We start from the raw sequence: 57671 nt of genomic DNA, 5'->3' as shown, positions 1-57671 counted from the left end.
CTGGCTTCAGGTCCTTCGCATCGACCCATTTGTTGAGGTCAGCGATCCAGAACGGGTGACCTTCAGTGGCAACAATCTCGGCCGTTTCTGAACCTGCGTCGCCGTCGACGTCGATAACGACGGTCACCAGGTTCTTGAGGCCCTCACCCTTGATCTCAGCCGTGACCGTTTCGGATCGGGTATCGCCCGTCTTCTCGTCTGTCGCCAGGACCCGGTCACCGACCTTGACGTCTTCGATCGCCTTCGTGGAGCCATCCGCCATCAGCACCTTTGTGCCGGGCACGAAGCTGTTGGTGGGGCAGGCGTCGGGCACCTTGCCCGAGCCGCCTGAGCCGCTGCTGCCGCCGTTGCTGCGGGAAGAGCCGCCTGATGAGCCTCCGGTCTTGTTCATGTTGACGGACTTGCCGCCGCTGCCGCCTCCGCCCTTGCCGGCGCTTGCCGCCGAGGAGGCCTTCGGGTTGGACTTGGCCTGGGCCTGCTTGTGGTTCGAGCTGCCTGTCTTCTTTGAGGTGTTGACCGCCTTGTTGCTTGTTGTGTTGATCTTGTCTGCGGCCTTCTTCTTTGCCGCTTGTGCTGCCTTCTTGGCTGCCTCGATGGCCTTCTGCTTGGCCTCCAGGGCCGCCTTCTCGGCCGCGCGGGCCGCTGCCAGGACTAGCTCGGCTGCCTTCTTCGCCGTTCGCCAGGCCTGGATTGCCGAGATCGTGCGCTCGACGGCCTTCAGGACCGAGGGGATCTTGCCGAGCTTGGTCCACGGGATGGCGCCGATGATCATGCTTCCGCAGGACCACATGTCGCCGCCGAAGCAGGCCATGGCGTCGTTGATGCCGATGAAGTCCTTCAGGCCCGACCAGGCGGCCTCCAGGATTACCGAGGTCAGGGACTTGCCCTGGGCTGCCTCCGCCTGGGCGACCTGTGCGAGGGAGAGGCCCGCGCCGGCCAGGGCCGCCGCGCGTTCCGATGCCGTCAGGGACACCGACAGGCCCGAGGGGTCGGACAGGGTGACCGGGTTGTTGTGCGCGTAGCCGTAGCCGTTGAGGGCCAGCGGGTCGGTGATGTCGAGCACGGGGTCGGCGGAGAGGAAGCGGCCGACGACCGGGTCGTACATGCGGGCGCCCAGGATCTGGTACCCGGATGCGCTGTCCTTCGGGGAGCCGAGGAAGCCCTTGTCCGCCTGGATGTTGGGGCCGCCCGTGGTGACGCCGCCGCGCTCGTTGCCGAACGGGTCCTGCTTGCGCACCTGGACCTGCATGCCGCCGTTGAGGGTGACCTCCGCGTACGGGCTGCCCTGGTGGTCGCCCGCGAGGGCGGCCAGGGTCTCCGGGCCGTTGCCGTGGCTGTAGCGGGTGATCACACCACCGGGCACCGGGTAGGTGCGCTGGGTGTTGACCAGGGTGCCGCCCTTCTGGACGGTCACCTGGGTCTCGCCCAGGTAGAGCGTCGCCTGCTTGCCCTGGATGGTCAGGAGGCGGCCGTTCGGGCCGTAGATGTGACGGGTGTCGTTCTGCGGCTCCCACAGCTGCGCCGCGGAGCTGCCGGAGCAGGCGGTCAGGGCCAGGGGGGTGGAGTCGTCCGTGGCACCGCCCTTCGCGGCGACGCAGAGGCCCGAGGCGACGTGGGTGAACTGGCCTGCCGCGTTGCGCTTGAGCTGCTGGGCCGCCGAACCGTCGCACGGGCGGATCTGGAACTCGGAGCCCGCGCTGTTGCCGGTGGGCTGGACGCACCAGGTGTCGTAGATGGACAGGGTGCCGAGGTTGGCGTCCGGCTGGCTCGGTGACTGGGTGAAGGCCCAGCGCTGGGCGCCTGTGCCGTTGCAGGTGTAGAGCTGGACGGGCTGGTTGGCCGTCGCGTTGCTGTGCCTCAGGTCGACGCACTTCTGTGCCGGTCCGACGTATGAGGTCTTGCCCGCGCCGCCCGAGCCGGTGACGCGCTCGATCTGGCCGTCGTAGGTCCAGGTCAGCTGCTGCTTGTCACCGTTCTGGGTGGAGGTGACGGACTTCGTCTCACCCGTCAGCTCGTACAGGCGCTCCGCCTCGGCCGTGACCTGCGCCCCGGCCGGGGTCGTGTACGACTTGGTGACCTTGGACAGGGTGTGCGGCTGACTCTTGTCCGTGCTCTTGCCGTACGTGTACGTGGTGGTGGTGTCCTTGGCGGTGTCGCCCGCCAGGTTCCGCTCCACCAGCTTCTTGCGGTTGCCGAGCAGGTCGTACTCGTACTCCTGCCAGTAACCGGACTTGTCCTTGCCCGCGACCGCGTTGACCTTGCCGTCGGCGCCCTTGGGGCCGGCGGTGCAGGACTCCTGGTCACCCGAGGTCCAGGCCGTCTTCAGCTGTCCCAGCGGGTCGTAGTTGAAGCACTGGCGCTCCTCGATCCCGGTGGAGCGCTCGCGGATCGAGGAGACGTTGCCCGCGTCGTCGTAGGAGTAGGAACGGTGCGAGACCAGGTTGCCCTGGACGACCGCGCCGTCTCCGGTCTGCTCGCGGTAGACCTGCTGGTCGGTGAGGGCGCCGCTGGCCTCGTCGTACGAGGTCTGCGACCACACCCGGTAGGGCTGGGCGCCCAGTGTGGAGCGGAGCACCTGGCCGTGCGGGGAGTAGACCGTCTCCGCGCCGTACCAGTCCTTGCCGGATATGGAGAGGGGCAGGCCCTCGTCGTTGTAGCGGACGACCATCCGCTCGGAGGCCATCTTGCCGACGGCCGGGATGGTTGCCTCGTCCAGCAGACCGGTGTCCGTGTACGTGTACCCGTGGGTGTACGTGGACTGCAGGCCCCAGGTGTCGGCGAGGGACTGCGGCAGGGTGAGGGTGGTGGAGGTGGGCTTGTAGTCGTCCGTGTAGCCGTTGACCTTCTGCGTGTACGGAAGGCCGTCGGTGTAGCGGGTGGCCGTGGCCGGGAGGCCCTTGGCGCCGGCGACGCTGTCGTAGGTGTAGTCCGCCAGCACGGTGCCGGAGGAGCCGCCCAGGCGGAGCTGCTTGGGGCGGGACAGGTCGTCGTAGTCGGTCCAGGTGGTGACGCCGCGCGCGTTGGTGACGGTCACCGGGCGGTCGTAGCGGTCGTACGTGGTCCGGCTGGTGCCGGTGTCCGGGTCGGTGGCCGTGTCCTGCCGGCCGCGCTGGTCGAAGGTCCACGTCCACGGGTGGGCCGGGTCCTCCGAGTGGCTGGCCTTCACCATGTGGCCGCGCGTGTCGTACTCGTACCGCATGGACGTGTACGAGGTCCGGCCGGCGTCCGTGAAGGTGTCGACCCGGGTCGAGCGGCCGAGCGCGTCGGTGAAAACGCGGTACGAGGACGAACCCGGCGGGTTGATGACGGTGGAGTGGTCGGCCCCGTACTCGTAGCGGGTGGCGCGGCCGGGCGTCTCGACGCCCTTCAGGACCGGCATCTCCTGCACCACGCGGCCGAGGCCGTCGTAGGTGTACCGGGTGACGTTCGGGAGCGTGGTGTCGGCGAGCGGGGTGAAGAGCTCCCCGCTCGGCTTGCCGGCCGTGTAGTAGGCGTTGTTGGTCTGCCAGACCTCACCCGAGCTGTTGTACAGGGTGTCGGTGATCAGTCTGCCGCCGTTGGTGCCGGGCTCCTGGCTCTGGCGCTCCCGGCCGAGGCCGTCGTAGAGCGTGACGGAGGTCTCGAGCCGGTTCTCGTGGCCGCGTGCGTAGGTGACCACGTACGGGGGCTTGCCCGCCGGGGTGACGTACTCGGCGCGGAAGTCCGGCACGGCCTTGGGTGCGGGGGCGCGGCCCGGCTTCCATGCCTCGACGAGGCGGCCCATGGGGTCGAAGGTGGACAGGCTCACCCGGCCGTTGGCGTCGGTGGTCCGGACGTTCTGGCCTCGGCCCGGTTCGACCTCCTCGACCTGGGTGTGGCCGAGGGTGTTGGTCTCGGTGACCTTGAAGGCCTGGCCGGTGGCGGGCTCGTAGGTGATCGTGCCGGACCGCTTGTCGGGGTCGGTCTTGCGTACGACGCGACCCACGGTGTCGAACTCGGTGGTGCCGGCGGTGTCGAAGCCGGTGCCGTCGCCCTTCAGCGACCAGGTCTCGGTCGCCAGACCGCGCCCACCTGCCGCCATTGCCCCGTAGGCCTGGCTGTCGTAGGCCGTCCTCGTACCCGCGCTGAGCGACTTCAGGTTGTTGAAGTCCGCCGCCGCGCAGGTCGTCGGGCTGGCCAGCGACTGCTTGGACAGGCCGATGATGTTCTTCTCGGGCAGGTGGAGGTACTCGAACCGGGTGCAGCTCTCGTCGCCCGTCTTGCCCGTGTCGCCGAGCAGTTCCACCTGTACCGGCAGGCCGTAGGTCGGCTCGTGGCTGGTGAGGGTCTCGACCGAGCGTTCGGTGCGCTTGTCGTCGCCGCTGCCGGAGGACTTGGTGTACGAGATCTGCCGCGGTTCCACGACCCGCCAGGCCCTCAGGTCGCTCAGGCCGTCTCCGCGGACCCGCTTGGCGAGCTCCGTGGCTTCCAGGACGTTGACCGTCCGGGTGAGCCACTGGCCGTCGGCGTTGTCGGGGCTGGTGTAGGTGAGTTCCTCCGCGACGCGTCCCGCGAAGGGTTCGCGGTCCTTGCCGATCTCGGCGCCGGTCACGTCCTTGACGGGGACGGTGTCGCCCAGGCCGCGGTAGTAGCGGGTGACGGCCTTGGTGCGCTTGCTGCCGATGCCGGGGTTCTCGACGCCGGTCAGGACCGTGGTCTGCTCGAAGCCCGCGAACTGCGAGTAGGTACGGGTCGCCTGCTTGGAGAACTCCTGCTCGGCCAGCTTCCAGGCCGGGTTCTTGTACTCGTACGCGGTCTCGTTGGCGTAGGCCCCGTCGACGTTGGGGAGTTCCTCGATCTTGGCGACCACGTACTTGTGGAACCAGTCGATGTCCTCCTTCTCCGGGTCCGGGTGCCAGTAGGACGGGTAGCACAGGCGCGCGTTCGTCTTCAGCGCCTCTTTGTCGTCCTTGCCGGGCAGGCCTGTGCCGGTCGCGCATTCGCCTTCCGGCTTGCGGTAGGTGACGACGGTCTCGCCGCCGTACTCGCTGATGACGCGGCCGATGCGCAGGCGTGCGAAGCCGGGGCGCGGGTCGTTCGCACCGCGCTGCACCCGGTTGGGCATCTCGTCGGCGTTGTGCTCGAACCGGACCGGGTTGAGGGTGACCTTGGCGTCGCTCGCGCCGTTACGGCCGAAGCCGGTGCGGGTGATGGACTCCAGCCACAGGGCCGTGTTCGGGCCGGTCTTCAGGACCGGGAAGTTCTGCTGGAGCTTGTACTCGTCGACTGCCTGACGGGCGGTGTTGCCCGGGATGCGCTGCGTCGAGGTCGTGACCTTGTCGAGGCGCTTGCGGCTGAAGAAGGCGGGACCGGAGTTCCAGCACTTCTTGGACGCCTCGCAGCGCAGGTCGGCCGGGGTGTCGTACCAGATGCGGTACTTGCCGGGGTCCTTGTCCGCGAAGTTGGCGTCGGAGCAGGTGAGGGTGCCCTCGTTGAAGCAGCGCTCGGCGACGGTGAAGTCGACGCGGGACGGTGCAGGGGCGCTGAAGATGCTGTCCTTGCGCTGGCCGTAGTCGATCCGGGTGAGGTAGCCGCCGCGGTGGTAGGCGACGGGCGCCTTGAAGTCGAAGTTCTTGGCGTAGTAGTTGGTTTCTCGGTCCCACCACAGGGACATGGCGTTGCCGTTGAGGTCCTCGACGTAGTCGAGGCCCCAGCGCCAGGCCTGGGTGCAGCCGGAGTTCTTCCAGTCGCCGGCCTTGTAGCAGGGCTCGCCGGGGTGGTTGCCGTAGACGGGGACCGTGAGCACCGAGTTGGTGGTGGGGTCGTCGTCCTTGGGGTCGGCGGTGCCCTTGTCGGACCAGCCGGGGAGCCGGTTGAGGCCGAAGTGGTAGCGGACGCCGTCCTTGGTGGTGACGACCCAGTACTCGCCGTCCTGGTCGCCGTTGTTGAGGTTGGTGTTCTTCAGTACCTCGACCTTGGAGCCGTCGCCGTTGGCGGTGGTCCAGGTCTGCTTGGCCTTGTCCCACACCAGCTCGGTGGTGGAGCCGCCCAGCGAGAGGGTGGCGTTGTCCGAGCCGTAGCACATGTCGCCGGTGCGGTGGGTGGCGTTGTTGGAGCCGGGCTTCTTGGAGTCCTCGCGGCAGTTGGCGTAGGTGCGTGTGATGGCGCCGGCGTTGTACTCCCAGCCATCGCCGATCCAGGAGGCCTGGTTGTTGGTGGCGGAGGTACGGCCGTCGGCGTTCTGCGAGGAGTAGCCGAAGGCGATCTTCGGGGTCAGCCCACCGGGCGCTTCGGGTACCTGGACCTTGTAGGAGTAGGTGAAGGCGCCGTTGGAGGAGCCGCCCGCCCAGGATCCAGAGGAGAGCAGAGGGGTGGCATTGAAGTCACCCGTCGCGGAGGAACCGGTGTCCAGCGCGCCGACGACCCGGCCGCCGCCCGCGGGGTCGGCCACGAGCGCGGCCGTCCGCCCCTCGGCCACAGAGTCGGTGGTATTCGGGGGCTCATCACCCTTGGCGCCCTCGGCGGCCTTTTCGGCCTTCTCCCGCTCAGCATCTGCGCCGGGGCCACCGGGCGCCGTCTGCTGCGGGGTGTCGCCGGGCTTCGGAGCATCCCCCTGCTTGGGGGCGTCCTGACCGGGGCCTTGCTGCTTGGGGGTGCCGGGCTTGGGGTCCTTCTTCTCCGGGGACGGAGTGATCCGCTTGCCGGGGTTGCTGTCGCCGAGGAGGGAGGACACCGAGACCGAGCCGGAGAGCACTCGGCGGGTCGGGGCGTTCTTCGCGGCGAGGGTGCGGGTCGGGGCGTCCTTGGCCTCGACCTTCTTCACCTCGCCGGCGAGCCGCTCGAACTTCGGGGCCCTGTCGCCGGACATGGTCTGCGTCCCGCCGTCGGCAGGGGCGCAGTCGCCGCTGTCGGGTGCGGTGAGCACGCACTCCGGGAGCAGCGCGAGGCCGAAGCGGTCCGCGGCCTGGGGGCCGTAGAGGTCGGAGAAGGCCGTGGTGTCGACCGTCATGGCGACGTCCGCCGCGGGGTCCGCGGTGGCGGGCGGGGTGACGCGCATGATGAGGCCGGAGACACCGGCCGTCTGCGACTGCTCGGGGGCCGCGAGGTCGACGCGCCACTGTCCGGCCAGGGCCGCCGGGTCGGCGCCCGCCGGTATGCCGAGGGCCACGGGGAGGTCGCCGACCGGGGCGGTCGCGCCGGGCTGGACGGTGGAGAGGTCCACGGTCCCGGTGCTCTGCTGCCAGGGCGTCACGGCCGTGGGTACGTATGGGGTGACGGGGACCTTGTCGGCGGTGGTGAGGTTCTTCTCGGCGTTCTTGTTCGCCTTGACCGGGTCCTGCTCGGGCAGGTCCGGGAGCTTCAGTTCACGGTTGAGGCTGTCGCCGGGTACGGCGTACGCCTGGGCGGTGAGCGTGGTCACCGTCAGCGCCGTGGATAACAGCATCACGACGCCGGTTCGGCGCAGGCGCCGGCGTCGTCGTATCGGTTCTGTCCCGGCCAGGCGTCCACGGCCCAGCCATGACAGGGAACTTGAGGCACGCATGCGCGGCGGCTCCCACCAAGGCTTCGAAGGTTGCAGGTACGGAAAGCAGTCCTGCGGCACGCCGCAGGGCACGGGCCACTTGCTCCCGCGCCTGCGAACTGTCGAATGCGTTCCTACTGCGAAGCAAGGATGCGGAGCGTGACGAACACGAGCAGTGTGTGGCTTACATCACGGTGAGTATGCGGATGTATCCGCTACATCTGGGTGTTCTCCGGCAATTGCCGCCCAACGTGGGGTTTACATGTGCCAACCACGCAGGGTTGCAGTTGAATCAGAACATTCATTGCTTGGTTCAGGCCAAGTCCTCGAAATCCCCAAGAATCCCCTCCGTGTTCGTAACGACACGATAAAAATCAAACTCTTGGACGAGGTGCCACGCTCGTGTGATCGTGTGCCCTTCTGCCCCACGGTCAGCCGTATGGGGCTCTTTGCGCTGTCCCCATCCGATTGGTCCCCACGGGAGTAGACCGCAGTGACCATGCCCCGCCTTCTCAGCCCCTTGGTGCGTACGCGCGCGCGGCTGACGTGCACCATCGGCCTCGTGGTGGCCGCCTTAACGGCAGCACTGCTGTCCTGGTGGCAACCCGACGGCCCGCCACCAACCGCGAACGCCGCGCCCGGTGACGCCAAGCCCGCCTCCACCGGCCCCCGCGACGCACAGAGCGCCGCCGCCGAGTCCCGACGCACCGGCAAGGACGTTCCCGTCGACACGGAAACCAACGCCACGTCCGTCACCTGGTCCCAGCCGGACGGCAAGTTACGCACCCAGATCTCAGCCGTGCCGCAGCGCGCCAAGAACGCCGACGGCCGCTGGGCACCCATCGACACCAAGCTCGGCAACGACACACAGAACAAGGACGGCAAGGGACTCAGTATCCGCCCGGCCAACGCCCCGCTGCCCGTCCGCTTCTCCGGCGGGAACCAGCCCGCCGCCCAGGACACCCGGACCTCCGTCCTCGCCGAGGTCGACCTCGCCGGCCACACCGTCGCCTACACCTGGCCCGGCCCGCTGCCCAAGCCGGTCCTCGACGGCCCGCGCGCCCTCTACCCGGAGGTCCTGCCCGACGTCGACCTGATGCTCGTCGCCCGCCAGGACGGCGGCTTCGCCCAGGTCCTGATCGTCAAGACGAAGGAAGCGGCCGGCCGCCCCGAACTCGCCACCGCCGAGTACGGACTGCGCTCCGCCACCGCCGTCTTCCGCCACGACGCCGAGGCCCAGCGGGTCGCGGTCATGGACCCGAAATCCGGCAAGGAAGTCGGATCCATGCCGACCCCCTTCGCCTGGGACTCCTCCGGCCGCGACCCGGAAGACCCCCAGGCGGTGACCCGCACCGCCGTCGACTCCACCGACGAGGTACTGCGCCTGTCCGGCCTGGCCGGCATGGAGCCGGGCTCCAAGCAGGCGCCGCTGCCGATCGCGGTCGAGGGCAACGGCACCTCCGAGGCCCGGCTTCGTCTGAACACCGAAGCGACCGGTCTCCTCAAGGACCCGGCAACCCGCTTCCCGGTCTTCATCGACCCGACCATGAACAGCGGCGAGCAGGCCTGGACCACGGCCTACAAGCCACACCCCAACAGCTCGTTCTTCAACGGCACGAACTTCAACAACGGAACCCCCGAAGCCCGCGTGGGCTACGAGAAGGAGACCGGAGGCACGGCCCGCCCGTTCTGGCGGATGGGCTTCGACGAGCGCCTCAAGGGCGCCGCACTCACCAGCGCGACCTTCCGCGTTCTCAACAACCACAGCTGGTCCTGTGACAAGCGCACCTACCGCCTGTACTGGACCGGCGCGATCTCTTCCGGCACGACTTGGAACAAGCAGCCCGACTGGCTGAACTTCCAGGACGAGCAGGTCTTCGCCCACGGGCGCGCCGCCTGCGCCGACGACTACGTCGGCTTCAACGTGAAGGACGCGGCTCAGAACGCCGCCAATGCCGGCGCGCCCGACGTCACCCTCGGCATGCGCGCCGTTTCCGAGAACGACACGTACACCTGGCGCACGTTCAGGGCCGACGCCGCCGAGCTCACCATCACGTACAACCGCGCCCCCAGCGAGCCGGTGGACGGCACCACCAATCCCGGTGGCGCCTGCGTTCCCGGCCCGGGCGCCGGCCAGCCCGTCGCCAAGGCCAACCTCGTCCTGTCCGCCAAGGCCACCGACGACGACGGCAACCTCAAGGCCGTCCGCTTCCGCTTCTGGAAGGACGGCGACCCCGTCCCGGCCGGCACCGTGGTCACCCCGCAGGCCGACGGCCGGGCCTCGACCACCATCCCCTCCGCCACCCTCACCGACAAGGTGACGTACTCCTGGGACGCCGTGGCAGAGGACTCGGAGGGCGCGGCCTCATCCTCCTTCCCGGCCGGTGACCAGCCGTGCCGGGTCACGGTGGACGCGAGCGGCCCGCCCGCGCCGGAGGTGACCAGCCAGGTGTTCAAGCCGGCCACCCCGGACGGCGCGACCTGGGCGACAGTGCGCTTCGGGCAGACCGGAGCGGTGACCTTCAAGGCGGCCGACGCCGTCAAGTTCAGCTACTCCTTCGCCGGCCTGAACATCAAGGAGGTGCCCGCCGTCAACGGCGCGGCCACCATCCCGGACCTCAAGCCCACCAACTCGGGCCCCGTCGCCCTCCTGGTCCACGCCTACGACGCGGCGGGCAACAAGAGCCAGCGCACCGACTACGTCTTCTACCTGCCGCCGCGCCAGGAAGCGGATGGCCCCGGGGATGTCGGCGGCGACGGCCGCCCGGACCTCCTGGCCATCGACGCGCAGGGGAACCTGCGCACCTTCTCCGGTGACGAGGGCGGGGAGATGTACGGGTCGCTCGCGGCCTCGTACACCACCGACGGACAGCTGAACCCGCCCGGCCACTGGTTCGACCCGGCCACCGGCAAGACAGCACTCATCACGCACCGGACGGACGTCTACCCCGGCGACGGCACCACGGACCTCTTCGCCCGCACCCCCGACGGCAGCTTCTGGATCTACCCCGGCGACGGCTACGGCAGCTTCAACGTCGACAAGCGCGTCCGGCTCAAACTCCCGGCCGGCGTACCGGACCCCGCCGAGTGGACGCAGATCATGGCGGTCGGCGACCTCACCGGCGACAAGCTGCCCGAGCTGTTCCTGCGCAGCGGCAAGGCGTTCTGGGCCCTGGAGGGGTACACCGGCGGCGCGTTCCAGAAGGCGACGCTCATGAACGACGGCTACTGGGGCGCGGACCGCGTGCTGCTGACGGTCGGGGACATCGACCTCGACGGCAAGGCCGACCTGGTGTGGCGCAGCCCTGAGAGCGGCAACCTCTGGCTGCGGTACGGCAAGCCGGGTACGGCCGCGGGCAGCACCGACCTGCTGTCGCTCGCGACGGCCGGTGCCTCCCGTGACAAGACGGACGTGATCTACGGGGCGGGCTGGACCCCGGCCAACATCCCGCTCGCCATCAGTACCCCGGACGTCAACGGCGACCGGATACCGGACCTGTGGGCCAAGGGAGCCAACGGCTTCATCTGGGTCTACCACCCGACGGCGAAGGACTCGGGCGGTGCGGTACAGGCCGTGCTGGGTACCGAGTGGTCGGGGATCAAGGCCTTCGGCTGACCCTCGGGTACCACCTCCCCCGCATCCCCAACCCACCGGGTTCCGGCTGGGAGGATCCCTCGCGGCGCCTCCCGGCCGGGTTCCTCCACCACATTCAAGGACTGAAGTGATCTCCAATCTGATGCGGCGTGCCAAGGGCGCGCTCGCAGTGGCCGTAGCCACCGGTGCCCTGGTCACGGCCACGGCTCCCGCCCAGGCCGCACCCGTGCCGGCCCACACCGCGGCCGGCGCGATCATGATCGACGGCACCAACGGGGCAACCCTCATGGCCAAGGACGCCGACACCAAGCGGCCCATGGCGAGCACTACGAAGATCATGACCGCCGTGGTGGTCGCCTCCCTTCCGGACCTCAACCTCGACCGGAAAGTCACCGTCAAGCAGGAGTACCTGGATTACACCTACCTGCAGGGCGCGAGCTCGGCCCAGCTGAAGGCCGGGGCGACCCCTACGGTCCGTCAGCTGCTGTACGGGATGATGCTGCCTTCGGGCTCCGACGCCTCGTACGCCCTCGTGGACACGTTCGGCACCGGCACCAGCATGACGGCCCGCACGGCCGACTTCATCGCGAAGATGAACGCCAAGGCCAAGGAGCTGGGCCTGACCAACACCCTCTACGACTCCTTCGACGGCATCTCGCCGACCGGCAACAACCTCACCAGCCCGCGCGACCTCGCGAAGCTCACCCAGCACGCGATGACCATTCCCCTGTTCCAGACCCTGGTGAAGACCACCACCTACAGCACCGGCGGCACGGCCACCGTCGGCAGCTGGAGCAACACCAACCTCCTGATCCAGCCGCGTACCAACAGCGGCTACGCGTACCCGGGCGCGATCGGCATCAAGACCGGCCGAACCACCCCTGCCGGCAAATGCCTCGTCTTCTCCGTCACCCGCAACGGCAAGACCATCATCGGCGTCCTGCTCAACGACGAAGAGCGCTACATGGACTCCATGGCCCTCTCCGACTGGGCCCTCGGCCCGGCCGCCGGCTCCAAGACCGCCCTCCAGCGCAGCAACACCGACCCGATCCCCGACGTCCTCGACTGACAGCAGGGACGCCCCTGATGTCGACTCCCTCCTGGCCGAGGTTCGTTCCGCCGGCCCGGCCGGGGGGTGTCAGTGCGGTGTGAAACCCTCCGGTGCAGGTGTCCCGGGGTGGACGAGCCGCTTACCGGACAGCGTGTGAGCCGACCGCTCTGCCGCGCTGCGTCCGCGTTTCCCTACAACGAAGAGATCCCATCTTGAGCTTCGGCGACCCGAACAACCCGTACGACCAGCAGCCCCCGCAGGGCCAGCCCGAATACCCGCAGCAGGCCCCGCAGGGCGTGCCGCCGCAGTACGGCTACCCGCAGCAGGCCGCCCCGCCGTACGGTTACCCCCAGCAGCCGGCTCCGTACGGCGTCCACCCCGCTCGCGGTATGACGGGCGGGATGCCCGCGCTGGCCCACTGGGGGCTGCGCGTCGGGGCTGACCTCCTCGACACGCTGATCGTCCTTGGCCCGATGTACGGCCTGGGCTTCGTCGACCTCGCCACCGCCGCCGACCCGGACAAGGCCGAACCCGGCGTCTTCTTCGTGGCCGGTCTCGTGTACGCGGTCGTCATGGGCTTCTTCCAGCTCTTCAAGGAGGGTTCCACCGGCCAGTCGATCGGCAAGAAGGCGCTCGGCATCAGTCTGCGCCGCGAGGCCGACGGCACCACCTGCGGATTCGGGCTGGCCTTGGTCCGCAAGCTGGCCCACATCCTCGACAGCCTCCCCTGCCACATCGGCTGGCTCTGGCCGATCTGGGACCCCAAGAAGCAGACCTTCGCCGACAAGGTGTGCAGCACCGTTGTCATCCGTGTCGGCAAGGGCTGAGGCATCTCCTCACCACCGCGCGGAGGCGGCCACGAGGGGGGCCGGTCCGAGTCGCAGTCCTCGTTGCGATCCGGATGGGGCGCACCGCCGGGTGAGCAGTGCCGTCTCCTCAGTTCTACGTACCGAATATCCAGGGGGAAGGCCGAACGGACAGGTTCCGGACGGCACATGTATGCGCAAATCGAACAGCACACGCAGCGGGGGGCGCAGTTCCGCCCGCATGGCCCGAGCCCGTTCCAAGCGCCGCAGGCGGCTCCGCAGCACTGTCCTGGGGCTGGTCTGCGCGGCCGGCGGGGCCGGGGTCACGGTGGCCCTGCTCGGGGCGGAACCACCGGCGGACGAGTCCGGGGCCCAGGCGGCCCTGCGCCCCGGGCCCTCCACCCCTGCCCCGGCGCCGCCCTCCGCGTCACCTTCAGTGAAGCCCACGCCCGAACCGAGCCGGACCTCGCAGAGCGACGTGCCCCTGTCCGGGCCGGGCACCTTCACCGCCGCCAAGGTCTCGGCCGGCAAGCACGGCAACGGGCCCGCGCGGCGCTACCGAGTGGAGGTCGAGGACGGCTCCGGCCTGGACGCCAACCAGGCCGCGCGAGAGGTGGACGCGATCCTCGCGGACCGGCGGGGGTGGATCCGGGACGAGCGGTACGGCTTCCAGCTGATCGCGGAGGGCATGGTGGACTTCACCGTACGCATCGCCACCCCGCAGACCACGAACCGGCTGTGCGAGGTCACCACTCCCGAACTCGTCGGAGAAACCAACTGCAGCACCAACCACACGGTTGTGGTCAACCTCAAGCGGTGGAAGCAGGGTTCGCCGCAGTTCGACGGACCGGTCTCGGAGTACCGGGCGCTGATCATCAACCACGAGGTCGGCCACGAGATGGGGCGCGGACACGAAACGTGCCCGGCTGCGGGCAAGCCGGCCCCCGCGATGATGCAGCAGCTCAAGGGACTGGCGGGTTGCAAGGCCAATGCCTGGCCCTACGACCGCAACGGCACCTACCTGTCAGGCCCAGCGGTACCATAAGGAGCGTTTTCGTCGCCGCAGGCCGACCGCCGGAACGGCGGCGGCAGGCTGGGCCAGGAGCGCGGCGACCGCCCAGTTGACACCACCACGCTGGCGGTGCGCGGCGGTCAGAAACCCAACAACGTCAACCCCTTGCCAGTCAAGGTGGACCATCTTGGCGGTCATGTCCGGCCAGGCCTGGTACTCGAGTCGCCGCGCGCACCACGCCCCCGGGCATCGTCTTCTTGAGCAGCTTCGCCCGCCGGTCGGTGCCCACCGAGCTGATGCGAGCCCGGTTGGCCTCCACCGCCTGATACACGGTCTTGGCCGCCCGCCGGAGCTGGCGCAGAAGGGTGCTCAGGTCAGCCCGGCCCTCTGCAGCAGAGCCATCTGCCCCGCCATCGCCCGCCAGTCCGCCCCCGGCACCGGGCCGACCGGCACCCGGTAGCCTCATTCAGGCGGCCCTCGCCCTGCATCGGGCCAGCTCAGGATGAGGATGGAAAAGGGCTCAATGACCCACCTGCCACAGCCGTCCTCCGCTGATGTTGCCGTCAAAGACCAGGATGCCCATTTCTCCGCCAATCGGGAAAGGGGCATCCTGTCTCACGCTGCGACAGCACCTACGGGCGATCTAGCTTTCGCCCAGGAACTGCAAAACTCCTACAGGTCCGCCTGAATCGATAATCCCCTTGAAGGAATCCAGCATCGCAGCCACCCCCCCCTCCGGAATGATCACGAGATCGGGACACTGAAAATATGCCCCGCCGGAGCATTCCCCAGTCTCCCTCCATCGATCCATCACTTGCTCGATCGCGCGCAGCGTCATGAACGTGACGCTCCACCGCGTCCCGTCCGGGAGGGTGAGTTCCGCATCAACGTTCTCAACGGTTTCCTTGTCGTCCTCCGCGCCCAACATGAAGAGCGCGCTGAACTGCTGGCTCTCTACGCGGTAGAGAGGGTCACTGGCCATAGAGCTGATTCAGCCTCGCAATCACCTTGGACTCGTTCGCCTTATCGGACTTCCCAACGATCTGAATCCCTCCGTCAACGTTTCGGAAGAACAGGCGACCGCCGTTCCTTCCTCGTGCGTACAGGACATCCGTTCCGACCAAGGCCTTGCTCCCGAGGCCCGGATTCATATTTCCGCGTGACAGCTGCTGGAACAGGCTGTCCAGGTCAGCCTGAACCTTCTGATTCTTCCCCGCCTGCTGCGCGGCCTTCGCTAGCGCCGAATCCTCGCTAATGACAGAAGACATTGTGACGGGGCAGTTGGAATTATGTACCAGGACCGGCGTAATACCAGCCAGTACATAGTACGTGTGGAGGGAGTTGACCGTGAGGTTGTATGCGCCCTGAAGTTCCTTCCACTGGGCGACGTTGTCAATCTCGACGGTGGTGCCGTCCGGGGTGCGGAGGGTGTCGCCGGAGTTGAGATCGGCCGCGTCCGTCCACCGCTTGCGTTTCTCCGACCAGAACGGGTGGTGGTCGGTGGCGGTCAGGGAACCGTGGCCGGACTTCGCGCGGACGGTGATGATGGTGAAGTCGCGGTCGTCGGGCGTGTAGATCGTGGCGTCGACCGGGCGTGGGCCGGTGGTGCCCGCCTCCGGGTCGGTGGCCAGGACCGCGTCGCCGACCTTGATCTGTTCGATGGGCCGGGTCGACCCGTCGCCCATCAGTACCGGCGTGCCGGCCGGGAAGCTGTTGAAGCAGTCGGGGAACTTTTTGCCCTTGCGGGCTTTGATGATGTCTTCGGGGAGGAGTTTGCCGCCGTGCTTGAGCCACTTGAGCACGACGGTTGCGCTCAGGGCGCGGTCGAGGGGGCTGAGGTGTTCGCCGGTGGCCAGGTCCTTGCCGGTGAGGGCGTCGAGGATTCCCTTGCCGTTGCTGATGCCGGGCAGCAGGTCGAGGACCAGGCCCATCTTCCGTGCCCGCGCGTCCTCGGAGGCGATCTGCTCGGGCGTCATGCTGGTCGCGCCGACGCTCTCGCCGACGTGGGAGAAGTCGAACTTGAAGTCGGGTACGAGGGCGTTGTCCGCGGCCTTGTTGAAGTCGGCCACGGCGGTGTTCACCTGCCCCAGGCCCTCGTTCATTTGACTGACGCCCTGGTTGAGCTGGTCCATGCCCCGGTTGGCCTGGTCCAGGGCCGCGTTGATCCCGTCGATGCTCTCGTTGACATCGACCATGATGCCGTTCATCTCATCGAGGGCTTCGTTCATCTGGTCGAAGCCGGCGATCATCTGGTCGAAGGCCGGGCCAAGGCCCTTGAGCTCGTCAAGCGCGTCGAAAATGCTCGGACCGTCAGGCCGCGGCCCGGCTGGCTTTTCCTCCGGGAAGTAGTCCCCTACCGCCACGGTCATGTAGGCGAGGAGTGCGGGAGAGTTCGTGCCCATCAGGTCCGCGTACTCCGATGCCCGGGCCATGTTGGTGCGGAGCTTGTCCAGGTGCGGCCTGGCGGCCTCGTAGGTCTTGACGATCTGCTTGAAGATCTCCCGTCGTCGGGCAGGGTCCGCTTCCTGCTCTGCCTGCGTCAGCAGTGGCTTGAGCTGGCGGCCGAGGGTCCCGAGTTCCTTGTTCATCTCGGTGAAGGACGCGCCTTCGTCCTTCATCGCCGGCAGCGAGATGTAGAGGTAGGCGCCCACAGCCAGACCGAGCTTGGCGGACTTGAGAGCGAACTCCTTGCGGCACTGAGGCCGCTGAAGCAGCGGACGCTGCCCGCACTTCGAGTACTGCTCGGCCTTGGCCGCGATCTCCAGGAGCGAGGGCTCACGCCCGGCCGGCTCCGCAGCCGAAGCCGTCCCCACCCCCGCACCAACGGTCAGACACAAGGCAGTGGCAAGTGTGACAATCTTCTGTTTTAGATGGTGGTACATGCATTCCTTACAGCGCAGGCCTACATGGCTCGCGCTCCCCTTCGGCGGCCCAGCCGCCCTTTATTACTCGCGCGTAGCGCGTGGTCGCGACCCAACGTAAGCCGTTACCTCAGGTCACGATCAACCCTTTCCGGACACTGCCAAGTTGCCGGGCAACATCAGGCGTCGAAGGCAGCCAAACGATCGCCGGACACCTTCACGAGGGCCCACACCGGCAACCCACCTCGCCCACGCCATCGCCGCCGACGATCACGGTCACAGAGCGACCGCCGGATCGCCCGTGGCCACCGTACGCAGCGGGCGGAACGCCGATGCCGCGAAGACCTCGGCGGAGACAGCAACAGCCGCGGTGAAGAAGGCCCGGGAGGTCTTCGACCTCGCCAACGAGGCCGAGGCCGCCGACCTGGCCACCCGCACCGAGGCCGCCATCGAGCGGGCCCGCTCGGCGAAGTCCGCCAGTGACCAGGCCATCTCCGCCTCAGCCGCCTCCCAGCTCCAGGCCCTGGGCCTGCAGGACACCGCAACTCTCCTCGCCCAGGAAGCGGCCCGGCCCGACGTCGACGTCGTCTCCACCGCCAAGAAGGGCCGTGAGCTGGCGATGCAGGCGATGAAGCTTCTGGGCCCCTGGCACCAAGAGGCCGCCGCCCGGGCGCTCGCCGGCACCGGCCAGGACGTCCTGGACTACCTGCGCACCCGCTGGAAGGAAGCCGAGCAGCAAGACGTGCGCCAGCGCGTCCTGAACCTCAGCACGCAGAGCCCCTATGCCGGGGTACGTGCCGCGGCAGTCGAGGCGCTCAAGGGCGCACCCGAGCAGATCCGGGGCTTCTACACCACCGGCCAGTACGCCGCCGGCGCCGACGACATGAGGGTCGACGTCGCCCGGCTGACCAACACCGGCGGCCCCGGTGTCAAGGAGGGTGCAGAGGCCGCCCTCGCCGACGGCACCGGCAAGGCCCTCGCGACCTTCCTCCAGATCAACCAGTACACGCAGCGCGTCGACGACGAGAGGGTCACCGCCGCCCAGCTCGCCACGGGGGGCGGGGACGAGGTCAGGGCCGCCGCCAAGATCGCGATGGTCGGACCGGCCGACCAGCTCCACGAGTTCGTCGCCACCGGCCAGTACATGGCCCAGCGCAAGGACGACCTCGCCAACCACCACAAGAACCGGATCGAAACCCTCCTCGCCGCAGGCGACGAGGTCGCCGTCAAGGCACAGGAGAACCGCTGGAAGGCCGCCGAAGCAGCCTTCAGGGCCAAGCAGGCCGCCGCAGAGGCCAACAACGCAGCCGTCCAGGCCCAGCAGTCCGCCAGCCAAGCGGCCGGACACGCCGCCTCGGTGAAGGCCTCGGCCGACAAGGCCGCCGCCAGCGCCACCGCGGCCGCGAACTCCGCCACCACGGCACGCGGCGCCGCCAACCAAGCCGAAGCCGACGCCTCCGCCGCAGAAGGCTCCGCCTCCCAGGCCGAATTCTCCGCCAGCTACGCCCGCCACACGACGCGAACAAATCAGCAGACACCGCCCGCGCCTCCGCAATCGCGGCCGGCAAGAGCAGCGACGCCGCCGAAGTCGATGCCCAGCAGGCCCGCGCGGCATTCTTGGCCATCCGCGAGCGGGAAGAAGCCGAAGCCCGCCGCCAGGCCGAAGAAGACCGGAAGCGGCAGCAGGCGAACAAGCCCAAGAGAATCTGCACCCCGCACCCCACCCGCGAAACCATGGCCCCCATCATGGCGTGCGCAGCGGACCCGGAGAACTCCGAGATCCGCGCCATGCCTGAGGACAGTCCCACGGTCCTCTACATCGTGTGGGAGCTCATGGGCATCAACGACATTGTTGACTGCTACAAGACCCCCACACTCTTCGGGTGCACGATGGCGGCCGCCGGCGTCCTGCCGGTTGGCAAACTAAAGGCCGTCGGCGAGCTTGCAGCCAAAGGCATCGAGGCCGTTGTCGAAAACAGGAAACTCCTGCGATCGCACACTCAGCTCAACCTGCCTGACGCTGGCGGTATCAACATAAAGGCGGATACACCGTCAGGGACTGTAGCCGCCTACGGCGGAATCAAGTACTGGATGCCACAGACGCCAGAGTTGCAGAAACTGATCAGCTCGATCGACGGAAAGACAAATTGCATGGTCTGCGCAATCGAGTCAGACGCCGTCCTTGCTGGAAGGAACTGGAAAGCCGCACCAGAAATCACACCCCAGAACTACCGGTCTATCGAAAAGGTTCTCGGCAAACACTTCAGCAAGGAGAGAGCTTTGCCGGAATGGTGCGGTCGATCGATCGCGCCGGCCACGGTGCGCAGGGTATAGTGTTCGGGCAGAGAAATGCAACCGAGGCAAATCCTGAGGGAATTGGACACTTCTTCAACGTGATCAACAGGAATGGGCAGGTCATGTTCATCGATGCCCAGTCAGGTCAGGCGCTTGGTGTCGCACGATACGATGCCTACATGTTCATGAGGACTAGCTAATGGACACGACCGAGGCCAGGGAAGCAGCTCAGGAATTCATCGGGCGCGGCTTCATCGCCACGGCCGTTCAGGTGCGCGGAGAGAATTTCTATGTCAGCTATCGCCCCGTCCTAGGAGATTCCTGGGGACTTGGGGGCAATATGCCCGTAGAGGTAGCGCCAGCAACAGGAGAATGCCGGCATATCAGCATCGACGAGGTGTTCGAGATGGACCTCTAAAGGACATGCTTCAGGCACTATTTGTGCGACTGTAATCAATCAGACGGAATGCGCCGCTCTACGTACAGAGCGGCGCTTTCTTCACTCTTTCACTCCGACTCTGCCACCTTTCACTGACGCGCAGGGCCGCGCGCGCGTAGGGACGGAGGGCCTCTTCGACCAGTGGTCGAAGTTCGACAAGGCTCGACACAAGCGGCGAATCAACCCCCCATGCAGAGCCTGCCAGGCAGTCGAAAGCCGGGCAGACGCTCGTCGGGACGGCGTCGCGCGCAGGGGTGGGGCTGACCGGCCGGCACGCTATCCCTCTGCCCGAGGCGCTGCGGGTGCCGCTTACGCGCGGGGTCTACTGGAGCAACCCGCCCCACGTCGAGGCCATCCAGACCTGGACCGGCCGATGGGCCCCGGGCCCGCCGCCGGACACTCTGCAGCACCGCCCGAAGCACTCGCCGAACGCGCCCGCGTCGCCGCCCTGATGACGACGACCGGGGACGTCGTACGCGCCTCGGGCCCGTGCTGAAGGTGTAGGCGGCCCGGTGGTACTGCCCCCAAGCCCCCGTACACCTCTCATCTGCGGAAAACCTGCTGACCTGACGGAACATCGCGGCCGCACGCCACTGACACGAAGGCGGCTCATCGCACCCTCGCGGCCGCAGTGCTGCGGCCGATCTGGCCTCCCCGGTGCCCCGAGGAGGTCCCCCCGAGCGTCGTCCCTGTTCGAGTGACGTGGCGGCGGCCACCGTGAGTGATCGCCGTAGCACGGTACTCCCTCGCTATGAACACTTCACCCGAAGCCGCGCCTGCGCGCGGTCCGCTGGACGATCGCACCGGCTACGACGAGGCCTTCCTGGGCAAGGTCGTGCCCCTGCCCATGCCCGGCGACGGCATCCCGACGATCGTGCTGCCGTACACCCACTTCACGGTGGGTCCACCGCCCCGACCGCCTCCTCGCGGCCTCCACAGCCGTCTGCATCGACGGCTCGAAGCTGGTGGAGAACGCGGACCGGGAGGACGGCTGGAGCCTCGACCCGCGGATCCCGTCGAACCAGCAGGCCGGCCAGGCCATCTACGCCGACAACGACCTGGACAGAGGACATCTGGTGCGCCGGCTGGACCCCGTGTGAGGCACGGTCACCGAGGCCCACAAAGCCAACACCGACACGTTCCACTTCACCAACGCGGCCCCGCAGCAGAACACGTTCCACCAGGGCAAGAAGCTGTGGCTGGGGCTGGATAACTTCCTCCTCGACCACGCGGCCAAGTTCGACCGGAAGCTGAGCGTGTTCACCGGCCCGGTGCTGCACGAATCGGACCCGCCCTACCGCGGCATCCAGATACCGCTGCGGTTCTGGAAAGTGGCGGCCTTCATGCAGGACGGCAACCTCGCCTCCACCGCGTACATCCTCGACCAGAGCCCCGACCTTAGCCGCGACCGCGAGCGGGCCATGGCAGGGGCCCAGCCCGGCCCGCCACCACTGGGCCCCTTCCGCACCTTCCAGGTACCGGTGGCGGACATCAGCATGGTGACCGGCCTCGACCTCGGCCCGCTCCCCGACGTGGACCTGATGCCCACGGTCCGCGATCCAGCAGACCGCTGGCACCGCCTGGAGAGCTACAACGACATCATGATGGGGAACTGACTGGGGAGCCCACGGTCGTCCACGGCCACGGCCACGGCCACGTCCACGTCCACCGGAACAAAGTCCGCGAGGACCTGCTCAAGTCCCGGTAGGGCCGGGCGCTGTTCGGCACCGGCATGGGTGGCGTCTCCCGCAGGGCATGCCGGGCCCCGGTCCGGTACACCGACCCCCTGCCGGACCGCAGGGCGACCCGACGAAGTCGGCCGGGAGGCAAGGAGGCGAGGACAGGGGCGCTGCAGCCGCGGGCGGCAGCCCGATGCTGCAACACCTCGAAGGACAGCCGGCCCGCATCCGGATCCGAGACGAGGAGTTCGCCGTCGAGGACCAGGCCGACGGGCAGCTGCTCGGCCGCCGCCACCAGGTCCGGGAACCGGTCTCTGGACGAGCGCGCCGCGGTCTGGAGCAGCAGCCGCCCGCTGGGACCTGCTGGGGTGAACACGATCGCGCGGTGGCCGTCGAACTTGTGCTCATAGGCCACCCCCGCGCGCGGTACGGCCGGGCCCGGAATCGCCTCGGCGCCTGTGCCGGCATCGGCTCCACCAGCGGCCACAGCACCATCCCCCAAGCCCGCACTGCCCATCGCGTCCAGACTGGCCCCCGCGACCCGGGGACGGCGTACCGTCCGCCGCCCGCTGATCCTCACAGGGACAACAGCGCGTCGACGGCGGAGGAGCTGCGCCGGCTGATGGCCCTGCCGGTGAGCATCGCTGCGCGACCCGCCGCCAGCAGGGGCACATCGTGCACCCGAGCGTCGACCCGGCCCGGCACGACGCCGGACGCCACGCCCTCGCCGCCCACGGCAACACCGTCGCCCTCGCGGACATCAAGCTGCAGCTGAGCGAAGCACACGATTCCGACATCCGCCGGCAGCAGCGCCACCCGGACGCCGGGGTACGGACCCTGCTCCCGGTCGAGGACGCCTTCACGCCTTTGCCACCGCTCTCGCCGGTCCAGGAGGAACTGCTGTGCGACGTACTCGGCTGCGGTCCCCACGCCCGACACCGCCGCCGCACTGCCTGACCGGGGTGGCAGGGCGGCGGGGGCCAGCGGTGTATCACCGCGCACGGATCGCCGGGCGGACCAGGCTTCGCCCCGGCGGTGTCACCCGTCTTCCGGCCACACCTGGGGATCATTGCCGCCCCGCACCTCGGCGAAGGTCGTGTTCGGGCAGCCGGCCGCGTGGCAGAGCAGGGCCTCGCGCTCGGCGGCATCGACGGCCAGGCCCCGGCTGGCACACCGAATACCTCGGCTTGGCCGCCAACGCTCTGCGGGCCATCAGCCGCGAGGCCTTAGCATGCGCCTCCCCGCGCACCGCTTCGCCTACTGCCGTGATCACCTGCGCCATCTACCGGACTGCGGCTATCCGCTCGCACGGTACGGCCAGGTGCGTCCCGCACGCGGGACGGGGCCGCGGACATGGCCGCGCTGTCCGGCACCACGATTGCCGCCATCGTGGCGTCCTGTGCCCTTTGGGCCGCCCCCGTCGCTGCCGAGGACGGTGCTCGGAAGATCTCCCCCGCGGCCGAGCGCGCCGTCGCGCGGGGTGAGCGCACAACGTTCTGGGTGCGGTTCGGCAGCACCCCGGCCGAAGTCCTGGCGCGATCAGGGCATGGCGCCGAGGGGCATACCGCGGTGAAGCAGGCTCTGATGGGGAGGGCCGAGGCAGCCCAGGCGGGCGTGCGGCGCCTTCTGCAGGCATCCAGGGTGCCGTACAAGTCGTTGTGGATCGCTAACGCGATCGAGGTCACCGGCGACCGCGTGCTGATGGAGAAGATCGCCGTGCGGCCCGAGGTTGCCTCCATCGAGGCCGACCAGGTCCACTCCATCGGCCGACAGGCCCCCGTGCGGGCTGTTGCCGCGGCTGCTTCCGTGCAATGGAACATCGCAGAGATCCAGGCCGACAAGGTCCATGAGGAGGGCATCACCGGTGAGGGGGTGGTGGTGGGCAGCATCGACACCGGCGTGCGCTACACCCACCAGGCCCTCCGCGAGGGCTACCGCCAGGACTACGGCTGGTACGACCCGATCGCGGGAAGCGTGGCCCCACACGACGACAACGGACACGGCACTCACACCATGGGCGTCATGGTCGGCCGTGCCTCGGGCATCGGCGTCGCCCCTGGCGCCCAGTGGATCGCTGCAAAAGACTGCCGGGCCGACGGCACCTGCCGGATTTTCGACCTCCTGTCAGCGATGCAGTGGATGGCCTGCCCGACCCTGCCCGACGGGCAGGACGCCGACTGCTCGAAGGCCCCCGATGCCGTCAGCCTCGGATGGCAGCACGGTCCGCTGCGCGACCTCCTGATCTCGGACGCACTCGTGGGCTTCCGCGCAGTCGGCATCCTGGCGACCGCGGGATCCGGGAACACCGGACCCGGCTGCCGCACCATTCGGAGCCCCGGAAACAGCCCCTACCTGCTCACGGTCGGCGCGACAGCCCAAGGCAGCTCTCTCGCCCCCTTCTCCAGCCAGGGCCCCACGCTGACCGGTCTTCGCAAGCCCGACGTAGCGGCCCCCGGTGCCGGCGTCACCTCCGCCTTCCACACCAGCGACACGGCCTACGCCAGAGCCTCCAACACCGAGAGCGCCGCCGCCCACGCCGCAGGCCTCATCGCACTCCTCTACCAGTCGGCACCCAACCTCACCCTGGAACAGACCTACAGGCTCGTCGTCGAAGGCGCGACACCCCACGTCTCCACCGGCCTGCACTGCGGCGGCTACAACGAGAGCACCTACCCCAACAACGCCGTCGGCCACGGCATCATCAACGCCGCCGCGAGCGTCGGCGCCGCGGGCCGATAACGCACTCCCGGCATACAGCAACGCGGGAACGAAGCCGTTCTCGTCGGCGCGCGTCCTCTCAATGAACCTGCGGCGGCGGCCAGACGGAGCGGGATCGCGGTGGCCGCCGGGTTCAGGACGCAGGTGCCGCAGCGGTCTTCGAGGATACGGATCTCGCCGGTGGCCCGGTCGGCCACGCCCCCGTCGCAGCCCGGTGTCTCCCGCTTGGTGTACTGCTCCGGATACGGTGGTTATGGTGCGCGGGGTCCAGGGCCAGCCTGAGCGCCGCACCGGCGGAGGCACGGCGGAGAATGCCGGACGGCATACCGTGGCGCAGGGCGCGATCTGCACGTCGCGTCCGCGGCCGCCGCTGTGTCCTGCAGGACGCTCGGGCCTCGCAGGTGTCAGGAAGCGGCCCGGCGCCAGGACTCGCGGCCGGCCCGCTGGACCAGGTACACGTCCGGCCACTGCTGGCGGCTGTCCTCCCAGACGGCCTCGGCACGACGCGGGGGAGATCCGCCCCAACAGCTCGACGTCCTCCAGGGAGTCGGAAGCCAGCCCGTACTCGGTCTCGGTGCTATCACCCATCATGTCCTCCTCGGGAGCGGGCCCGGGGCGCTGCTGAAGCTACTCCTTGACGTGGTGGGCGTAGCGTTCGTGGGCGGACTGGCGGGAGCAGCCCAGAGCCGTCCCGATCGCCTCGCAGGTGACGAGCGAGCCGCGGGCAGCGCGGACGGTGTCAACCGCGAGGCCGGGAAGCGTGTCCTGAAGGCGTGCGACAGCGTGTAGGACGGTGACCGGCCGGGTGCCGGCGAGTTCGGCAATGCGGTCGTGCAGGGTAGTCAGCATCTGGTCGACGTCGCGCGGGAGCAGGCCTTCGGCGGTGGTGACGTGGTGCTCCCAGTCCGCGAACGGGCCGGTCCGCGCCAGCCCGCCCTCGGTCGCCTTGATGTCACCCCACACCACCGGATGCGTGTCGGCCGCGCGCCAGCCGCATCCGCAGGCGGCTTTCACCGCGACCGCGCGCTCGGACACCGTGCCGTCACTGTCCCACCACGCCGTACTCCCGCCCAGCCGCGATGGGCGCGGCCTCCAGCCCGTCCGCCAGCACCCTTCACCACAGCACTGTCAGGATTCCCTGACAGTGACAGAATGTCAGGTTTCCTTGACAGGAGTGAGGGATTCCGGTGCCTTCACCCCATTAGGTCACGCTGATGAAGCGCCTTGATTGTCCCCACCGGCCGGGTACAGGTTCCTCAGATCTGCTCACCGCGGTTCCCCATCTGCAGCACGGCTGGACCGCCAAGCCCTGATGCTCCTATTGATCGTCAAGCCTTGTGGGGGGTGGGGACCGTATTGCGGCCGGGTGCGGTACTTGGCTGAGTCGTTCATTCTTGGGGCCCTGCGGCGGGGCCGTTCGGTCGAGCAGTTCCTTGGGCCGTGCGGCTCGGCGGAACGCCCCGGTGTGCGCTATGTGGAGGTTCGTGCCACGAAGGGGCCGTTTGACGTCTATCTCCACGTGGTCGAGGACGTCGGCAGCGAGAGCTTCTTGGACCTGGGCGAGTTCCCGCCGTTCGATCCAGACGACGAGGCCAGCGAGTTCGGCCTGCTTCTGGGCATGGCTGAGGACCCGCTGGCCGCGCTGGACGTTGCCGAGCGGCGCGCTGGAGCCGAGCGGGGTCGGTGGGTCAACGAGGGTGTCGTCCAGGACGAGTACGGCGACTTCGTTCGTGCCGGTCGGCCGGTGGGTGTCTCCGCCGACGGTCGTCGGGGGCCGAACGTGCCGGACGTTGCATGACCTCGTTTGTGGTCAAGCGGCGTTGAGTCAGTCCCGGTAGGCGTCGGCGGGTTCGCCGTCGCGGCGGAGCCCGCGTTCGAGGTTGGAGATGGCGGTCGGCCAGAGTCCGAAGTGGCGGGCGGCGGCGGTGAGCGTGTTCTTGGACTGCCGTAGCTGTCTCAGGTCCGCGATGTCCGGGACGGTGACCGTGGTGGTCAGGCAGCGGAACATCTCCCGGACGATGGCCCGTTTCAGGAGCCGGTGATCTCCTTCTTCGTCCGGCCGGCGGCGGTCTGACGAGCGACGTACTCGCGGGTGCGGGAGTCGCCGGCCATGCGGACCAGGGCGATGCGGTAGAGGGCCGCGTTGGCGCCCCGGTCACCGCCGCGCGAGAGGCGGTGCCGGTTGGTTCTGCCGCTGGAGGCGGGGACCGGCGCGGCTCCGCACAGAGCGGCGAAGGAAGCCTCCGTCCGCATGCGCTCGGGGTTGCCGCCCGCCGTGACCAGCAGCTGGGCAGCGGTGTCGGGGCCGACCCGTAGGCGGCCCGCAGACCGGGGTTGTGGGCGGCCGCGTAGGCGTCGATGGGGTCGGACTTGCCGATGCGACGGCGTTCGGCCCGGTCGGGCCGGTTGACCTCGACGACCACATGCCCATGTAAGCGGGCTGCGCTGGTGAAAACCGGCTCCGTAGGAGGCGGTGCCCTCCACACCGATCGCGATCACCTGGCCGTGGGCGTTCAGGAAGGCCAGGGCCGCCGCGTATCCGGCCGCGGTGGTGGTGAACTCGGCGTCCGCGAGGTGGCCTCCGTTGTCGCTGATGACCGCGACGTGAAGAGTGTCGGCGTGGGAGTCGACCCCGCCGAACACGTACTGGCCCGCGGTGTCTGCTGCGACGCTGATGTCATGCCGATGCTTCCAGCCGGTGGAGGGCACCGGCCGGGGGAGCAGACAGGACATTGAGGAGGCTTCCGGCCAGGCTCCTGTCAGGTCATGTTCCGCCCGGCCGGAGCCATGAGAACAGGTCCCGGCGGCCGGACAGAACAGCTTGAGGACAGCCCAGCAGGGCGTCAGTCAGTGCCCGAGCCACGACCACCGGAACCTGAGTATCAGCATCAATGTCCGTGCCGCTCGTACGCGGGGTCTACTGGAGCAACGAGCCCCCCGTCCGGGCGCTCCAGGCCCAGGCCTGGACCGACCGCTGGGAGCCGGGGCCGGCCGCCGGGCGTGCGGCGGCGCCGCCCGAGGCGTTCGCCGTACGCGCCCGCAGCGCCGCCCAGATCATGACGACCGGGGACGTCGCCCGAGCGGCGCTGGAGCGGGCGTTGAAGGTGTAGGGCGGCCCGGTGGTACCGCTATCAGCGCCGGGCCGTTCGCCAAACCTCGCATGTCGATGGGCCAGTCACGAACCAAATCTCGTAGATTCGGGATAAATCGGCGCATTCGGTGCCGCAAGGTGAGGGATACGACCATGCGAAGGACTCTCCGGTTTGCGCTGACCGTGGTAGCGGCGGCGGCGATCGGCGGCTTGGGAGCCGGCAGCGCGCACGCCGACGGTGATCTCCTGTCGGGACTTCTGTCACCCGTCGTATGCGGGTTGCAGAACAACGTGAACGGCAGCAACAACCAGGTCACCCAGGGAGGGAGCTGCCATCAGTCCTCAACTCCCACACCCCCGGCGCCCAGCACCGGAATCACCGGCTACGAAGTGATCCTCCTCGGCACGGTCGAACTCGGCCCCAATGAATACGCTGGGCGGGGAGGGCTCTGCCCCACAGGCAAGCGAGTACTGAGCGGCGGCGTGAGGCCCACGACCAGCGCCACCAACGCCGTCAACGTGATCTTCTCCGGCCCGAACGCCGACGGAACGGGGTGGGACGTCGCCGCGAACAACGCCGGGCCCGACCCCGTTTCCCTCGACTACTACATGATCTGCGCGAACGTCAGCAACTGACCCAATTGGCGCACGCCCAGGCCCAGTGCCGAACGGCAACGCAGCGCCGCCCTGGTCCTGACGACCGGGGACGTCGTCCGGGCCGGGCTGGAGCGGGTGTTGCAGGTATAGGGCGGCCCGGTGGTACTGCCCCCAGAGCGCGCTGGACGCCAAGGCACCGGGCCTCACCCGGGCACGCCATATCGGCACGGGCTACCCGCACCCTAACCGGCCCCCCGGCCGGGCCCGGCGGCCGGCTGCGGCCTACGGAACGTCGCCCCGCCACACGAACCGGCCGACACCACCAGCGCCGGGGACCGCTCCGGGTGGAACATGGTGGAGGCCGGGGCCGCGAGTTCCTTCGCCAGCTGCTCGCTGCTGGTCGCGGCGGCCCGCAGCTGTGCCGCTGCCTCGGCGACGGACGGCCCGGCGTCCTGGCCGGTGTCCATCACCATCCGGTCCCGGGCGCCCAGCAGCTCGATGGCGGCGGCCGCCTGGTCGAAGGCCTGCGGCAGACGCTCCACCAGGCTTCAACGCCTGCACCGTCGCGGACACCTCCGGCGCCGACAGCGCCGCTGTGTCGTTCAGGAACACGTGGTTGAGCCGCTCGACCGCGTCCCTGGCATCAAGCACCAGCCGTACGGGATCCGCCTTACCCATCACCGCTCCTTGAAAGCGGAGTCCGAGGTGGGCGTGAGGGCCATGAACAGCTACCTTTCGTGAACGGCTGAGAGCGGCCCCCGAGTTCGCCGGTCGGGCCCTGCTGCCAGGCGGTCCCCGCCCCCAGTCCGGCCTTCAGGCGGTCAGCAGGCCCTGTTCGCCTTCGGGGCCGCGGGCGAGGTCGGCCATGCGGGCCGCGAGGAAGGGCCAGGCCCGGGTGGCCACCAGGAGGGCGGTCTCGCGCTCGGAGCCGATGCAGTCCTGGGTGAGGGAGACCGGCCGGCTGTTCGCCGCCTCCGAGACGCCGAGCCGGCCGAGAGCGGCGGGCCGATCGGAAAGGTCCAGATCGTTCGGGACGGTCAGGCCTTCGGTCAACGGCCCCCACATCGCGCGGACGTCCGCGCTCACCGCCACGGCTCGGAGGCCGCTGCCGGGGCCGGATCGGGAGCAGCTGGGGCGGGGGCGGTCTGCGGCGCGGCGTACGGGTTCGGGGCGGGGGCGGGTGCGGGCCGGGCGGCGGGCACCCCGGCCGCGGGTCCGGCCGGTGCGGCGGCCGGTGCGGCGGCGGGCTGGGCCAGGAGGGCGGCGACGGCCTGGTCGACGCCGACGCCCTGCCCGTGCGCGGCGGTCAGGAAGGCGGCGACGTCGACAGTCGCCGGGGAGCGCGACCGCGTACCCGGCGAGGGCGCCGTCGTCGCCGTGGCGCTCCCGCACCCGGAGCCCGGCGTCGCGCAGCCGGTCGAGGAAGTCGGCGTCGTCGTGGGCGAGCGCGGCCGCGGTGCGGACGGTGCGCTGGAGGGACTCCCGGGCGGTCTCCAGCAGGCCGCGGCGGTCCGCCTTCGCCTTCTCCCCAGTCGACGGTCGGCGCACCGCGGTCCGGTCCTGCGGCGACAGCGGCGTCAGCCCCCACCGGGACTCGAGAGCACGGGCGACGGCGTGCACCGCGAGGATGTCCCCGCGCAGCCGGGGACTGCCGGCCGTCGACCCGGGCGAGGGTCGCGACGAGGTGGATGTGGTCGGGTGCGTGCCGTACGGCGGCCCAGCGGCAGGCCTGTTCGTCACCGGCCGGGGCGATGCCCGCGGCGTCGACCATCGCGGCGGCGACCTCCGCCCACTCGGCGTCCGTAAGGGTCCGGTCGTCGGCGTGGTTGCGGACCGAGACGTGCCACACATGCTTGTCCGGACGGTCCCCGCGCAGCGCCTGGACCGGGGCGTCCAGGAGGTCCGCCAGCTCGCCCAGCGTCGTATGGCCCGGGTGGCGGGCCGGGCACGGCAGATGGGGGTCCCAGGCGGTGATGAGGTGGGGGTTGGTGTGCTCGTCGCGTTTGCCGGGACCGAAGAGGTACTCCAGCAGTTTGTAGGTGTCGTCGCCCATCTCGGGCTTCTTCGGCATCACGTGCGGGCCCGGCGTTCGCGCATCACCGCCACCGTCGCCGCGTCCACCCGCACCACCGCAGCGCGGGCATCGGCCACAGCGTCGGCGAGCTCCGCCCCGGTCGCACCGTCGGGGCCGAGAGCGTCCAGGCGGACCGCTACCTCCCGCAAGCCGGCTCGCGCCTTCACCAGCTCGCGCAGGACGTCCGCGCGGTCCGCGGAGACCGGCACCAGAACGTCCTGCGCGACCGCCATCGCCTGCCGGCCCACCCACCCCGCCGCCGACATCCCCTCACGGACCGCGGCCGCGCGGACGACCTCCAACTCGGCCGGGCTGAACGCGACGCCCACCCGCTGAGAACGCCGGGCCCCACTCTCCCGCTCACGTCGGCGGCCACCCTCACCAGCCATCGCCCAGCCACCCCTTTCGACCACGCCCGGACGCCGAAAACAGCCCCGGGGCCCGGGGCCTTATCAAGATCAGTTAGGGCGTAATGTTCCATTGCGCACTAACTGGTGTGAACGTTCTCGTTATTCCCCAGGGGTAAGTTCCCGTAATTCCCCAGGCCCTGGCCTCGGGCGGGCATTAGGTTGGCCTGCGTGAACTTGCTGGGGTGGAGCTATCGGTATGTGGGACCGCCTGATCTGCGGGCCCTTGTCCGGCCGGAGGCTGAGGGCCGGAGCATCCACTCGGCGGCGGACTTCGACGAATGGGCTTCGTCTCTGGCGGCGGTGGAGCTGGCCGAGCCTTTCACGTTCGTCATCGACTCGGCGGGTGTGCTGCGGCTCGCACCGCGCCGGAGCGAGCACGTGGTGTGTGCTGGCGGTGGCCCTGTTCTGGGCGCCGGGGAGATGAGCTTCCGCGAGGAGTCCGGGCAGTGGGTGGTCGCTGAGGTGAGTAACCAGTCGACCGGATTCTGCCCGGACATCGGCTCGTGGCCGGCCGTCGCGAAGGCTCTGGACGCAGCCGGGATCGAGCACCCTTCCGGCTTCACCCACGAGGTGGTGTTCCGGCGCTGTCCCGCCTGCGGCCAGCTGAACATCGTTCGGGAGGAAGACTTCGTCTGCGTCTTCTGTGACAAGGACCTGCCGCGGGAATGGAACGTGGACGGGTCCGGGAGTTAGCGGACCGGGGGCTTGTCGGGCTTGTCGGTGGGGTTCTTGGGGCGCTTGTTGGGGCGGTAACTGGGGCCGTTCATGATCCATCACGCTCATCAGACGCTTCCCTCAACTTCGCCGTGGACCTGGTCGTCAAGGAGCTCGTCCGCCGTCTCGGACGGGGCGACGGAGGCGAACAGCCGCTGGGGCCCGTGGAGGAAGGCCGCGGCACCCGCGTCCCCGCTCGATTCGGGCTCCGGATCGGTCTCGGTGCCGGCGATCAGGATGCCCTTGATGGTCCGGTAGGACGGATCTCCGACCGCGATGGCCCTCGCGCAGGCGGCCTCCAGCCTCGCGTCGCCGTACTTCTTCTTCAGCCCGAGGATCCCCTGGGCGGCGCGGAGCCGGTAGAGCGCGTTGACCTCCAGAAGCAGGTCAACGACGGTCCGGCAGGCGTCCCCGACTTCGGATGCCTGGGTCCGGCACCAGATCGGCGTGCACATCTGGAACGCGATCTTCTCCGGCGGGTAGTCGCTCCTGTCGGTGCGTTTTCCCTGCTCAAGTGCCACGTGGGTCTTGACCAGGTCGCCGTCGAGGAAGACCTGCACCATCGTGGCGGTCGAGCGGACGTCAACCCGGCGGCCGATCAACTTCCAGGGAATCGAGTAGAGGGTGCGGCCGACCTTGACGTGAATGTCCGGCCCGACCACCGCCGTCGACCAGCGGGCCAGCACGAACGGCGTGGGCGGCAGCGGCAGCAGGGTCTCGGCTTCGACGGCCCCGAACACCGCCATCGGGGCGGCTCCCTGCAACGGCCGGCACTGCCGTCGGCCAGCCACCTTCTGACTCCAGCTCACAGCCTCGGCCTGCATATGCTCGATCGACGTCAACTCCCGACCCCGCCAGAGCGAGTCCCGGATGTAGGGCATCGGGCGTTCGACCCGCGGCTTGTCTTTGGGCCGGGCCGCGCGGGCCGGATCGACCAAGGCCCCGTAGTGGGTCGCGAGCTCGGCATACGCCTTGTTGATCTTCGGATCGTAGAGATCGGGCTTGTCGACTCCAGTCCGCAGGTTGTCCGGCACCAGTCGGCGCGGGACGCCCCCGACGTAACGGAAGGCAGCAACGTGGGCTTCGGTCCAGGCGTGCTGGTGCAGGTAGAGAACCGGGCGGACGAACATGTGCCGCGAGCACGGCAGCACCATCACGAAGGCCCAGATCCGGTGCCGCTTACCAGTCTTCGGATTGGTCCACTGGCCCAAGTGACCGTAGTCGATCTGAGCCTCCGAGCCCGGCTCGACGTCATCGCGCAAGACCGTGAGCTGGGACCTTGCCGTCTCGTCGGGGAGTGTGGCGTGCACCCAGCGGCGGAACGAGGAGATCGACACATCCAGCTTGTGCTCGTCCCGCAGCCGCTGGTGGATCGTGGAGACGGTCACCGTTCCCAGCAGGTTCTTGATGTAGTCGCGGTGCTGGTCGATATCGGGCCAGGTGATCTGCCGCAGCCGCCGGTCAGCGAGCTCGGGGAACCAGCTCTTGATCAGCTTGGCCCAGTCGGCTTCCCGCATCGGTGGTCCGCCGGGCGTGATCCCGGATGCCTCCGCCGGCTCAAGGTACTTCCTGATCGTCTTGCGGTCCACCCCCAGCGACGCGGCCAGCTCGCTCTTCGAGCGGCCTGCGTACCAGTGGACGTAGATCTCGGTGATGTCGACCACGACGAACGTTCTCCTTGCCATCCGGGCTGACCATCGGCCTTCCGAACCACAGGCCCAGGGCCGCCCACACGCCTCCGCGATGACCAGGTCCCTCGATCCCGAACTCCGTCGTACCCATGGCCAATTAGGAGAAGTCGGGATGAGGAATTACATGACGTTCAATCCACCAGAGATGGGGAAAAACGTGAACGCTCACAACTGGCTGCCATTCTTTATGTTGGGCAAATCCTCCCAGCCTGCTGCACGAGCCCTTCCGAAACCGGCTGCCCGGCGGCCCACGATCACCCCAACCAGCGACCCCCGAAAACACCCCGCACCGAACCCACCCCGCGCCGCGCCCGAGCCCGCCCGAACCGCCCGCACCCCACCCACAGCCGCACCGACCAGCCCCCACACCCCGGGCCACAACCACCCCCACCACCCCCAAACACACCCAAACACACCCACCACACCCCACCCACCACACCCACACCACACGAAGCGACGACCACCCCGTGGTTGAACCTCGACCTTCTCCTGTCTTCGGGATGCCGGAAACCCCTCCACAGCTGCCGCCGCGGGGTGCGAGTCTGTGCGCATGGACCTTGAAGAGCTCCTCCGCGCGATGGACCGAACAGCGGCCAACTTGCGCAAGCTGGAAGGCGTGTGGGAGCGCGCGAAGCCGTACATCCCCACCGGCCCGCAACACGGTTCACATCCGGCCTACGACGACCTCGCAAGGGCATGGACGGATCTACTTCCCGGACTCCCCCCGATCGACGGCTGGACCATCACCGACCAGTTGCCCGACATCGCCGCCATGGGTCAGGCCTTCGCCGACTACTTCGAAATCAGTGAGCAACCGCACGCGGTTCAGGCGGCAGGCGAGAAGCCGGAAGCTGACCTGGCCGCCTATCGGTACCGCCTTGACCGTGCCCGCCGGCGGGCCGCCCGAGGCCGCCTGGAGCAGCTCGTCGCCACCGTCGACACCGCGCTGCCCCTCGCGGTGAAGGTAGTGCCTGAGGACTCGCCCGATCACCTTGTGAATGCGCACACTGAGCAGGTCGAGACGGCCGTAGGGGAGATCGCCAGACTCCTGGGCGACGCCGCGAACACCATCGGACGGTGGTGGGACCTGCACCGGCACCTGCGGTTCAGCCAGGGGCACGACTGGCGCGACATCGTCGTCCTCGACTGGCCCACCGTGCGCGCCGACATCCTCTCGCATGCCTTGGGCGACAGCGACCCGCTGCCCGTTCCGGACATGGACCTGGGACAGGCAGCCTCCGGCCACCTCACGGGTCCTGCCACCCTGGCACTGCCCTGGGAGCGGCTGGACGACGACGGTTTCGAGCGCCTCCTCTACGACCTCCTGCGCAGCATCCCGGAGCACGAGAACGTCCAGTGGCTGATGCAGACCCGGGCACCCGACCGGGGTCGTGACCTCTCCCTGGACCGGATCCTCCGTGACGGCTCCGGTGGTGTGCGGACCGAGCGCGTCATCGTCCAGGCCAAGCACTGGCGCAGCCGGTCGGTGAACGCCGCAGCGGTGAGCGAGACGGCCACTGCGGGGAAGCTGTGGAGCCCCCCTCTTGTGCGGGGAATCGTGATCGCCACCAGCGGCCGATTCACCGCTGACGCGGTGAGCTGGGCGGAGCGGCACAACGCAGAAGGCGCCGTGCCCTACATCGACCTGTGGCCCGAAAGCCGGCTCGAAACCCTACTGGCCCAGAAGCCGCACATCGCCGCCGCGCACGGCCTCCGGTAACTCCGTCGGTCTGCACCCACCTGCAAGACGTCGCTTTCCGACCCGCGTCACATCCCCTGGCTAACCGCGCACCAACCGCAAGATCACTATCGGATCTAGTCCAACTGAAAAGGGTGCGGCTCTTCTGGAGGGATGAGCTGATGGGGCTCGGCGTCTTCGTCTAGCGTGTGGTTCACGCAAGTTCAGTGATCAGCCCGGAGGCACCATGCCCTTGCAGATGAAGTTGCGCGCGATAACGCTCGACTGCCCTGATCCGCTGGCTCTGGCGGCGTTCTATCAGCAGGCGACCGGCCTCGAACCGCATCCGAAGTCAGACGCCGACTTCGCCGGACTCACCCGCGAGGATGGTCTCTTCATTGGCTTCCAGCGGGTCGACGACTACCGGGCTCCGAGCTGGCCCGACCAGATCCTTCCCCAGCAGCTGCACATCTGCTCCAAGGTTGCGGAAGCGCTGGATGCGGCTGAGGCGCAATTGTTGGAGCTGGGCGCGGGCAAGCCAGAGCAGCCGGATGGAGATCGGTACCGGGTCCTCACCGAGCCGGCGGGGCATCCCTTCTGCATCGTCAGCGAGGGATAGACGTCGGCTGACGTACTGGCGTTTATCCAGCTGGGTGAGCTCGGTTCGGATGACGGCCGCGATCAAGCGGTGAGGGCGTATGTGCGCTCGCCGGGGGTGGGGTAGAGACGTTCGTGCTCGCGGGTGGCGTGGTAGCGCCAGTAGGTGTCAAGGTCGCCGTTGGAGACGACGGCACGCAGTCGCAGGACGGCTTCGGCTCCGGGCAGGCCCCAGCGGGCGCCGGTGATGTCGAGCCTGTCGGCGATCAGGTGGCGGCAGGCGCCCTCGGCCGCGCCGGTGGCGATCGGTCACCCGTTGTTGAGCGCGGTCTCGTAGTGGAGCTGATCGAGGTGGCCGGTCAGGTAGCGGTGGCAGGCGTCGACGGCCTCGCGCCGGGCAGCCGGTAGCTGTTCCCGCTTGGCCTGGGCGGTCATCTCGGCGGCGGCGCGAGCCGCGTCACCCGAGAGGATCGCGGTCAGACGGTCGGCCGCCCAAGCCTCGGCCTCGATGGTGCCAGGTTTGTAGAAGGCGTGAGCGGCGGCCCAGACGTACTCGGCGACGTGCACGAAGTCCAGCAGCACGTGGACTGTGACGCCGCGTCGGCTGGTCTCCGCCGTGATCAGGTCGAGCTGGTGGCGGGCCCCGTCGACCAGGACGACCCACGGCCGCAGATGTTTCGGGTCGCGGGCCTGGGCCTGGTCGAAGGCGTCGGCGATGACCTGCGCGGATGATCGGACCAGCGAGGCGGTGCACCACTTGTTCTCCGCCCTGGGCCCGGGGCGGGCGAGGCGTTCGCTGCTTCGGCCGCCGGGCGGGTGGATCACATCGTGCGGGCGTCTGGGTGCCGGACGGGTGTCGAAGACGCAGGCCACGGCCGCCATCCGCTTGCGGTTCGGCTTCTCGCCCGGCGTGAGCCGGCCGCGATGACCGGTCGCGGACTTCTGGGCGGCCCGGCGGGTGGCCTCGCGCAGGGCCTCCGGGCGCATGACCACGCCCTTGCCGTCCACCTCGACCACCAGGGGCATTTCGCGGCTGCACGGAACCGGGATCACGGTCCGGTAGAAGTCGTCGACGTCGACCGCGGCGGCGGCCACGAGCTCTTCGAGCCTGCGCTCGCCGAGGACGTTCCCGCAGCGGCGTGTCACCGCGTCGTGGGCCTGGTCGAAGGAGCCGCGGACGGCCTCGGTGACGGCGAGCCGCCGTAATCCCGTTGAGTGTCGGCCCGCGGGCAGGGACAGTTCCTGGTCAGCGGGGTGGACGTTGCCCATGCCGGGTCCCCGGTGGGCGACTCGGGTGACCCGAACCGTCCCGAACACGGTGGCCAGCCACCGCGAATGCCCGGTCTCCCGCCAGGGCCGCACCTGCCCCTCCGGTCCGGTCACCGCCGGGACGGCACCGGTGCGGATCTGGTGCTCTTCCTGCCTGGCCCGCAGGTTCAGGTGGTCCTGCAGCAGCAGGCGGAGCAGTTCTCGCCCGGCCTCATCGAGGTGTTCTTCCAGCTCGGCGTGGGTCCAACTGGTCGCCGGACTGCCTGACAGCGTGTGCATCAGCGTCTCAAAGGCGCTGAGAGAGCGCGCAAAGGGGTCAGCGGTGCATGCGGTGTCGTACGGTGTCATCTCCAGGGTTCTTCCCGTCCAGCATCGATTGGGTCGCACCTTCGAATGTAGGCGCGGAAGAGCCATGCTGTTAAACGGAGTTGGACGATTTGGCCGTCCGTCGGCGGGCCGGTGTGAACATCCCTGGGGTGTCCTCGTCCAGCCAGCCGCGTTCGACCAGCCGCTTGAGCTTCGAGCGCGTGCCCTCGATCTTCCCGGTCTCGGCCGGCAGCCCGATCCTGGGCACGATCTGCTTGGCGCGGACAGGCCCGGGTGCGTCCGCCACCACTTCCAGAATGTCCCGGTACACCTGCGGCAGGACGTCCGCCCCCATGCCGGGCTGCCATTTCGGAACGGTCAGCACCCCGATGACCCGCCGCTCGGCCCCCGCATACGCAGACGCCGCCGGCTCACCCACGGTCGGCCGGTCGGCGTCGACACTCGCCGCCGACTTCTCCGGGGTCATGTCCGCGAGCACTTCGTCGACCGTCTCTCGCGCGATCTGCAACCGCTCCACGCTCTCCCGTGCCAGATGCAGCTGTCCCGACAGCTCGGCGAGCTCGGCTTCGAGCTCCTCGACCCGCACCCGGGCGGCCGCCTCACGCGCTTCCAGTTCCTCGAACAGCGAGCCCATCCGCCACCCCTCCTCCACCACCACGGTAGAGACGAGAGGCCGCGAACACAGCCCCAGTCAGCGTTCTCGGAGTTCAGCGATTCCCTTCAGAGGAACCGCACCCTCTTCAGCAGACCCGGTGCTCGTTCGGCGAGCAGGTCGACGACCGCGCGGGTGTAGGCGTGGGCAGTGGACTCGCTGATGCCGAACCGGCGGCGATCTTCGCCAGAGTCGTGTGCTCGCGCCGGTACACCAGCGCCCCCATCGCCCGCCGGGACGGACGGAGCTTGCAGCGCCTGTCGCCCTCACGGGTGACGATCAGCATGGCGACCCACTCCACCAGCGCATGGGCAGGTCGAACGCGGCAGGATAGATGACCAACGAGGCCCCCGAGCAGCGTGATTGAGATGTCAGACATCTCGATCAACAGCCCGGGGGCCTCGCTCGTTGCGCTCTACAGCCTGTCACCCATCGGTGGCCAACTCGAAGAAGCTCACTGATCAAGACGCTGCGCAGGTAGCCACTTCGTGCGAAGGAGAAGCGCCCGGCGGGCGCTGCTGCCCGCTGCGACGGCCTGGTGCACCAACTCGAACAAAGGCCCCGCCGTGTGGTCCGGCGGGGATCGGCCCGAGGAATCAGAAGGCAAGTTCCAGCAGGCCGCCGAGGGTGAGGAGTAGTCCGGCGAAGGCCATCACGGCTCCCAGGTACCGGTAGACCTGCTTCGACATGAGCCGCTTCGGGGGGCCGAGGTCTCCTCGGACGTGCATGGCCAGCTCGGCGTTGGCCGCCGCGTAGCGTGCCGCCGCGCCAGCGGCGTCGCGGATGTTCAGAGCGAGTGCACCGCCGGCTACGAGACTGATGGTGCCGAGGGTCAGAAGGAAGAAGGTCAGGCTCATGCTGCACCCTTTGGGTCATGTGTTGATCGGATGAAATCTGTGGGTGTAGCCGCAGCTCAGTAGCGCGGTCCTGCCTCTGGAGCTCTGCCGGCAGCCGGGCAGCGGGGAGCCTGGGCTGCGCATGCGAGCAGGAGCTGCAAATCACACCGTGGTGGTGGGCGGCCCACGGCAGTCAAGACCAAAGATCAGGCCCCGGAGATGCGCTGGCCATCTTGCCTTCACACGGTGTGGACCCCAGGTGCTGGCTTGGGAGGGCTAGGTTGCGCCGGGCAGCCCCAGGGCGACCGAGAGGGCTGAGGAGAGCTGTTCCGCGAACAGAGCCGCCCCGGTGAGGGACTGCCGGATGGCTTCCTCGTCGGGCGTCAGTCCGGCGGCGGTAGCCCAGGCGAGTGCGCCGGCGACGGCAGGTTCGATGGGGAAGTGCTCCAGCGGGATCTCGTAGCTCTTCGCCATCTCGCGGTTGAGCAGGCCCTCCCAGCTGCTGCCGTCCGGCGTGAGGGCCTCGACGAAACCGACGTCGCTGTCCAGGAAGGACACCATGATGACCGGTGTCCCTGCGCTCTGGACGAGGTTCGCGAGGCTGCGCCGACCGGCGTCGGCGAAGTCCGTCACCTGCCAGCCATCCGCCAACGCCTCCGTATCTTCAACGCCCGTGAACCCGGCTGCCCGCATGAGCTGGTGCAGTTCCCCCGTGGAGCGGGTTGTCAATGATCCGCCTGAGTTACCCATAATCAGCAAGCTAGTGCCACATCAGGCAATGTTCGCCCTGTTGACGAGATCGCGTAGCCGTTCGTCGGCAGCGTTCTTGTTCCTCCAGATGATGTAGCGGCGGATCATGCTGCCCTGCTCCTTGTGGCTCGCGTGGTCCGTGCCGTCGAGGGCGAAGTAGCGAAGGGCCGTGAACTGGGCCTCGATGCGGTTGAGCCAGGAAGAGTTGGTCGGGGTGTAGGCGATCTCGACGTTGTTGGCCTCGGCCCAGTCTGCGACCCGCCGGCAGCGCTTGGTGGTCAGATGCGGGGAGAAGTTGTCGCAGAAGACGGCGATGCGCACGCCGGCCGGGTAGAGGCTGCGCAGGTAGCGGCAGAACTCTAAGAATTTCGAGCGGGTCTTGGTCTCCTTGATGTGACCGTAGAGCTTGTCCCTGCCCAGGTCGTAGGCGGCGAGCAGGTGCCTCACCCCGTGCGGTCGGGTGTAGGTCGCCCGCCGCCTCGGCCTGGGTTCACGCTCGGGGTCCTTGTGCTTGCCGCCGCGTTCGGCCCACTGCCGACCGGGGTGTGGTTGGAGGTTTCGCGGCCCGAACTCGTCCATGCAGAAAACGACTTCAGGCTCGCCGGGCTCCGGTATGACCTCGCCGTCGGCGATCGCGTAGAGGTGCTCGACCCGGGCCTTCTTGGCCTCGTAGTCGGGGTCGCGGGAGGTTTTCCAGGTCTTCACACGTTGAAAGGAGACGCCCTCCTCGTGGAGCAGGACCCGTAGGCCCTCGTGGCTGATGTCGTCGACCACCCCCGCGGCGACCAGGAAGTCGGCCAACTTGGCCAGGCTCCAGGTTGAAAACGGCAGGTCATGCTCAGCTGGCTTTGACTTGGCGATTTTCTTGATCTCGCGTCGCTCAGGCAGGGTAAAGGTCTTGGGGCGTCCCCGCTTGTACTTCGGGTAAAGCGCCTCGAAACCGTCGGCGTTGAAGTCATGGATCACGTCACGAACCCGGTCCGGGCTCGTGAACGTCACCTCGGCAATCTTCGGCACGGCCATGCCCTGCACGGACAGCAGTACCATCTGCGCGCGCCGCCACGTTACGACCGAGCCAGTGCCTCTGCGGATGATCCGCAGCAGCCGTCGCCCCTCGCCGTCATCGATCTCCCGCACCCGCACCCGTTCGGCCATGCGCATCAGCCTGGCAGTGATCGGCGCCGGGATGGCAGCTCTGGCCTCGTCACGTCGTCCGGCGTTTCCTCAGCTCCGCGAGCCATGCACGCACCTGCTCGTCGTCGTGCAGGTAGGCACCGCCCTTGTCCGCAGGTAGGTCGATTCCGTGGAGGAGGCTCAGCGCCCACGAGGAGATGTCGTCCCAATCAAGCCCGTCGTCGACCACCCACCGCGCGGCCCAGCGGTCGGCCTCGTCTCGGGTCAGACGACCCTCGACGAGCGCAACGAAGTGCTCTTCGATCTCGTCAAGCGTCGGCTGGCCGTCGGCGTCCATGTCCCGACCCTACATGCAGGGCAAACGTTGGCTGATGCAGCACCAGTCGCCACAGGCATTCCGCAAGCCCGCTGACCTCGCCGCACAGGCCGAGGTCGCGCCGGCGCTGACTGAGCATCGGCTCGACAACCTCCGAGAAGGTGCCTGATTAGGCGGTCCCGGTCAGTCAAAGTCACCTATCTATAGGATATTTTGACTCGCCTTCTATCTCAAACCGACTATCCAGAACGAACGAACGGGGAACGTCATGAGCATCACCAGGACCACTCGTAGGACGCGGGCCAAGATCGCCGTGTCCATCGGGGCCCTGGCCGCGGGCTCACTCATACTCACCGCCTGCAGCGGAAGCAGCGACAGCGGCGGCAAGCGCGACGGTACCTACTACATCAAGGACGTCAACGGCACGTCCAATCTCGGGCAGCTGGTCGTCAAGGGCAACAGTGTCTCGCATCATGAGTACGACTGCGATGGTGTCTACGAGAAGCCGGGCGTGACCAGCACCGGCGAGTTCAACAAGGATCAGTCCCAGATCATCTGGACGGTCGTCGGAGACGACACCCGCAACGAGCGGACCGGCAGCGAGTCCATCGCAACCAGCGAAACCTCGATCAGCATCAGCGGTAGCGCGTACGTGCGTGACAACTCCGATGCTGGCAAGGCTCTGCTGGACGGTTTCAAGACCAAGTGCAAGAAGTAGCGTCGACGTCCCGCTCGGCCGGCTGAGCAGCGCGGAACCCCGTGGGCATCGCGTCCACGGGGTTGTGTCTTTCCTCGGCTGGTCAAGCCTCTGACGTCTACTCCTGAAGCTGCTGTGCCCGGTGCTCCTCGATCGTCTCCGGCGGCTGGCCGTACTTCGGGACATGCTGCTCGACGAAATCGAGTTCGGCCCACGCTGCCGACCTCCGAACTCTCGACTTGGCCATCACGACGAACGCCATCTCATCAAGCGTCGGCCGGCCGCTGGCATCCATGTCCCGACCGCACATGCAGGGCAAACGTTGGCTGATGCAGCACTAGCGGATGCCTCTGACAAGCCAGCTTGTGATTCTGAGACGCTGGCGCGGGAAGCCGCGGTGGCGGACTCCAGTACGTTTTGTCGGTCGTGTTCCTGGGGCGCTTGTTCGGGCGGTAGCTGGGGCCGTTCATGATCACCTGGTGGCTGGTGTTGATGAGCCGGTCCAGGAGTGACTCGGCGACGACGGGGGTGGGGAAGAGGGGATACCAGTCGCTGGGTGCCCGGTTGCTCGTGATGATCAGGAACCGGCCCTGACGCCGCCCCGCCATGAGGCGGCCCCAGACCCCGATTGCCCTACAGGGCGGGGGTGAACTCCACCTCCGTGCCCCCGCAGCCGGCCGCGATGTCCCACAGCCGCTGCTGCTCCGCCTCGTCCACCGCGAGCCCCCAGCGCAGCTTCGTCGCGGTCCACTCCGCGCCGTACCGGCACAGCGCCTCCGGCGACGGCGGCAGCCACTCCGACGGGTCACGGTCCGCCTTCGCCCTGTTCGAACGGGCCGTCACCGCCACCAGGGGCGGCTGAAGACGCACTCGCCGCCGTGCTTGGGCGGGCGCCCGCCCTGCGGCGGGCAGATCCACGGCACTGGGACCGGCTTGCGCATCACCCGGTCAGAGCGGAGCCGCCCCAGTACCTCCACCGGCATGTCCGTCAGAAGGTGGGCGATGCGCGGCGCGTCGTAGCCTGCGTCGAGCACGATCAGGACGTCAGGGTCACCAGGCCGCCACTGGCCGGCCGCGACGAGACGCTCAACGACCGCCCGGACCTGTTCAGCGGTGACCGCGGCCAGGTCGGTGCCGGGTTCCAGTCGGATCGCGTCCAGAAGCGCGGTCCATGACGTGCGGCCGATCTCCAAGGCGGCGACGATCGAGTACGGCCACCCAAGCACCATCTGGTGCTTGCCCATGCCCCGGCCGAAGGTATGGCAGAACGACCGGTCCGAGCAGGTGTCGGCGTCCGGCCGCAGCCACGACGAGAGGCGAGACATCAACCGCCAGCACCAGGCGGCCGTCGGCGGCCCGGGGCAAGGGCACGCCCGCCAAGGCCCAGCGGAGTCGAACCACGTCGATTCGGCCCTGATTCAGCCCAACGTAAAGAGCTCCGTGCCCTCGCCGGTGCTCGGGCGCGAGCGCCAGGTCCACGAGCGTGCGGACCAGCCCATCGGTGCACAGCAACGCGTCGCGCAGCTCAAACAGTGCGCTGCGCCGGGAGACCAGACACGCGTACAGCTCGGACCGGAACGCTGTCACCGCTGCGAACGCGTCTCGTTGAACCCCGCGCTCGACCAGTTCCACGATCCCGGCCTCCAAGCCGCACCGACCCTCCCAGCAGGATCAGGCTCCGGTCTCTCGGACACGCCACGAACAGGGGAAAGCAAGTTTCGAGCGCCATTCGACGACGGACCATAAAGGGCAAGCTTAACGACCCGAGCATCTGACCAGCGAGGCCGTGCCCGTCTTCCGAGCGGCCATTGCCCAGCTGCCCCTCTCTAAGGGGACTTTCCAGTACCTGGGGTTGTCCTCCGATAACCAGAACGAGGAGAAAACAACCGTGAGCGCTCGCCTGATCCTGTTCCGGGTCTGCCGACCGCACTGCTCGGTATCGCCGCGGCGGCCGTCGTCTGGTTCGGGGGCGCCGACGTTCTGGACACGCTCCGACTCCTGACCGGTTGCGTGGTCTTGGTTTCGGTCCAGGTCTCCGCCTGCGCTGTCATCGGCTATGTCCTCGGGCGGCGCGGGGCACTGCTGTCACGCGTCCGACACAACCCGCGCGCACCCTCTGCGGGATCACGGAGATCAACTTCGTCAGAGCGGCCGCCACCCGCCGGAGAGGGCCCGCCGGAGCTCGCGGTCTGTCTGGCCGGAATGCCACCAAAGCAGGCCAAGCGAACTGTCCCTGATCGCAGCACGGCTACCAGATGATGAACACCTACGAGAAGGAGCCATATGTCGACGCCCGGTAAGGGAATCTCCATCACCCACGAGCTGGAAACGCACGGCTGGTCGAACGAGGAGACTGCCGCGTACGAGGCCGCGATCGAGGCGGTGAACGGGCTCGTCGGCGCGTACACCGCGGTGATCGCCGCCGAAGAGACGAGGGCTCAGCCGAACCGGGAGGCAATCGCTGCCGCTCGGGCGGCGCAGCAGCGCCTCGCCCGCGAACGTGAAGCGCTGCGCTCCACCGACCACCAGCAGATCGCTGAGGCCCGCGCTCGTTATGCCGAGCTGGCTCGCGAGGTACGAGCCGGTCTTGATGCGGTGCAGCCTGTTCGAGGCGACCACCGCCCAGGGGCCTTCGAAGACGCGCCGACCGCCACGGTGTACGACGTCTTCGCGGAAACGGCTTCCCGGCTCATCGGCCTGCTCATGGCCCGTGCGCAGGCCGCCTCGGAGGGGGAGCAGCCGCAGCAGTGGCGAGACCAGGCCCTTGCGGTACGCGCCGCCACCCGGCGGGTCCCGGCGCACGACCGTGACGAACTGCTGAAGCAGATCGCGCAGTGGCAGAACGACATCGCCCGCCTGGAGAGCCGGTGAGCATGGCGCAGCCCAGCGACTACTTCCTCGATGACAACCAGCTGCGGACGCTCTTCGAGGAAGTGGTTCGGCCTTTCGTCTTCGATGGGTACAGCCCGCAGGCCCAGCCCGTGCTGTCATTCTTCGGCGCGCAGCAGGGAGCGGGTAAGAGCCAGGCTTCGCTGCCCGGCGGCAGGAACCGGGCGGGGGTGACCTGGTTGCCTTAAGCCCAGACGATCTACGTCCGCTGCACCCTCGATACGCGGCGGTGCTGGCCGCATACCCGCTGCTGATGAAGGACGCCACGGCGCAGGCCACCACGGCCTGGGTCGCGATGTGTCACGACCATGCACGCCAGCATGGCTACGGACTGCTCCTGGAGGGGACCTTCAAGGACCCGCAGGGGCTGCTGGACATCGCCGCCGCCTATGCGGCAGACGGCTACGAGGTCGAGATGACCGCTCTCGCCGTCCGGCTCGACGCCCTCATGGCACAGGGCCGGCTCATGTGCTCCCTGCTCAAGGACGCCAAGAACTCCGGATACGGCGGCGACCCGCGCGCCCTCGCCCTCGCCGGATACAACGCCGGATGGGGCTGGGTCCAGTACTACCGCGGCGTACCTCCCAGATCCTTCGCCAACGGCGAGCCCTACGGGTACGTCCAGGCCATCCTCAGCGACATCCCCCGCTTCCAGGGCGCCGGACTTCTCCAGGTGGCAGGCAGCGGCGCCGGACCCGACGCCGTACGCAGAGCCGCAGGCCGCATCGGCACCCCCTACTCCTGGGGCGGAGGCAGCCCTGACGGCCCCACCACCGGCTTCTGCGACGGCCGCAACGGCTACCTCAACGGCAGCTGCTCCGCCTCCTCCACCGCCGGCTTCGACTGCTCGTCCCTCGTCCAGTACGCCTACTGGCCCAGCCTCCAGCTCCCGCGCGTCGCCGACGCACAGTACGGCGCCACCGCCAACCGGCCCGTGGCCCGTGGCGACCTCCAACCCGGAGACCTCCTGTTCTGGTCCCACGGCGGAGCAGGCTCGATCTACCACGTGGCCATCTACGTCGGGGACGGCAACGTACTGCACGCCCCGCGCACCGGACGGGTCGTCGAAATCCAGCCCCTGACCGCCGCCATGCCCGAGAGCGACTACTTCGGCGCCACCCGCCCCTGACCGGGGTCCCCTCTCTGGGAACAAGTGTGCCGCAGACCCCCCGAAGAGGTCTGCGGCACACACGCCGGAGCCGGAAATCTACCTGGTCTTGCCCTCCTGCTCCATCTTCGCCATGCGTGCCGCGATCAGCGGCCAGTGTCTATGGGCGAGCATCAGGTCAGCCTCCCGCTCCTTGCCCGGCACGGCTTCCCGAACCATCCGCATGTAGCGCTCGTTCTCCTGTGCGATCGCCAACTGCCGAAGCGCCCGGGCCCTGTCCGACAGGTCGAGGTCGGGCGGAAGGTCAAGCCCCTCCGTCAGCGGGCCGTACGACAGCAGCGCGTCCCGGCTCGTGGTCGGCGCCTGGCCGGCCGCGAGCGCCTTCGCGACCGCCTGGTCGACGCCGAGTCCTTCGTCGTGCGCAGAGGCAAGAATCTGCCGCACGTCGATGCCGCGCTCGTCCAGGTTCGCCATCGTCGCCGCGATGTCAGGCCACGTCGGGGAGGACAGAATCGCCTCGCGCACCGGCCCGGCAGGCAGGGTCTCGCGGAGCGTCCGCTCCCACTCCGCCGTCCCTTCCCTCGCCACGCGCGCCTCGTTCGCGGCCACCTGGTCTCGCACCGTCACCGCGATCTCACCCAGCCGGGGCAGCAGCTGCTCCAGGTCCACCCAGGCCTTCTTCAGCGCCATGAGCTGCTGCGCCATCTGCGGCCAGTCCGCGTCGGCTGTCAGTGCTGCGGAGATGTCCGCCGGAAGGAGGTCCTTGAGTACCTCCTTCGCCTGCTCGGCGGGCGGGAGATCCTCCTCTGCCCCCTTCTTCTGCCGCTGCTGGTGGCGTCGCACGGCATCGGCGATGGCCGTGATCAGACGCACCGACAGGACAGCGGTCTGCACCGCCTCGCCCGTCGCCTCGGCAAACGGCTCCCCCTGCGCGGGTGTTGCCATCGCTGCTGCTCCCCTCCTTAGCGGGTCCTCTGCGGACCCTTGCGCTGCTCGTCGCCGGGCGGCCGGCGTTGGCCGCAGGTGCAGCCGCCGTCGTGGTGAGTGGGACGCCACCCCTCCCCGTGCCGCCCGCAGCATCCGCGGTCGTCCCGCGCTGCTTCCGCCACCCGTCCAGCCGCCATGTAAGCACTTCCGCCACCGATTCCGCTGAGGTCAACTCTCTTCTCCTGGCCATCGTTGCCAGGACATCAGTCGGGTCTGCGCCGGCCCGCACGGCCTCCACCAGACGGGCTCCCAGGGCCGGCCACGCAGAATCGGTCAGGATGGCCCGAGCACCCTCGGGAACGGCCTCCTGGACCACGCCAGCCATCAACCGCTCGCCCGGTCCCACTGCCGAGCGCTGCCCGGCTGCGGGGCGGAAGGTGGCGCGCTGAGGGCGGACCCGGTACTCGCGGGCCGCGGCCACACCAGCGGTCACCTCGACTGCTGCACACAGCAGCCGCCCGGCCCGCCCGGAGGCCTCGGCCTGCGCACGAGGGGTCCGGGCTTCGTGCCAGCGACGGGACTGCAAAACTGCCAGAGGTTGGCATCCACTACTGCCTGGGCGCCCAGCTGGCACGCATGAAGACCGACATCCTCCGACACCCCGGTACCCCGCCGCGGCACGACCATCCATGGCTTCCTGGAACTTCCCGTCGACGTCCGGGCCTGACCGTCCCCTCCCGCGCCCGGCAGGTCGGGCTCGGGCAGCGGCGATCGTGTGAACTGGTCCGCCTGGTGCGCGCGTTGTACCGCGCGATGTCCTCGGCCATGTCGGTGCCGTCCGGAGGCCGTGGCACTGCGGTCAGGAACCCGGAGCGGCTCGTCGGTGGCGCCGCGGCGCACCGGGAACGCGTCCGAAAAGTTTTGTCTGATAATCGATCATGTGGTGGTGGGCGTGGAGCACGGCTGTGTGACGACCAGGAAGGGCCAAGAGTGTCAGAGTGTCGCCACGTCGAGGTGTGGGGGGATCGGGCGGTGTCGCTGATGACGACGGACGCTGTCGATCGTGCGGACCGGTTCGATTGGTTCTGCGAGACGGTGTCCAGTGGCGTGATGCCCATCACGCTCAACGCCCGGCGTGCGGCCGATTTCCGGGCGAGCTTCCTGTCCTTGGACCTCGGGGTCGCACAGCTGTCGTCACTGGCCTGCTCCCCCGTCGAGTCGCGGCGCACCCCGGCCCATGTCCGGCGCGGCGACCCTGAGCACCTGCAGCTGGCACTCATCACTGGGGGCACCGTCAGGATCGCTCAGCGGGGCAACGAATCCGTGGTCGCGGGAGGACTCGTACTCACGGACACCTCACGACCGAGCGAGGGCGCGTGTTCGGGCGGGCAGCCCGAGTCGGTGGTCCTGCAGATCCCCCGCCGGGCCCTGGCGCTGAGATCGGACGGCGTGGACCGGCTCCTCGCACGAAGCCTGCCCGCGGACGTGGGGGCGGGAGCGGTCCTCGCCGACTTCCTCAGAACACTGGTGACACGCGGCCCGCAATGTCAGCCGGAGGAACTGCGCGCGATGGGATCCGTCACCGTGGACCTGGCCACCGCGTTCCTCGCGCGGCAGCTCGGTGAACCCGGCCAGGCACCTGCCGAGGCCCGCGCGCAGGAAACGCTGCAGCGGGTCTACCGCTTCGTCGAGAACAACCTCGGTGACCCGGACCTGACTCCGCCGGTGATCGCCGACCGGCACAACCTGTCCCTGCGTCGTCTCCACCTCCTCTTCGGCGACCAGCCTCTGACCGTCGCTGCGTACATCCGCCAACGCCGCCTCGAACGGGCCCGCACCGACCTCACACGCCCTGAACTCAGCAGCCGGCCCGTCCGAGCGATCGCCGCCCACTGGGGCTTCCCCAGCGCCACCGGGTTCAGCCGGGCATTCCGCGAAACCTACGGCATCACCCCCACCGAACACCGAGCCCTCTCACTGGCCGCCCCGCGGCGCTGAGGGCAGAGCTGTCCGGATCCCTTCCGGTGCGGCCCTCCCGGGCCTGCCGTTGCCGTCGTGATCTTGGGTGTGCCGAGACACGTGGGGTGTCACCCGGACCCCTGTCCGCTCAGTCGTCAAAGTGGAGTTCAGATCGGGTCCAGAGGGTGAGGTCGCTGCTGGTGGCGACCGCCAGAGTCAGTCCGGAGGGAGAGAACCCGGCTGCGCGGAGTTCCGAGTACTCGGAGTGGAAGACGTGCCACCACGTCCCTCCCGCCGGGCCTTGGTGGGAGCCGCCGTCAGCGGAGAGGATGACCCGGTCGTGGGGCCAGTCGGGGCTGACGACGTCCAGGGTCCAGCCGTCCGGAGTGGTGCTGTGCAGGCCCCCGCCGAACAGCCCGGCGATACGTACCGGCGTGCCCTCGATCGGGCCGAGCCCGGGGCAGGTGAGATCCGGCGACGCGTCCGGGGTACTGGTGTCGGGGTCCGGGTCCCGATCGCGGGCGACCTTCTCGCCGCTGACCGCGTCGAAGAGCCCATGGCCGTCGCTGGACACGACCATGACGAGGTCGTGTCCGCTGTCGGGATGGACGGCGAAGCCCATGCCGAGCAGCCCCCCGATGGGGGTCGTGCGATCCAGCACCGGCCGCCACGGCTGCGGGGCCGGCATGACGGGGGCGCCGATGTAGCGCTCGCGCAGCTTCTGCTGGTACTCCGTGATCAACTCGTCCCCCTCAGGATGTCTGTCCCCAGCGTACGAACCAGAACGGTCTGGCCGAGCAGGCACACTCCCGGGGCGCATCGGTGAGGCGGCCCTCGGGGCCCGGCGAGCCTCGCACCGGGAAGCTGGGCTCCTCTCGCATGGGCATGCCCGCCCATTGGCTCAGGCAGCGATCAGTACCGCGGTCGAGCGATCACGAGCCGAGGAAGACGGGACTCCACCTCTCCTTACAGGGCGACGCGCGGCGGCTTGATGCTGCTGAACGTCACCCCGGCGATCAGCACCGCCACGCCCGCCAGGAGGGCGGGCATGCCGGCTGCGGGGTGCAGGACGATGGCCCACGGCTGCGCTCCGCGACCGCCGCTCTTCCATCCCCCGACCGCAAGGATCAGGGGTACGGCGGTGAGGACCGGGGCTGCGATCCGGGCACCGGCAAGGGGGGCGAGGATGAGCGCAAGGCCGAGGTAGAAGGCGGTATTGCGGCCGATGGCCAGGGCCACGGGATCGGCTCCCGCGAAGTGTCCGAGGACGGCCATCGCCAGGGCGAGGGTTGCGCACGCACCGGCGAGGGCGGCATCGCAGCGGTGGACGGCCCGCACGGCGACGCTTTCCGTGGCGTCCCGGGCGCGGCCGGTGAAGGTGAGCCAACTGACGGCGGGGACAACGGTGATCAGCGCGGCGAGAAGGAAATGCCCGGCCCCGCCGACCATCACGGGAACGGGGATGCGGCTCTGTCCGAACGCCAGACCGGCGCCGGCCGTCACAGCGGTGACGGCGGCGAGGGCAGGAGCGTTGCGGGATGCGGCCCACCAGTTCACCGGTCCGCTCCTTCAGGGTTCAGGGGCGGTTTCTTGTCGCATCCGGTGAGCGCGGCCCGGTTCGCTTCGTACCAGGCGTGCTGACGGGCGGAGGGCAGCCTGAGGATCCGCTGGGCGAGTTTCGCGTCGTCGGGGGAGACACGGCCCTGGGCCGGCGCCGGGGGTGCGTGGGTGGCGATGGCCGTCAGCCGTGCGGTGAGCGGTCCCCGGGCGGGGAACGCGGGGTATGTGTGGCTGGTTCGGGCGCGTTCGGGGATGGGGGGCAGGAGGGTGTCGGTGAGGTTGGCGGTGATGACCTGCTCGCGGACCTGGCCTTTTCCTCCGAAACCGGCCTGTCCGGGCTTGAGGTCACGGCTCTGGGTGAGGGAGGAGACCGCGGGAAGACCGGCGTCTTTCAGGCGGCTGCTGTAGGCGCGAGTGGTCGCCGCTATCCGGGTTCGTCCCGGGGTCTCGGGCCACAGGCACACTTCCGGCACGCCGGCGGTGTCGCAGGCCAGAGCACCGGGGTTCCGGTCGGCGACCGGGTTGTAGCCCATGTCCACGACCAGGAACACCGAGGCCGCGGACGCGGCGCCAAGGGCGGCCAGGGGCTTCCATCGGTCGGCCTGGGCGATCGTGAGGAGGCATGCGGTGATGATCCCGCCGCTGAACAGGAGCGGCGCCCACACGGCCACGGGGTCGATCACCGATCCGACCGAGCAGCAGCTGTCGTAGGCGCCCGCGACCAGGTGGCGGGGCCACGGGGTGTCCCAGGATCCGGGGAACGCGGTCAGGCAGAACCCGATCACCATGGCCAACGGTGCGGCCGCAAGGTGCGGAAGGCGGCCGCCCAAGAGATGTCCGGCCAGTGTGGCGGCGGCCATCAGCAGCGCGTACACCGCGAACATGCCCAGGTGGGAGAGAGACGGAAGTGCTGCCGCGGCCGAGCTCGCGACACCGACCGCGATGAGCATCCCGGCGACACCCATCAACCAGACGGGAACCAGCAGCGGCAGCACGACGGCGAGCCGGCCGCGGGAAGGAGCTTGCCCGAAGACATTGCCCCGCCGTAGGCGTGCGCCTTCCCACGCTCCGCTCGCCGCGCACGCGGCTGTGGCGAACGGGATCGTGTACGAGGCGTTGCCGAGCACCGACGGCCCGTACCCGGGAACGGTGCCCGTGGTGATCGGCTCCGACAGGAGCAGCAGGACGTAGCCGGCGAGGAGGACGAGCATCAGTCCGGCGGAGGAGGACCGCAGGAGGGTGGTGATGCGCATCGGTCAGATCTCCCGTCCGACGAGCATCATGTAGGCGGCTTCGGCCTGGTCGCGGCCGCTTGTGGCGGTCGGTGCCAGGGCGTGGAAGTCGGCGGGGCCGCCCTGGAAGCGGATCTTTCCGTGGGCGAGGACTGCCACGTGTGTATACAGGTCGGCGAGGTCTTCGGTCTGGTGCGTGGAGACGATCACCTGCACGCTGCCGGCGAGGTCGTCGACGAGCTCACGGAACACGAGGCGCTGCGTGGGGTCGAGGCCGGCGGTCGGCTCGTCCATCAGGATCAGCTTGCTGCGGTGAGTCAGCGCCCCGGCGATTCCCATACGGCGGAGCTGACCGCCGGACACCTGGTGGCTCTTGCGCCCCGCAAGGCGGGTGAGGTCGACGCGGCGCAGGGCGTCCTCGGACGCCTTCCACGCCAGGTCCTTCGGCATGCCCTTGAGCCATCCCGCATAGGCGACCTGTTCGCGTACGGTCAGCCCGGGCATGGGGGTGATCTGCTGGGGGATCCACGCCACGCGCTCACGGTAGGCGGCCAGGTGGCGGCCTTTCGCGGCGCTTCCTTCGAAGGTGACCGACCCGGACGAGGGCGACAGGTGGGATGCGGCGATGGCCATCAACGTGGACTTGCCGGCTCCGTTCGGGCCAAGGAGGACCGTTGCCCGTGCATCGATCCGGAGGCTGAACTCATTGAACACAGGCGTGTTCCGCCCGTACCGGAATGAAACATGATCAAAAACCAGAGGCATGAGGGAACGCGCAATCCGCCATCCCGCTGCCGGCGGGATGGCCTTGGTCATGGGCATGGGATGGCCGGCACCAGAGGGTCCCTGTGCCGAACCCGCCGGGACTCTCGTGCTACCTGTTCAGCGACGGCACTACGAGCCGACCTTCACGGTGGAGGGACGCGTAGTCGTAGTCCCTGAAGTCATCCGACTGGCAGCCCTTCCTCTCCCCGTTCTCGTTGACCCTGCATGAGGGCACGCCGGAGGGAGGAGACGTGGTACGAGCCCCTCCCCCGAGCCGACTTGAACGGTAGCCGCAGAACACCTCATTCCGTGACGGGTGGTCGAGTGTGGCTCAAATGCACACCTGCCCCTTTCCCCCGCCCAGGACGGGCCCATGTGCACGGATCACCGTGCAAGGAATTGCAGACCATCGAGACGTCGTCCTGATCCTGTCTTCGGGATGGGTCCGGGCCGGGCCGGCGACGTCGAGGGGGCGCCGGGCCGGCCCGGCGTCGGCGGCGTGCTGACGGTGTCGTAGGTGATGCTCACCACCGGTCAGCCGGACGGACCCTCCACGACGACGCTCCTGAGGGGCCACCCGCGCTGACCGTGCGGTCACTTGGGCGGCAGCTCGGCCGTCGCGTCCAGGGCCAGCCGCAGCCAGTGGTCCAGCGCGCCGTCAGCCTCCAGCCGCTCCCGGCCCCGCGCACCCCGGTGGGTGTCGGAGTGGTCCCTTTCGTGCCATCGGCCGAGGTTGACAGCGCCGTACTCTTACATCACCCTTTCACTAGTCAACTAGTGAAAGGGTGATGCTGACGTGCTGGAGTACCGCATCGACCGGCGCAGCGGCATCGCCACGTACCTGCAGATCGTCCAGCAGACCAAACAGGCCCTGCGTCTGGGCCTGTTGCAGCCCGGCGACAAGCTGCCGGCCGCGCGCGAGGTCGTCGAGGCCACCGCCATCAACCCCAACACCGTCCTCAAGGCCTACCGCGAACTGGAACGCGAAGGGCTCGTCGAGGCGAAGCGGGGGATGGGCACCTTCATCCGGAAGTCCCTCGGCGGAGCCCCTGCCGACTCCCCGCTCCACAACGAGCTCGACGACTGGGCGCGGCGGGCACTGGCCGCCGGGATGGAGCGGGACGACGTGGCCGCGCTCTTCGCATCCGTACTCGACACACACTTCAAGGGGAACAGCGACGCATGACGGACACCGTGATCGAGGCGGACGGCCTCGGACTGCGCTACGGGCGAAAGGGGGACTGGGCGCTGCGCGACTGCACCTTCCGGCTGCCCGAAGGCCGGATATGCGCGCTCGTGGGACCCAACGGGGCCGGAAAGTCCAGCCTGCTGGCCCTCGCCGCCGGGCTGCTGCTCCCCACCGAGGGCACCCTGCGCACGGCGCCGCGCGGGGAACTGGCCTACGTCGGCCAGGACAAGCCCCTCTACCCGCAGCTCACCGTCGAGGACACCCTGCGCCTCGGCCGTGAACTCAACCCCGGCCGCTGGGACGCCGCGACGGCCGCGCGGATCGTGGAGGCCGGCGGACTGTCGCCGCAGGCCCGGATCCGTACGCTCTCCGGCGGCCAGCGCACCCGCGTCGCCCTGGCCCTCGCCCTCGGCAAGCGCCCCGGCCTGCTCCTGCTGGACGAGCCGATGGCCGACCTCGACCCGCTCGCCCGGCACCAGCTGATGGGCACCCTGATGGCCGACGCCGCCGAGAACGGCACCTCCGTGGTGATGTCCTCGCACATCCTGGCCGAGCTGGAGGGCGCCTGCGACCACCTCCTCCTCGCCGGCGGCGGCCGGATCCGCCTCTCCGGCCCCATCGACGAGGTCAGCGCCGCCCACCGGCTGCTCACCGGCCCGGCCGCCGCCTCCGCCGAACTCTCCTGCCACACCGTCGTCGAAAGCCGTACGACGGGCCGCACCCTCACCGCCCTCGTGCGGCCGGGCGGCCCCGTCGACAGCCGGACCTGGCAGACGGCCACCCCCTCCCTGGAGGAGCTCTTGCTCGCCCACCTGCGTTCTCCCGACGCCCCGCCGTTCACCGCCGCGGGGGTGCGGGCATGAGCACGCCGACGCTGAAGGGCCCGTACTGGGCCACGGTCCGGCAGCACCGGCGCGCGACCTGGGCGCTGCCCGCCGTCGCGGCGGGCGGCCTCCTCGCGGTGATCGCGCTGCGCGTCCAGGTCGTCGGCGACCCTGGCTCCGACGGGCTGCTTGAGAGCCCGACCCGGGCCTACAACCTGCTGCGGCTCTGCATGGAGTACGCCGGCGCGGGCCTGCTCCTGCTGCCGTTGCTGGTCGGAGCCTTCGTGGCCGGCCCCATGACCGCGCGCGAACTGGAGAGCGGGACCTGGCGGCTCGCCCTCACCCAGTCGACCACGCCCAGGGCCTGGCTCGGCGCCAAGGTCCTCGTCGCCGCGCTGGTGTCGGCCATCGGGGCGGGCACGCTGGTGCTGGTCTACCGCCTCGGCTGGTCCCGGGTGACCAACACCTATCAGCTCACCTGGTTCGACCGGGGCACGTACGAGGCCACCGGCCCGGTGCTGGCCGCCTACTGCCTGCTCGGGGTGGCCCTCGGCGTCCTCGTCGGACAGCTCGTCCGGCGCACCCTCGCGGCCATGGCCGTCACCGGTCTCCTGACCGGCCTGGTGCTGCTGGGCCTCGGCTCCGTGCGCTGGTCGTTCCTGCCCACGGAGACCGGCACCATCCCCTTCCACGGAGACCTGAGCGGGCTGATGCCGCCCCACTCCTTCGCGACGGACCTGGGGCTGCTCACCGCCTCGGGCAAGCGCCTGCCCTGGAACGCCTGTTTCAGGCAGACCCAGAACACGGGCGTCTGCCCCTCCGACCTGAACGTCACCCGCCGGTACGCGGACTTCCACCCGGTCTCGCACTACTGGCCGACGCAGCTGATCGAGACCGCCATCGTGCTCGTCCTGGCCGCCGCCGCCCTCTACGCGGCGTTCCGGGTGCTGCGCTCCCGGCGCGGCTGAGGCCTACAGCCGCGCCCCACCGGTTCCCCTGGATGGACGTGCTCGTGCCTTCGCGGTTCAGCGGAAGGCGTCGGCGTTCTCCGAAGCCCACTGGCGGAAGGGGCGGGCAGGGGTTCCGGTGATCCGCGCGACCGTGTCGCGCACCATCAGCAGCCCGTCGTTCACGTCTCCGCCCGTGACGTCGAGGACCGCATCCGCGGCGTCGGCCCCGAAGACCGCGGCCATCTGTGCGTGGGCCTGCCGGCGGCTGATCTCGGCGAAGGGAACCCGCCGCCCCAGGGCTGCCGCGATGGCCTCGGCCTGCTGTCGGGCGGTCACCGGCTCCGGACCGGTCAGGGCGTACGTGCGCCCGTGGTGGCCGGGCTCGGTCAGTGCCACCCGCGCCACCGCCGCGATGTCCGCGGGGTGGATGGTCGGCAGCGCGGTCTCGGCGTACGGCGCCCGGACGGTCTCGTGGCCGCGGATGGACGCCGCCCACATCAGGGCGTTCGAGGCGAACTGCGTCGGCCGCAGGATCGTCCAGGCCATGCCGCTCGCCTTGAGCAGCTGCTCCACCGCCAGGTTCTCGGCGGCGGGGCCGAGGTGCGGGTGGGTCTCGACGGTGATGGACGACACCAGCACCACGTGCTCCACCCCCGCCTGCCGGGCGGCTTCGAGGATGTCGGCGTCCGAGCCCAGACGCGGAACGAGGAACAGCGAGCGCACCCCTTCGAGCGCGGGCCTCAACGACGCCGGCTCGGCGCAGTCGCCCTCCACCGCTTCGACGCCGGCGGGGAAGACGGCCCGTGCGGCGTCACGGGTGAGCCCCCTCAGCGGCCCAGCACCGCGCGCGTGCAGCTCCTTCAGCAGGGCGCTGCCTATGTTTCCGGTGGCTCCGGTCACGAGGATCATGGGCGTGCCTTCCCGTCGTCAGATGATCGAGTAAGCGACACGCTAGAACCTCGAGCACGCTTCAGGTCAAGGAACACCTGTCCGCTCCCGCAGCTGGGCACCACGTTCTCGCGCGCCGCTTCTCCGCCCGGCACCGCCTGCCCCGCCCCCGGCCGCGGCCCGGGGCGGCGTCTTCGACCGGCAGGCGCCACTGGCTCGCCGGCGTCCTGCCGCGCACGGCCTAGCTCCCGGGGGTGACCAGGCCCGTCTCGTAGGCGAGGACCACCGCCTGGGCTCGGTCGCGGAGGGAGAGTTTGGCGAAGATGCGGGCCACGTGCGTCTTGACCGTGGCTTCGCTGAGCGTCAGCTCCCGCGCCAGTTCGGCATTGGACAGGCCCTGGCCCATCAGGGTCAGGACCTCGCGCTCGCGCGGGGTCAGCGCGGCGAGGTCGCGGTGCGGTGCCGGTGCCGGGGAGGCGGCGGGGGGCGGGGCGCAGCGTTCCACCAGGCGGCGGGTGATGGACGGGGCGAGGAGGGCGTCGCCGGTGTCCACCAGCCGTACGGCGGCCGCCAGATGTCCGGGCGTCACATCTTTGAGCAGGAAGCCGCTGGCTCCGGCGGCGAGGGCGGCGTAGACGTACTGGTCGAGGTCGAAGGTGGTCAGCATGATCACCCGGCAGTCCGGCAGCTCGGCGAGGATCCGCCGGGCGGCCTCCAGGCCGTCCATGCGGGGCATGCGTATGTCGAGGAGTACGACGTCGGGCCGCAGGGAGCGCGCCATCGACACCGCCTCGACCCCGTCGGCGGCGACACCGGCGACCTCGATCCCCCGGGCCGTGAGGATCAGCCGGAAGCCGGTGCGGACCAGTTCCTGGTCGTCGGCGATCAGCACCCGGGGTCCGGGCTGGGGCGCCGTCACGGCCGGTCCAGGGGGAGGCGGGCGCGGACCCGGTATCCGCCGCCCAGCCGGCGGCGGGCGTCGAGGTCGCCGCCGTAGACCGCGACGCGTTCCCGCAGGCCGATCAGCCCCCGGCCCGTGCCCTCGCCGGAGCCGCGCGGGGCCGGGGGACGGCCTCCCGTCAGCACGCTGGAGCCGCCGTTGAGCACCTCCACCCGCAAGGCGTTGTCCGCGTACCGCACCGTCACCTCGGCGCCCACCCCGTCCCCGTGCTTGAGCGCGTTCGTCAGCGCTTCCTGGATGATCCGGTACGCCGTCACGTCGATCCCCGCCGGCAGCGGGCGCGGTTCCCCGGATATCCGTACGTCCACCGGCAGTCCGGCGAAGGCTATCTTGTCGATCAGGCGGCTCAGCCCGCTGAGGCTGGGCTGCGGTGTCAGTTCGGCGGCGCCGGCGTACGGCTCGTCCGTGCCGTCCTGAGCCGGTGCGAGCAGGCCGAGCAGATGGCGCAGCTCGGTCATCGTGGTCCGTCCCGCGCTCTCCACGGCGCTCATCGCGGCGGCGGCCTCCTGCGGCATCGTCGCCATCACCTCGCGGGCCGCCCCGGCCTGGACGATCATCAGGCTCACGTTGTGGCTGACGATGTCGTGCAGCTCCGCCGCGATCCTGGCCCGTTCGGCGTCGACCGCGGCCCGGGCCGCGCTCTCCCGCTCCCGCTCCAGCAGCCAGCGGCGCTCCCCCAGGGCAGCCCGGTGGGCCCGCCGCTCACGCGCCAGCGCGGCCCCCAGCCAGAGCGCGGCCACGGCCGCCGCGCACGCGGCGCCCACGGCACCGCCCGTCAGCCATCCCATCCCCGCCACCCACCCCCGGCTCGGCAAGATCCATCCACGCAAGCTTCGCAGGCCCCGCCCGTGCTCCGCATCACCCCCCGGAGCTCCCTTCACACGTACATCCCCGGGATGACCGGGGCCGGAGTCTCCATCCGGGGGGTGACGTCCTGCCCCAAGGCACCTTCTACGTTCGTGACATGACAATCAATCACGACGCGGACCGGCCGGTCGTCGTCCGGCTGGACGGCGTGCACAAGGAGTACGGCGACACCAAGGCCCTCGACGGCCTGTCCCTGGAGGTCCGCAAGGGGGAGGCGGTCGCCGTGATGGGCCCCTCGGGATGCGGCAAGTCCACGCTCCTGAACCTGGTGGCCGGCCTGGACCGGCCCACCGCCGGCCGCGTCGAGGTGCACGGCACGGACCTCGGCGGCCTCTCGGAGACCGGGCTCGCGCTGTTCCGCCGCCGCAGTGTCGGCATGGTCTTCCAGTTCTTCAACCTCATCGACGACCTCCCCGCCCTGGACAACGTGGCCCTGGCCGCCCAGCTGACCGGTGCCTCCGCCCGGCAGGCCCGCCGCCGGGCGCTGGAACTCCTCGACGAACTCGGCATCGCCGACCGCCGCGACCACTACCCGGCCACCCTCAGCGGCGGAGAGCGCCAGCGGGTCGCCGTGGCGCGGGCCCTGATGAACCGGCCGGCGCTGCTGCTGGCCGACGAGCCGACCGGCGCGCTCGACAGCCGCGCCGGGGAACAGGTGATGGACCTGCTGATCGACCTGAACCAGATCGGCCAGACCCTGCTGATCGTCACCCACGACCCCCGGCTGGCGGCCCGCTGCGCGGGCCGCCTCGTCGAGGTCGCCGACGGCCGCGTCGCCCGCGA

Annotated in this window: 48 protein-coding genes and 6 pseudogenes (2 of these 54 only partly in view); 25 read left to right on the top strand and 29 right to left on the bottom strand. The window is 69.3% G+C overall.

Features of this window, described 5'->3' with window-relative positions; all coding sequences use genetic code 11:
- On the bottom strand, window positions 1–7402 hold the 5' portion of the coding sequence (locus AC069X_RS26160; RefSeq protein ID WP_478731983.1) for a polymorphic toxin-type HINT domain-containing protein. It extends 572 nt beyond the left edge of the window; only the first 7402 of its 7974 coding nucleotides appear in the window; its start codon is at window positions 7400–7402; its stop codon lies beyond the left edge, outside the window.
- Window positions 7403–7979: 577 nt separating this feature from the next.
- Here AC069X_RS26160 and AC069X_RS26155 point away from each other — a divergent pair.
- From AC069X_RS26155 to AC069X_RS26140, 4 genes are all read left to right on the top strand, one after another.
- Window positions 7980–11096, top strand: coding sequence for a DNRLRE domain-containing protein (locus AC069X_RS26155; RefSeq protein WP_478731981.1), 3117 nt, complete (start codon window positions 7980–7982; stop codon window positions 11094–11096).
- A gap of 121 nt (window positions 11097–11217) precedes the next feature.
- Window positions 11218–12144 (top strand): D-alanyl-D-alanine carboxypeptidase family protein, encoded by a 927-nt coding sequence (locus tag AC069X_RS26150; protein WP_478732008.1) that lies wholly within the window; start codon window positions 11218–11220, stop codon window positions 12142–12144.
- Between the two features lie 194 nt (window positions 12145–12338).
- Window positions 12339–12953 (top strand): RDD family protein, encoded by a 615-nt coding sequence (locus tag AC069X_RS26145; RefSeq protein ID WP_478731979.1) that lies wholly within the window; start codon window positions 12339–12341, stop codon window positions 12951–12953.
- Window positions 12954–13173: 220 nt separating this feature from the next.
- Complete coding sequence (locus AC069X_RS26140; RefSeq protein WP_478731977.1) at window positions 13174–13977, top strand: DUF3152 domain-containing protein; 804 nt, start codon at window positions 13174–13176, stop codon at window positions 13975–13977.
- Window positions 13978–14587: 610 nt separating this feature from the next.
- Here the strand turns inward: AC069X_RS26140 and AC069X_RS26135 are convergent.
- Together AC069X_RS26135 and AC069X_RS26130 are read right to left on the bottom strand one after the other, a co-directional pair.
- Complete coding sequence (locus AC069X_RS26135; protein ID WP_478731975.1) at window positions 14588–14926, bottom strand: hypothetical protein; 339 nt, start codon at window positions 14924–14926, stop codon at window positions 14588–14590.
- Window positions 14916–16826, bottom strand: coding sequence for a polymorphic toxin-type HINT domain-containing protein (locus AC069X_RS26130; RefSeq protein WP_478731974.1), 1911 nt, complete (start codon window positions 16824–16826; stop codon window positions 14916–14918). Before AC069X_RS26130 ends, AC069X_RS26135 begins: the two co-directional genes overlap by 11 nt.
- 280 nt (window positions 16827–17106) lie before the next feature.
- On the opposite strand from AC069X_RS26130, the gene AC069X_RS26125 reads away from it, so the two are divergent.
- The 6 genes and pseudogenes from AC069X_RS26125 to AC069X_RS26100 all read left to right on the top strand — a co-directional run bounded on the left by AC069X_RS26125 (window position 17107) and on the right by AC069X_RS26100 (window position 23957).
- Window positions 17107–18732 carry an ALF repeat-containing protein gene (locus tag AC069X_RS26125; protein WP_478731972.1) on the top strand — a complete coding sequence of 542 codons (1626 nt, stop codon included), beginning with the start codon at window positions 17107–17109 and terminating at the stop codon, window positions 18730–18732.
- Window positions 18733–18952: 220 nt separating this feature from the next.
- The gene (locus AC069X_RS26120; protein WP_478731970.1) at window positions 18953–19300 is read left to right on the top strand and encodes a toxin glutamine deamidase domain-containing protein; all 348 of its coding nucleotides are present in this window, start codon (window positions 18953–18955) and stop codon (window positions 19298–19300) included.
- Window positions 19300–19518 carry a hypothetical protein gene (locus AC069X_RS26115; RefSeq protein WP_478731968.1) on the top strand — a complete coding sequence of 73 codons (219 nt, stop codon included), beginning with the start codon at window positions 19300–19302 and terminating at the stop codon, window positions 19516–19518. Before AC069X_RS26120 ends, AC069X_RS26115 begins: the two co-directional genes overlap by 1 nt.
- A 797-nt stretch (window positions 19519–20315) precedes the next feature.
- Window positions 20316–21155 (top strand): annotated as a pseudogene (locus tag AC069X_RS26110) (DNA/RNA non-specific endonuclease).
- Window positions 21156–21893: 738 nt separating this feature from the next.
- Complete coding sequence (locus AC069X_RS26105; protein ID WP_478731966.1) at window positions 21894–22175, top strand: hypothetical protein; 282 nt, start codon at window positions 21894–21896, stop codon at window positions 22173–22175.
- 396 nt (window positions 22176–22571) lie between these two features.
- On the top strand, window positions 22572–23957 hold the full coding sequence (locus tag AC069X_RS26100; RefSeq protein ID WP_478731964.1) for a S8 family serine peptidase: 1386 nt from the start codon (window positions 22572–22574) through the stop codon (window positions 23955–23957).
- 606 nt (window positions 23958–24563) lie between these two features.
- Here the strand turns inward: AC069X_RS26100 and AC069X_RS26095 are convergent.
- Complete coding sequence (locus tag AC069X_RS26095; protein ID WP_478731962.1) at window positions 24564–24971, bottom strand: hypothetical protein; 408 nt, start codon at window positions 24969–24971, stop codon at window positions 24564–24566.
- A 331-nt stretch (window positions 24972–25302) separates the two neighbouring features.
- Here AC069X_RS26095 and AC069X_RS26090 point away from each other — a divergent pair, with 331 nt between their 5' ends.
- Window positions 25303–25734, top strand: coding sequence for a hypothetical protein (locus tag AC069X_RS26090; protein ID WP_478731960.1), 432 nt, complete (start codon window positions 25303–25305; stop codon window positions 25732–25734).
- 27 nt (window positions 25735–25761) lie between these two features.
- Here AC069X_RS26090 and AC069X_RS26085 read toward each other — a convergent pair whose 3' ends face one another.
- Both AC069X_RS26085 and AC069X_RS26080 read right to left on the bottom strand, forming a co-directional pair.
- Window positions 25762–25944: an XRE family transcriptional regulator gene (locus tag AC069X_RS26085; RefSeq protein WP_478732014.1), complete on the bottom strand. Its 183-nt coding sequence runs from the start codon at window positions 25942–25944 to the stop codon at window positions 25762–25764.
- Window positions 25927–26669 (bottom strand): annotated as a pseudogene (locus tag AC069X_RS26080) (transposase); the annotation flags it as partial. The pseudogene AC069X_RS26080 and the gene AC069X_RS26085, both read right to left, overlap by 18 nt.
- Before the next feature lie 164 nt (window positions 26670–26833).
- Here AC069X_RS26080 and AC069X_RS26075 point away from each other — a divergent pair.
- Window positions 26834–27046: a hypothetical protein gene (locus AC069X_RS26075; RefSeq protein ID WP_478731958.1), complete on the top strand. Its 213-nt coding sequence runs from the start codon at window positions 26834–26836 to the stop codon at window positions 27044–27046.
- A 134-nt stretch (window positions 27047–27180) separates the two neighbouring features.
- Window positions 27181–27663: a hypothetical protein gene (locus tag AC069X_RS26070; protein WP_478731957.1), complete on the top strand. Its 483-nt coding sequence runs from the start codon at window positions 27181–27183 to the stop codon at window positions 27661–27663.
- Window positions 27664–27866: 203 nt separating this feature from the next.
- Here AC069X_RS26070 and AC069X_RS26065 read toward each other — a convergent pair whose 3' ends face one another.
- The 3 genes from AC069X_RS26065 to AC069X_RS26055 form a co-directional block, all read right to left on the bottom strand.
- On the bottom strand, window positions 27867–28166 hold the full coding sequence (locus AC069X_RS26065; RefSeq protein WP_478731955.1) for a hypothetical protein: 300 nt from the start codon (window positions 28164–28166) through the stop codon (window positions 27867–27869).
- Between the two features lie 271 nt (window positions 28167–28437).
- Window positions 28438–29172, bottom strand: coding sequence for a hypothetical protein (locus tag AC069X_RS26060; protein WP_478731953.1), 735 nt, complete (start codon window positions 29170–29172; stop codon window positions 28438–28440).
- A gap of 522 nt (window positions 29173–29694) precedes the next feature.
- Window positions 29695–30027 carry a hypothetical protein gene (locus AC069X_RS26055; protein WP_478731951.1) on the bottom strand — a complete coding sequence of 111 codons (333 nt, stop codon included), beginning with the start codon at window positions 30025–30027 and terminating at the stop codon, window positions 29695–29697.
- Between the two features lie 249 nt (window positions 30028–30276).
- Between AC069X_RS26055 and AC069X_RS26050 the strand changes: the two genes are divergently transcribed.
- Window positions 30277–30801: a hypothetical protein gene (locus AC069X_RS26050; RefSeq protein ID WP_478731949.1), complete on the top strand. Its 525-nt coding sequence runs from the start codon at window positions 30277–30279 to the stop codon at window positions 30799–30801.
- Window positions 30802–30890: 89 nt separating this feature from the next.
- Here the strand turns inward: AC069X_RS26050 and istA are convergent, their stop codons facing one another.
- The gene (gene istA / locus AC069X_RS26045) at window positions 30891–32486 is read right to left on the bottom strand and encodes an IS21 family transposase (protein WP_478731947.1); all 1596 of its coding nucleotides are present in this window, start codon (window positions 32484–32486) and stop codon (window positions 30891–30893) included.
- 577 nt (window positions 32487–33063) lie between these two features.
- Between istA and AC069X_RS26040 the strand changes: the two genes are divergently transcribed.
- Window positions 33064–34233 (top strand): restriction endonuclease, encoded by a 1170-nt coding sequence (locus AC069X_RS26040; protein ID WP_478731946.1) that lies wholly within the window; start codon window positions 33064–33066, stop codon window positions 34231–34233.
- A gap of 205 nt (window positions 34234–34438) precedes the next feature.
- Window positions 34439–34810, top strand: a complete 372-nt coding sequence (locus AC069X_RS26035; protein WP_478731944.1) for a VOC family protein — start codon at window positions 34439–34441, stop codon at window positions 34808–34810.
- Between the two features lie 62 nt (window positions 34811–34872).
- On the opposite strand, the pseudogene AC069X_RS26030 reads toward AC069X_RS26035, so the two are convergent.
- The 7 genes and pseudogenes from AC069X_RS26030 to AC069X_RS26000 all read right to left on the bottom strand — a co-directional run bounded on the left by AC069X_RS26030 (window position 34873) and on the right by AC069X_RS26000 (window position 40093).
- Window positions 34873–36405: pseudogene (locus tag AC069X_RS26030) on the bottom strand (ISKra4 family transposase).
- A gap of 70 nt (window positions 36406–36475) precedes the next feature.
- Window positions 36476–37018, bottom strand: a complete 543-nt coding sequence (locus AC069X_RS26025; RefSeq protein WP_478731942.1) for a hypothetical protein — start codon at window positions 37016–37018, stop codon at window positions 36476–36478.
- Window positions 37019–37113: 95 nt separating this feature from the next.
- Window positions 37114–37378 (bottom strand): annotated as a pseudogene (locus AC069X_RS26020) (helix-turn-helix domain-containing protein); the annotation flags it as partial.
- Window positions 37379–37632: 254 nt separating this feature from the next.
- Window positions 37633–37893, bottom strand: a complete 261-nt coding sequence (locus AC069X_RS26015) for a hypothetical protein (protein ID WP_478731940.1) — start codon at window positions 37891–37893, stop codon at window positions 37633–37635.
- Between the two features lie 255 nt (window positions 37894–38148).
- Complete coding sequence (locus AC069X_RS26010; RefSeq protein ID WP_478731938.1) at window positions 38149–38601, bottom strand: hypothetical protein; 453 nt, start codon at window positions 38599–38601, stop codon at window positions 38149–38151.
- A gap of 42 nt (window positions 38602–38643) precedes the next feature.
- Entirely contained in the window at window positions 38644–39777 is a 1134-nt protein-coding gene (locus AC069X_RS26005) for an IS630 family transposase (RefSeq protein ID WP_478731936.1), read from the bottom strand.
- Window positions 39778–39826: 49 nt separating this feature from the next.
- Window positions 39827–40093 carry a hypothetical protein gene (locus tag AC069X_RS26000; RefSeq protein ID WP_478731934.1) on the bottom strand — a complete coding sequence of 89 codons (267 nt, stop codon included), beginning with the start codon at window positions 40091–40093 and terminating at the stop codon, window positions 39827–39829.
- A gap of 247 nt (window positions 40094–40340) precedes the next feature.
- Here AC069X_RS26000 and AC069X_RS25995 point away from each other — a divergent pair, with 247 nt between their 5' ends.
- Window positions 40341–40790 carry a hypothetical protein gene (locus AC069X_RS25995; RefSeq protein ID WP_478731932.1) on the top strand — a complete coding sequence of 150 codons (450 nt, stop codon included), beginning with the start codon at window positions 40341–40343 and terminating at the stop codon, window positions 40788–40790.
- Window positions 40791–40887: 97 nt separating this feature from the next.
- On the opposite strand, the gene AC069X_RS25990 is transcribed toward AC069X_RS25995, so the two are convergent.
- The 4 genes and pseudogenes from AC069X_RS25990 to AC069X_RS25975 form a co-directional block, all read right to left on the bottom strand.
- Window positions 40888–41064: a hypothetical protein gene (locus AC069X_RS25990; RefSeq protein ID WP_478732012.1), complete on the bottom strand. Its 177-nt coding sequence runs from the start codon at window positions 41062–41064 to the stop codon at window positions 40888–40890.
- 121 nt (window positions 41065–41185) lie between these two features.
- Window positions 41186–41377: pseudogene (locus AC069X_RS25985) on the bottom strand (ATP-binding protein); the annotation flags it as partial.
- Window positions 41378–41402: 25 nt separating this feature from the next.
- Window positions 41403–41612 carry a hypothetical protein gene (locus AC069X_RS25980; RefSeq protein WP_478731930.1) on the bottom strand — a complete coding sequence of 70 codons (210 nt, stop codon included), beginning with the start codon at window positions 41610–41612 and terminating at the stop codon, window positions 41403–41405.
- Between the two features lie 8 nt (window positions 41613–41620).
- Window positions 41621–42401: pseudogene (locus tag AC069X_RS25975) on the bottom strand (transposase); the annotation flags it as partial.
- A gap of 651 nt (window positions 42402–43052) precedes the next feature.
- Here AC069X_RS25975 and AC069X_RS25970 point away from each other — a divergent pair.
- Genes AC069X_RS25970 through AC069X_RS25960 form a run of 3 tightly spaced genes read left to right on the top strand, consistent with a single transcriptional unit; the run spans window position 43053 to window position 44787 of the window.
- Window positions 43053–43640 carry a hypothetical protein gene (locus AC069X_RS25970; protein ID WP_478731928.1) on the top strand — a complete coding sequence of 196 codons (588 nt, stop codon included), beginning with the start codon at window positions 43053–43055 and terminating at the stop codon, window positions 43638–43640.
- Entirely contained in the window at window positions 43637–43846 is a 210-nt protein-coding gene (locus AC069X_RS25965) for a hypothetical protein (RefSeq protein ID WP_478731926.1), read from the top strand. Before AC069X_RS25970 ends, AC069X_RS25965 begins: the two co-directional genes overlap by 4 nt.
- Window positions 43834–44787: an NlpC/P60 family protein gene (locus AC069X_RS25960; RefSeq protein WP_478732006.1), complete on the top strand. Its 954-nt coding sequence runs from the start codon at window positions 43834–43836 to the stop codon at window positions 44785–44787. Before AC069X_RS25965 ends, AC069X_RS25960 begins: the two co-directional genes overlap by 13 nt.
- A 78-nt stretch (window positions 44788–44865) precedes the next feature.
- Here the strand turns inward: AC069X_RS25960 and AC069X_RS25955 are convergent, their stop codons facing one another.
- Window positions 44866–45711 (bottom strand): hypothetical protein, encoded by an 846-nt coding sequence (locus tag AC069X_RS25955; RefSeq protein WP_478731924.1) that lies wholly within the window; start codon window positions 45709–45711, stop codon window positions 44866–44868.
- A 1023-nt stretch (window positions 45712–46734) separates the two neighbouring features.
- Here AC069X_RS25955 and AC069X_RS25950 point away from each other — a divergent pair.
- Entirely contained in the window at window positions 46735–47691 is a 957-nt protein-coding gene (locus AC069X_RS25950) for an AraC-like ligand-binding domain-containing protein (protein WP_478732005.1), read from the top strand.
- 109 nt (window positions 47692–47800) lie between these two features.
- Here the strand turns inward: AC069X_RS25950 and AC069X_RS25945 are convergent, their stop codons facing one another.
- The 4 genes from AC069X_RS25945 to AC069X_RS25930 all read right to left on the bottom strand — a co-directional run bounded on the left by AC069X_RS25945 (window position 47801) and on the right by AC069X_RS25930 (window position 51209).
- Window positions 47801–48394 (bottom strand): hypothetical protein, encoded by a 594-nt coding sequence (locus AC069X_RS25945; protein ID WP_478731923.1) that lies wholly within the window; start codon window positions 48392–48394, stop codon window positions 47801–47803.
- A 224-nt stretch (window positions 48395–48618) separates the two neighbouring features.
- Entirely contained in the window at window positions 48619–49209 is a 591-nt protein-coding gene (locus AC069X_RS25940) for a hypothetical protein (RefSeq protein ID WP_478731921.1), read from the bottom strand.
- On the bottom strand, window positions 49206–50465 hold the full coding sequence (locus AC069X_RS25935) for a DUF7224 domain-containing protein (protein ID WP_478731919.1): 1260 nt from the start codon (window positions 50463–50465) through the stop codon (window positions 49206–49208). The genes AC069X_RS25940 and AC069X_RS25935 overlap by 4 nt, the downstream gene beginning before the upstream one ends.
- A gap of 3 nt (window positions 50466–50468) precedes the next feature.
- A complete protein-coding gene (locus tag AC069X_RS25930) occupies window positions 50469–51209 on the bottom strand; it encodes an ATP-binding cassette domain-containing protein (RefSeq protein WP_478732003.1) in 741 nt (246 codons plus the stop codon).
- A 796-nt stretch (window positions 51210–52005) separates the two neighbouring features.
- On the opposite strand from AC069X_RS25930, the gene AC069X_RS25925 reads away from it, so the two are divergent.
- Genes AC069X_RS25925 through AC069X_RS25915 form a run of 3 tightly spaced genes read left to right on the top strand, consistent with a single transcriptional unit; the run spans window position 52006 to window position 54190 of the window.
- Window positions 52006–52395: a GntR family transcriptional regulator gene (locus tag AC069X_RS25925; RefSeq protein ID WP_478731917.1), complete on the top strand. Its 390-nt coding sequence runs from the start codon at window positions 52006–52008 to the stop codon at window positions 52393–52395.
- Complete coding sequence (locus AC069X_RS25920; RefSeq protein ID WP_478731915.1) at window positions 52392–53261, top strand: ATP-binding cassette domain-containing protein; 870 nt, start codon at window positions 52392–52394, stop codon at window positions 53259–53261. Before AC069X_RS25925 ends, AC069X_RS25920 begins: the two co-directional genes overlap by 4 nt.
- Window positions 53258–54190, top strand: a complete 933-nt coding sequence (locus AC069X_RS25915; RefSeq protein WP_478731913.1) for an ABC transporter permease — start codon at window positions 53258–53260, stop codon at window positions 54188–54190. The genes AC069X_RS25920 and AC069X_RS25915 overlap by 4 nt, the downstream gene beginning before the upstream one ends.
- Before the next feature lie 57 nt (window positions 54191–54247).
- Here the strand turns inward: AC069X_RS25915 and AC069X_RS25910 are convergent, their stop codons facing one another.
- The 3 genes from AC069X_RS25910 to AC069X_RS25900 all read right to left on the bottom strand — a co-directional run bounded on the left by AC069X_RS25910 (window position 54248) and on the right by AC069X_RS25900 (window position 56809).
- The gene (locus AC069X_RS25910) at window positions 54248–55081 is read right to left on the bottom strand and encodes an NAD(P)H-binding protein (RefSeq protein ID WP_478731911.1); all 834 of its coding nucleotides are present in this window, start codon (window positions 55079–55081) and stop codon (window positions 54248–54250) included.
- A 220-nt stretch (window positions 55082–55301) separates the two neighbouring features.
- Entirely contained in the window at window positions 55302–55979 is a 678-nt protein-coding gene (locus AC069X_RS25905) for a response regulator (protein WP_478731909.1), read from the bottom strand.
- Window positions 55976–56809, bottom strand: a complete 834-nt coding sequence (locus AC069X_RS25900; protein WP_478731907.1) for a sensor histidine kinase — start codon at window positions 56807–56809, stop codon at window positions 55976–55978. Before AC069X_RS25900 ends, AC069X_RS25905 begins: the two co-directional genes overlap by 4 nt.
- 176 nt (window positions 56810–56985) lie before the next feature.
- Here AC069X_RS25900 and AC069X_RS25895 point away from each other — a divergent pair, with 176 nt between their 5' ends.
- Window positions 56986–57671, top strand: the 5' portion of a protein-coding gene (locus AC069X_RS25895; RefSeq protein ID WP_478731905.1) for an ABC transporter ATP-binding protein. The gene runs 85 nt beyond the window's last position; only the first 686 of its 771 coding nucleotides appear in the window; the start codon lies at window positions 56986–56988; the stop codon falls past the right edge of the window.

Source organism: Streptomyces sp. NPDC043896 (assembly GCF_056435605.1).
This window is presented reverse-complemented; position numbering and strand designations above follow the sequence as displayed.

What these genes read in the sequence shown, in the direction of transcription:
- AC069X_RS26155 (WP_478731981.1), top strand. Translation starts at nt 7,980, where the DNA reads ATGCCCCGCCTTCTCAGCCCCTTGGTGCGTACGCGCGCGCGGCTGACG.
- AC069X_RS26150 (WP_478732008.1), top strand. Translation starts at nt 11,218, where the DNA reads ATGCGGCGTGCCAAGGGCGCGCTCGCAGTGGCCGTAGCCACCGGTGCC.
- AC069X_RS26140 (WP_478731977.1), top strand. Translation starts at nt 13,174, where the DNA reads ATGGCCCGAGCCCGTTCCAAGCGCCGCAGGCGGCTCCGCAGCACTGTC.
- AC069X_RS26135 (WP_478731975.1), bottom strand. Translation starts at nt 14,926, where the DNA reads ATGGCCAGTGACCCTCTCTACCGCGTAGAGAGCCAGCAGTTCAGCGCG.
- AC069X_RS26130 (WP_478731974.1), bottom strand. Translation starts at nt 16,826, where the DNA reads ATGTACCACCATCTAAAACAGAAGATTGTCACACTTGCCACTGCCTTG.
- AC069X_RS26115 (WP_478731968.1), top strand. Translation starts at nt 19,300, where the DNA reads ATGGACACGACCGAGGCCAGGGAAGCAGCTCAGGAATTCATCGGGCGC.
- AC069X_RS26100 (WP_478731964.1), top strand. Translation starts at nt 22,572, where the DNA reads ATGGCCGCGCTGTCCGGCACCACGATTGCCGCCATCGTGGCGTCCTGT.
- AC069X_RS26085 (WP_478732014.1), bottom strand. Translation starts at nt 25,944, where the DNA reads ATGTTCCGCTGCCTGACCACCACGGTCACCGTCCCGGACATCGCGGAC.
- AC069X_RS26070 (WP_478731957.1), top strand. Translation starts at nt 27,181, where the DNA reads ATGCGAAGGACTCTCCGGTTTGCGCTGACCGTGGTAGCGGCGGCGGCG.
- AC069X_RS26040 (WP_478731946.1), top strand. Translation starts at nt 33,064, where the DNA reads ATGGACCTTGAAGAGCTCCTCCGCGCGATGGACCGAACAGCGGCCAAC.
- AC069X_RS26035 (WP_478731944.1), top strand. Translation starts at nt 34,439, where the DNA reads ATGCCCTTGCAGATGAAGTTGCGCGCGATAACGCTCGACTGCCCTGAT.
- AC069X_RS26025 (WP_478731942.1), bottom strand. Translation starts at nt 37,018, where the DNA reads ATGGGCTCGCTGTTCGAGGAACTGGAAGCGCGTGAGGCGGCCGCCCGG.
- AC069X_RS26015 (WP_478731940.1), bottom strand. Translation starts at nt 37,893, where the DNA reads ATGAGCCTGACCTTCTTCCTTCTGACCCTCGGCACCATCAGTCTCGTA.
- AC069X_RS26005 (WP_478731936.1), bottom strand. Translation starts at nt 39,777, where the DNA reads ATGGCCGAACGGGTGCGGGTGCGGGAGATCGATGACGGCGAGGGGCGA.
- AC069X_RS26000 (WP_478731934.1), bottom strand. Translation starts at nt 40,093, where the DNA reads ATGGACGCCGACGGCCAGCCGACGCTTGACGAGATCGAAGAGCACTTC.
- AC069X_RS25995 (WP_478731932.1), top strand. Translation starts at nt 40,341, where the DNA reads ATGAGCATCACCAGGACCACTCGTAGGACGCGGGCCAAGATCGCCGTG.
- AC069X_RS25990 (WP_478732012.1), bottom strand. Translation starts at nt 41,064, where the DNA reads ATGGATGCCAGCGGCCGGCCGACGCTTGATGAGATGGCGTTCGTCGTG.
- AC069X_RS25970 (WP_478731928.1), top strand. Translation starts at nt 43,053, where the DNA reads ATGTCGACGCCCGGTAAGGGAATCTCCATCACCCACGAGCTGGAAACG.
- AC069X_RS25955 (WP_478731924.1), bottom strand. Translation starts at nt 45,711, where the DNA reads ATGGCAACACCCGCGCAGGGGGAGCCGTTTGCCGAGGCGACGGGCGAG.
- AC069X_RS25950 (WP_478732005.1), top strand. Translation starts at nt 46,735, where the DNA reads ATGACGACGGACGCTGTCGATCGTGCGGACCGGTTCGATTGGTTCTGC.
- AC069X_RS25935 (WP_478731919.1), bottom strand. Translation starts at nt 50,465, where the DNA reads ATGCGCATCACCACCCTCCTGCGGTCCTCCTCCGCCGGACTGATGCTC.
- AC069X_RS25930 (WP_478732003.1), bottom strand. Translation starts at nt 51,209, where the DNA reads ATGCCTCTGGTTTTTGATCATGTTTCATTCCGGTACGGGCGGAACACG.
- AC069X_RS25920 (WP_478731915.1), top strand. Translation starts at nt 52,392, where the DNA reads ATGACGGACACCGTGATCGAGGCGGACGGCCTCGGACTGCGCTACGGG.
- AC069X_RS25915 (WP_478731913.1), top strand. Translation starts at nt 53,258, where the DNA reads ATGAGCACGCCGACGCTGAAGGGCCCGTACTGGGCCACGGTCCGGCAG.
- AC069X_RS25910 (WP_478731911.1), bottom strand. Translation starts at nt 55,081, where the DNA reads ATGATCCTCGTGACCGGAGCCACCGGAAACATAGGCAGCGCCCTGCTG.
- AC069X_RS25900 (WP_478731907.1), bottom strand. Translation starts at nt 56,809, where the DNA reads ATGGGATGGCTGACGGGCGGTGCCGTGGGCGCCGCGTGCGCGGCGGCC.